The 56,005-nt window shown below is 74.7% G+C and carries 56 protein-coding genes and 1 riboswitch (1 of these 57 cut by a window edge); of the genes, 42 read left to right on the top strand and 14 right to left on the bottom strand.

Features of this window, described 5'->3' with window-relative positions; genetic code table 11:
* The 17 genes from ACFP3R_RS03765 to ACFP3R_RS03845 all read left to right on the top strand — a co-directional run.
* Positions 1-1,056: ATP-binding protein (locus tag ACFP3R_RS03765; RefSeq protein WP_380632865.1), on the top strand; the 1,056-nt coding region annotated here is incomplete at its 5' end.
* A 114-nt stretch (positions 1,057-1,170) separates the two neighbouring features.
* Complete coding sequence (locus ACFP3R_RS03770) at positions 1,171-1,887, top strand: eCIS core domain-containing protein (protein ID WP_380632867.1); 717 nt, start codon at positions 1,171-1,173, stop codon at positions 1,885-1,887.
* 293 nt (positions 1,888-2,180) lie between these two features.
* The gene (locus ACFP3R_RS03775) at positions 2,181-3,746 is read left to right on the top strand and encodes a phage tail sheath family protein (RefSeq protein WP_380632869.1); all 1,566 of its coding nucleotides are present in this window, start codon (positions 2,181-2,183) and stop codon (positions 3,744-3,746) included.
* 12 nt (positions 3,747-3,758) lie between these two features.
* A complete protein-coding gene (locus ACFP3R_RS03780; RefSeq protein ID WP_380632871.1) occupies positions 3,759-4,202 on the top strand; it encodes a phage tail protein in 444 nt (147 codons plus the stop codon).
* A gap of 4 nt (positions 4,203-4,206) precedes the next feature.
* Positions 4,207-4,671, top strand: a complete 465-nt coding sequence (locus ACFP3R_RS03785; protein ID WP_380632874.1) for a hypothetical protein — start codon at positions 4,207-4,209, stop codon at positions 4,669-4,671.
* A complete protein-coding gene (locus tag ACFP3R_RS03790; RefSeq protein WP_380632877.1) occupies positions 4,668-4,826 on the top strand; it encodes a DUF6760 family protein in 159 nt (52 codons plus the stop codon). The genes ACFP3R_RS03785 and ACFP3R_RS03790 overlap by 4 nt, the downstream gene beginning before the upstream one ends.
* A 5-nt stretch (positions 4,827-4,831) precedes the next feature.
* The gene (locus ACFP3R_RS03795; RefSeq protein ID WP_380632880.1) at positions 4,832-5,695 is read left to right on the top strand and encodes a hypothetical protein; all 864 of its coding nucleotides are present in this window, start codon (positions 4,832-4,834) and stop codon (positions 5,693-5,695) included.
* A gap of 57 nt (positions 5,696-5,752) precedes the next feature.
* Positions 5,753-6,184 (top strand): phage tail protein, encoded by a 432-nt coding sequence (locus ACFP3R_RS03800; protein WP_380632882.1) that lies wholly within the window; start codon positions 5,753-5,755, stop codon positions 6,182-6,184.
* Between the two features lie 6 nt (positions 6,185-6,190).
* Positions 6,191-6,949 (top strand): CIS tube protein, encoded by a 759-nt coding sequence (locus ACFP3R_RS03805; RefSeq protein WP_380632884.1) that lies wholly within the window; start codon positions 6,191-6,193, stop codon positions 6,947-6,949.
* The gene (locus ACFP3R_RS03810) at positions 6,939-8,753 is read left to right on the top strand and encodes a VgrG-related protein (protein ID WP_380632887.1); all 1,815 of its coding nucleotides are present in this window, start codon (positions 6,939-6,941) and stop codon (positions 8,751-8,753) included. Before ACFP3R_RS03805 ends, ACFP3R_RS03810 begins: the two co-directional genes overlap by 11 nt.
* Positions 8,754-8,766: 13 nt before the next feature.
* Positions 8,767-9,048: a PAAR domain-containing protein gene (locus ACFP3R_RS03815; RefSeq protein WP_380632889.1), complete on the top strand. Its 282-nt coding sequence runs from the start codon at positions 8,767-8,769 to the stop codon at positions 9,046-9,048.
* A 1-nt stretch (position 9,049) separates the two neighbouring features.
* The gene (locus ACFP3R_RS03820; RefSeq protein WP_380632892.1) at positions 9,050-9,460 is read left to right on the top strand and encodes a GPW/gp25 family protein; all 411 of its coding nucleotides are present in this window, start codon (positions 9,050-9,052) and stop codon (positions 9,458-9,460) included.
* A gap of 17 nt (positions 9,461-9,477) precedes the next feature.
* Positions 9,478-11,418, top strand: a complete 1,941-nt coding sequence (locus ACFP3R_RS03825) for a putative baseplate assembly protein (protein ID WP_380633355.1) — start codon at positions 9,478-9,480, stop codon at positions 11,416-11,418.
* Positions 11,415-11,927, top strand: a complete 513-nt coding sequence (locus ACFP3R_RS03830; RefSeq protein WP_380632895.1) for a phage tail protein — start codon at positions 11,415-11,417, stop codon at positions 11,925-11,927. The genes ACFP3R_RS03825 and ACFP3R_RS03830 overlap by 4 nt, the downstream gene beginning before the upstream one ends.
* Positions 11,924-13,057 carry an NADase-type glycan-binding domain-containing protein gene (locus ACFP3R_RS03835; protein WP_380632897.1) on the top strand — a complete coding sequence of 378 codons (1,134 nt, stop codon included), beginning with the start codon at positions 11,924-11,926 and terminating at the stop codon, positions 13,055-13,057. The genes ACFP3R_RS03830 and ACFP3R_RS03835 overlap by 4 nt, the downstream gene beginning before the upstream one ends.
* 4 nt (positions 13,058-13,061) lie before the next feature.
* The gene (locus tag ACFP3R_RS03840) at positions 13,062-16,232 is read left to right on the top strand and encodes a translocation protein TolB (RefSeq protein ID WP_380632899.1); all 3,171 of its coding nucleotides are present in this window, start codon (positions 13,062-13,064) and stop codon (positions 16,230-16,232) included.
* Between the two features lie 96 nt (positions 16,233-16,328).
* Positions 16,329-17,642 carry a COG1470 family protein gene (locus ACFP3R_RS03845; protein ID WP_380632901.1) on the top strand — a complete coding sequence of 438 codons (1,314 nt, stop codon included), beginning with the start codon at positions 16,329-16,331 and terminating at the stop codon, positions 17,640-17,642.
* Between the two features lie 41 nt (positions 17,643-17,683).
* On the opposite strand, the gene ACFP3R_RS03850 is transcribed toward ACFP3R_RS03845, so the two are convergent.
* The 3 genes from ACFP3R_RS03850 to ACFP3R_RS03860 form a co-directional block, all read right to left on the bottom strand.
* Positions 17,684-18,307, bottom strand: a complete 624-nt coding sequence (locus ACFP3R_RS03850) for a helix-turn-helix transcriptional regulator (RefSeq protein ID WP_380632903.1) — start codon at positions 18,305-18,307, stop codon at positions 17,684-17,686.
* 98 nt (positions 18,308-18,405) lie between these two features.
* Complete coding sequence (locus ACFP3R_RS03855; protein ID WP_380632905.1) at positions 18,406-19,080, bottom strand: response regulator; 675 nt, start codon at positions 19,078-19,080, stop codon at positions 18,406-18,408.
* A gap of 4 nt (positions 19,081-19,084) precedes the next feature.
* A complete protein-coding gene (locus ACFP3R_RS03860) occupies positions 19,085-19,762 on the bottom strand; it encodes a sensor histidine kinase (protein WP_380632907.1) in 678 nt (225 codons plus the stop codon).
* A gap of 208 nt (positions 19,763-19,970) precedes the next feature.
* Between ACFP3R_RS03860 and ACFP3R_RS03865 the strand changes: the two genes are divergently transcribed.
* Complete coding sequence (locus ACFP3R_RS03865) at positions 19,971-20,975, top strand: radical SAM protein (RefSeq protein ID WP_380632908.1); 1,005 nt, start codon at positions 19,971-19,973, stop codon at positions 20,973-20,975.
* Positions 20,976-21,111: 136 nt separating this feature from the next.
* On the opposite strand, the gene ACFP3R_RS03870 is transcribed toward ACFP3R_RS03865, so the two are convergent.
* Positions 21,112-22,098, bottom strand: coding sequence for a PHP domain-containing protein (locus ACFP3R_RS03870; RefSeq protein WP_380632909.1), 987 nt, complete (start codon positions 22,096-22,098; stop codon positions 21,112-21,114).
* A 290-nt stretch (positions 22,099-22,388) separates the two neighbouring features.
* On the opposite strand from ACFP3R_RS03870, the gene ACFP3R_RS03875 reads away from it, so the two are divergent.
* The 6 genes from ACFP3R_RS03875 to ACFP3R_RS03900 all read left to right on the top strand — a co-directional run bounded on the left by ACFP3R_RS03875 (position 22,389) and on the right by ACFP3R_RS03900 (position 28,359).
* The gene (locus ACFP3R_RS03875; protein WP_380632910.1) at positions 22,389-23,036 is read left to right on the top strand and encodes a TetR/AcrR family transcriptional regulator; all 648 of its coding nucleotides are present in this window, start codon (positions 22,389-22,391) and stop codon (positions 23,034-23,036) included.
* A 221-nt stretch (positions 23,037-23,257) separates the two neighbouring features.
* Complete coding sequence (locus ACFP3R_RS03880; RefSeq protein ID WP_380632912.1) at positions 23,258-25,309, top strand: PQQ-dependent sugar dehydrogenase; 2,052 nt, start codon at positions 23,258-23,260, stop codon at positions 25,307-25,309.
* A 263-nt stretch (positions 25,310-25,572) separates the two neighbouring features.
* Positions 25,573-25,935: a hypothetical protein gene (locus ACFP3R_RS03885; protein WP_380632914.1), complete on the top strand. Its 363-nt coding sequence runs from the start codon at positions 25,573-25,575 to the stop codon at positions 25,933-25,935.
* A 162-nt stretch (positions 25,936-26,097) separates the two neighbouring features.
* A complete protein-coding gene (locus ACFP3R_RS03890) occupies positions 26,098-27,006 on the top strand; it encodes a DUF1996 domain-containing protein (protein WP_380632915.1) in 909 nt (302 codons plus the stop codon).
* Between the two features lie 103 nt (positions 27,007-27,109).
* Positions 27,110-27,661 (top strand): sigma-70 family RNA polymerase sigma factor, encoded by a 552-nt coding sequence (locus ACFP3R_RS03895; RefSeq protein ID WP_380632917.1) that lies wholly within the window; start codon positions 27,110-27,112, stop codon positions 27,659-27,661.
* Entirely contained in the window at positions 27,658-28,359 is a 702-nt protein-coding gene (locus ACFP3R_RS03900) for an anti-sigma factor family protein (protein WP_380632918.1), read from the top strand. The genes ACFP3R_RS03895 and ACFP3R_RS03900 overlap by 4 nt, the downstream gene beginning before the upstream one ends.
* 41 nt (positions 28,360-28,400) lie before the next feature.
* On the opposite strand, the gene ACFP3R_RS03905 is transcribed toward ACFP3R_RS03900, so the two are convergent.
* Positions 28,401-29,357 (bottom strand): zinc-binding dehydrogenase, encoded by a 957-nt coding sequence (locus ACFP3R_RS03905; protein ID WP_380632920.1) that lies wholly within the window; start codon positions 29,355-29,357, stop codon positions 28,401-28,403.
* A 283-nt stretch (positions 29,358-29,640) separates the two neighbouring features.
* Between ACFP3R_RS03905 and ACFP3R_RS03910 the strand changes: the two genes are divergently transcribed.
* The 5 genes from ACFP3R_RS03910 (at position 29,641) to ACFP3R_RS03930 (ending at position 33,491) form a co-directional block, all read left to right on the top strand.
* Entirely contained in the window at positions 29,641-29,883 is a 243-nt protein-coding gene (locus tag ACFP3R_RS03910) for a hypothetical protein (protein ID WP_380632921.1), read from the top strand.
* A 581-nt stretch (positions 29,884-30,464) separates the two neighbouring features.
* Positions 30,465-31,181, top strand: a complete 717-nt coding sequence (locus ACFP3R_RS03915) for a DUF4383 domain-containing protein (RefSeq protein ID WP_380632922.1) — start codon at positions 30,465-30,467, stop codon at positions 31,179-31,181.
* A 195-nt stretch (positions 31,182-31,376) separates the two neighbouring features.
* A complete protein-coding gene (locus tag ACFP3R_RS03920; protein ID WP_380632924.1) occupies positions 31,377-32,039 on the top strand; it encodes a M50 family metallopeptidase in 663 nt (220 codons plus the stop codon).
* A 112-nt stretch (positions 32,040-32,151) separates the two neighbouring features.
* Entirely contained in the window at positions 32,152-33,111 is a 960-nt protein-coding gene (locus ACFP3R_RS03925; protein WP_380632925.1) for a TIGR03557 family F420-dependent LLM class oxidoreductase, read from the top strand.
* An 86-nt stretch (positions 33,112-33,197) separates the two neighbouring features.
* A complete protein-coding gene (locus tag ACFP3R_RS03930) occupies positions 33,198-33,491 on the top strand; it encodes a WhiB family transcriptional regulator (protein WP_380632927.1) in 294 nt (97 codons plus the stop codon).
* A 472-nt stretch (positions 33,492-33,963) separates the two neighbouring features.
* Here the strand turns inward: ACFP3R_RS03930 and ACFP3R_RS03935 are convergent, their stop codons facing one another.
* The gene (locus ACFP3R_RS03935; RefSeq protein WP_380632928.1) at positions 33,964-34,755 is read right to left on the bottom strand and encodes a SigB/SigF/SigG family RNA polymerase sigma factor; all 792 of its coding nucleotides are present in this window, start codon (positions 34,753-34,755) and stop codon (positions 33,964-33,966) included.
* Positions 34,752-35,120 carry an ATP-binding protein gene (locus tag ACFP3R_RS03940; protein ID WP_380632930.1) on the bottom strand — a complete coding sequence of 123 codons (369 nt, stop codon included), beginning with the start codon at positions 35,118-35,120 and terminating at the stop codon, positions 34,752-34,754. Before ACFP3R_RS03940 ends, ACFP3R_RS03935 begins: the two co-directional genes overlap by 4 nt.
* 191 nt (positions 35,121-35,311) lie before the next feature.
* Between ACFP3R_RS03940 and ACFP3R_RS03945 the strand changes: the two genes are divergently transcribed.
* The gene (locus ACFP3R_RS03945; protein ID WP_380632932.1) at positions 35,312-36,061 is read left to right on the top strand and encodes an ATP-binding protein; all 750 of its coding nucleotides are present in this window, start codon (positions 35,312-35,314) and stop codon (positions 36,059-36,061) included.
* A gap of 26 nt (positions 36,062-36,087) precedes the next feature.
* On the opposite strand, the gene ACFP3R_RS03950 is transcribed toward ACFP3R_RS03945, so the two are convergent.
* Complete coding sequence (locus ACFP3R_RS03950; RefSeq protein WP_380632934.1) at positions 36,088-36,507, bottom strand: anti-sigma factor antagonist; 420 nt, start codon at positions 36,505-36,507, stop codon at positions 36,088-36,090.
* 404 nt (positions 36,508-36,911) lie between these two features.
* On the opposite strand from ACFP3R_RS03950, the gene ACFP3R_RS03955 reads away from it, so the two are divergent.
* From ACFP3R_RS03955 to gcvP, 8 genes are all read left to right on the top strand, one after another.
* Positions 36,912-37,151: a hypothetical protein gene (locus tag ACFP3R_RS03955; RefSeq protein WP_380633356.1), complete on the top strand. Its 240-nt coding sequence runs from the start codon at positions 36,912-36,914 to the stop codon at positions 37,149-37,151.
* Between the two features lie 156 nt (positions 37,152-37,307).
* Positions 37,308-37,904, top strand: a complete 597-nt coding sequence (locus tag ACFP3R_RS03960; RefSeq protein ID WP_380632935.1) for a CDP-alcohol phosphatidyltransferase family protein — start codon at positions 37,308-37,310, stop codon at positions 37,902-37,904.
* Between the two features lie 39 nt (positions 37,905-37,943).
* The gene (gcvH, locus tag ACFP3R_RS03965; protein ID WP_380632939.1) at positions 37,944-38,345 is read left to right on the top strand and encodes a glycine cleavage system protein GcvH; all 402 of its coding nucleotides are present in this window, start codon (positions 37,944-37,946) and stop codon (positions 38,343-38,345) included.
* Positions 38,346-38,458: 113 nt separating this feature from the next.
* Positions 38,459-38,920, top strand: coding sequence for a glycogen accumulation regulator GarA (gene garA / locus ACFP3R_RS03970; RefSeq protein WP_033427969.1), 462 nt, complete (start codon positions 38,459-38,461; stop codon positions 38,918-38,920).
* 13 nt (positions 38,921-38,933) lie between these two features.
* A complete protein-coding gene (gene ftsR / locus ACFP3R_RS03975) occupies positions 38,934-39,593 on the top strand; it encodes a transcriptional regulator FtsR (RefSeq protein WP_380632941.1) in 660 nt (219 codons plus the stop codon).
* Between the two features lie 146 nt (positions 39,594-39,739).
* Entirely contained in the window at positions 39,740-40,213 is a 474-nt protein-coding gene (locus tag ACFP3R_RS03980) for a bifunctional nuclease family protein (protein WP_380632943.1), read from the top strand.
* A 687-nt stretch (positions 40,214-40,900) separates the two neighbouring features.
* Positions 40,901-41,476: a MerR family transcriptional regulator gene (locus tag ACFP3R_RS03985; protein ID WP_380632945.1), complete on the top strand. Its 576-nt coding sequence runs from the start codon at positions 40,901-40,903 to the stop codon at positions 41,474-41,476.
* 224 nt (positions 41,477-41,700) lie between these two features.
* Positions 41,701-41,790, top strand: a riboswitch (glycine riboswitch).
* A 148-nt stretch (positions 41,791-41,938) separates the two neighbouring features.
* Positions 41,939-44,827 (top strand): aminomethyl-transferring glycine dehydrogenase, encoded by a 2,889-nt coding sequence (gene gcvP, locus ACFP3R_RS03990; RefSeq protein WP_380632947.1) that lies wholly within the window; start codon positions 41,939-41,941, stop codon positions 44,825-44,827.
* A 403-nt stretch (positions 44,828-45,230) separates the two neighbouring features.
* On the opposite strand, the gene ACFP3R_RS03995 is transcribed toward gcvP, so the two are convergent.
* The gene (locus ACFP3R_RS03995) at positions 45,231-47,009 is read right to left on the bottom strand and encodes a substrate-binding domain-containing protein (RefSeq protein WP_380632949.1); all 1,779 of its coding nucleotides are present in this window, start codon (positions 47,007-47,009) and stop codon (positions 45,231-45,233) included.
* A gap of 96 nt (positions 47,010-47,105) precedes the next feature.
* A complete protein-coding gene (locus ACFP3R_RS04000; RefSeq protein ID WP_380632951.1) occupies positions 47,106-47,993 on the bottom strand; it encodes a 3-methyladenine DNA glycosylase in 888 nt (295 codons plus the stop codon).
* Positions 47,994-48,097: 104 nt separating this feature from the next.
* Here ACFP3R_RS04000 and ACFP3R_RS04005 point away from each other — a divergent pair, with 104 nt between their 5' ends.
* Positions 48,098-49,300, top strand: coding sequence for an MFS transporter (locus ACFP3R_RS04005; RefSeq protein WP_380632953.1), 1,203 nt, complete (start codon positions 48,098-48,100; stop codon positions 49,298-49,300).
* A 13-nt stretch (positions 49,301-49,313) separates the two neighbouring features.
* On the opposite strand, the gene ACFP3R_RS04010 is transcribed toward ACFP3R_RS04005, so the two are convergent.
* A complete protein-coding gene (locus tag ACFP3R_RS04010; RefSeq protein WP_380632954.1) occupies positions 49,314-49,610 on the bottom strand; it encodes a hypothetical protein in 297 nt (98 codons plus the stop codon).
* A gap of 150 nt (positions 49,611-49,760) precedes the next feature.
* Here ACFP3R_RS04010 and ACFP3R_RS04015 point away from each other — a divergent pair, with 150 nt between their 5' ends.
* Positions 49,761-50,459 carry an LmbU family transcriptional regulator gene (locus tag ACFP3R_RS04015; protein ID WP_380632955.1) on the top strand — a complete coding sequence of 233 codons (699 nt, stop codon included), beginning with the start codon at positions 49,761-49,763 and terminating at the stop codon, positions 50,457-50,459.
* Positions 50,460-50,556: 97 nt separating this feature from the next.
* Here the strand turns inward: ACFP3R_RS04015 and ACFP3R_RS04020 are convergent, their stop codons facing one another.
* From ACFP3R_RS04020 to ACFP3R_RS04030, 3 genes are all read right to left on the bottom strand, one after another.
* Complete coding sequence (locus tag ACFP3R_RS04020) at positions 50,557-51,591, bottom strand: hemolysin family protein (protein WP_380632957.1); 1,035 nt, start codon at positions 51,589-51,591, stop codon at positions 50,557-50,559.
* Positions 51,588-52,934, bottom strand: a complete 1,347-nt coding sequence (locus ACFP3R_RS04025) for a hemolysin family protein (RefSeq protein ID WP_380632959.1) — start codon at positions 52,932-52,934, stop codon at positions 51,588-51,590. Before ACFP3R_RS04025 ends, ACFP3R_RS04020 begins: the two co-directional genes overlap by 4 nt.
* 152 nt (positions 52,935-53,086) lie before the next feature.
* The gene (locus ACFP3R_RS04030) at positions 53,087-54,127 is read right to left on the bottom strand and encodes a LacI family DNA-binding transcriptional regulator (RefSeq protein WP_380632960.1); all 1,041 of its coding nucleotides are present in this window, start codon (positions 54,125-54,127) and stop codon (positions 53,087-53,089) included.
* A gap of 412 nt (positions 54,128-54,539) precedes the next feature.
* On the opposite strand from ACFP3R_RS04030, the gene ACFP3R_RS04035 reads away from it, so the two are divergent.
* Both ACFP3R_RS04035 and ACFP3R_RS04040 read left to right on the top strand, forming a co-directional pair.
* Complete coding sequence (locus tag ACFP3R_RS04035) at positions 54,540-55,631, top strand: Gfo/Idh/MocA family protein (protein ID WP_380633358.1); 1,092 nt, start codon at positions 54,540-54,542, stop codon at positions 55,629-55,631.
* On the top strand, positions 55,628-56,005 hold the 5' end (the start) of the coding sequence (locus ACFP3R_RS04040; protein WP_380632962.1) for a dihydrodipicolinate synthase family protein. Its footprint extends 741 nt past the window's final position; only the first 378 of its 1,119 coding nucleotides appear in the window; its start codon is at positions 55,628-55,630; its stop codon lies off the right edge, out of view. The genes ACFP3R_RS04035 and ACFP3R_RS04040 overlap by 4 nt, the downstream gene beginning before the upstream one ends.

Consider the following 56,005-nt stretch of genomic DNA (forward strand, 5'->3'; position numbering starts at 1 on the left):
CTCCCCCCCGCCGCCCGCGCGGGGGTGTGGCGGACCCACCTGGACGGCCGCCTCGCCCCCGGCGCCGACCCGGCCGCCGCCACCGCGCACTTCGTGCTCGGCCCCGGCCAGATCGCCCGCGCCGCGCGGGCCGCCTCGGTGTCCGCCCTGGTCGACGACGGCGCGGTGACCGAGGCGCACCTGCGCGCGGGGGCCCGCGCGCAGAACGCGGCCGGGCTCCAGCGCCTGGCCCGCCGCGTCGAACCCGCCGTCGGCTGGGACGACCTGGTGCTGCCCGCCCCGGTGACGGGCCTGCTGCGCGAGCTGGCCGGGCGCGCCCGGCACCGCGACCGGGTGATCGACGGGTGGCGGATGAGGCCCGGCGGCGGGCGCGGGCGGGGCGTCACCGGTCTGTTCGCGGGCGACTCCGGCACCGGCAAGACCATGTCCGCCGAGGTCGTCGCCGCCTCGCTGGGGCTGGACCTGTACACGGTGAACCTGGCGACCGTGGTCGACAAGTACGTGGGGGAGACCGAGAAGAACCTGGAGCGGATCTTCACCGAGGCGGCGGGGGTGAACGGCGTGCTGCTGTTCGACGAGGCCGACGCGATCTTCGGCAAGCGGTCGGAGGTGCGCGACGCGCACGACCGGTACGCCAACATCGAGAGCGCCTACCTGCTCCAGCGCATGGAGACCTTCGACGGGATCGCGGTGCTGGCCACGAACCTGCGGGCCAACCTGGACGAGGCGTTCACCCGCAGGCTGGACGTGGTGGTCGACTTCCCGCTGCCCGACGAGCCGCTGCGCCGCGGGCTGTGGGACCGGTGCCTGGGCGCGTCCGCGCCGCGCGGCGACGTGGACCTGGACTTCCTCGCCGCCGCGTTCGAGCTGGCGGGTGGGCACATCCGGTCGGCCGCGGTGACCGCCGCGTACCTGGCCGCGGCGGCGGGGCGGCCGGTGGGCATGGCCGAGGTGGTCGGCGCGGTGGCCCGCGAGTACCGCAAGCTCGGCCGGCTGGTGGGGGAGCGCGAGTTCGGCCGGTACCTGGGGTTGGCGGCGGAGGGCGTGGGCGGGTGACCCCGGTGGTGGGTGCGGGAACTGCCCGTTCGGGCGGTGAGCGCCGCCCGCGCGGTCGTGGCCCGGCGCGGTGCCCGGGTCCAGGATGGGGTCAGGGGTTCCGAAGGGGGCGTCATGCGCGGGTACGACCACGAGTTCTCCGGTGACGGCGCGTTCCGGCCGAGGGGCGACCACGCCGAACGCGACGACCACGACCTGCTGGGGCGCGCCGCGGCCGCCGGCCGCCCGGACGTCCTCGGCCCGACGGGACTGCTGGGCCTCCAGCGCGCCGTCGGCAACGCGGGTGCCGGCGCCCTGGTCGACGAGTCGTCCGTCCACGACGTGGTGAACTCGGCCGGCAGCCCGCTCGACGCGGGCGTGCGCGAGGACATGGAGGCCCGGTTCGGGCAGGACTTCGGCGACGTCCGCGTGCACACCGACGGGGCCGCGCACGAGTCCGCGAGGTCGGTCGACGCGCAGGCTTACACGGTCGGCTCGAACATCGTCTTCCAGCGCGACAAGTACGACCCGTCGTCCGACGCGGGGCAGCACGTGCTGGCGCACGAGCTGACCCACGTGGTGCAGCAGCGCAGCGGGCCGGTGGACGGCACGGACGCGGGCGGCGGTGTCAGGATCAGCGATCCCTCCGACCGGTTCGAGCGCGAGGCGAGCGCCAACGCCGACCACGTCATGGCGGCGCCGGTCCCGGGTGTCGGGTCCGGGCCTGCGGTGCAGCGCTTGGCGGAGCCGGTGGTGGAGGAGGGTGAGGAGGTGGCGCAGACGTACGTCGAGCCGTCCTCCGCGCCGGTGTCGGTGTCGGTGCAGCGGGAAGAGGACGAGGAAGCCGAGTAACCGCTCCGCCACGACCGAGATCGCACTGCCGCACTCCGCCTCGCCTGCCTTGCCCCTGCTCTGCCCTCCCTGCTCCGCTTCGTGCCGCCCAGCCTTGCCCTGCCTTGCCCCCGCCACCACCCCGACCACACGGGCGACCGCACCCGTCCGAACGGGCGGCTGCACCTTTGGGCAGCGATCGGCACACCCCGGCACAGCCGGGCGAACGTTCCGCACCCCACCGCACCACGAGCAACATCGCTGGCACGGCGCGAGCCGTCTCGGACCACGCACGACCACAGGGGAGGCAACGGATGCCCACCTATCTCTCGCCGGGGGTGTACGTCGAGGAGGTGGAGGCTGGTGCACGGCCCATCGAGGGCGTGGGCACCGCCGTCGCCGCCTTCGTCGGCTTCGCGGCGAAGGGGCCGTTCAACACGCCGACGTTGGTGACCAACTGGGCCCAGTACACGCAGGTGTTCGGCGACTACGTCCCGGACCGCTACCTGGCCCAGTCGGTGTACGGGTACTTCCTCAACGGCGGCACCAACTGCTACGTGGTCCGCGTCGGCGGCGAGCGGTCGAACGGCGACGGCCAACCCGCCGTGGACCAACCCGCCGTGGGCCAACCCGCCGTGGGCCAACCCGCCGTGGGCCAACCCGCCGCGCTCGGCGGCTACCGCTTCGCCGCCAAGCGGCTCGACGCGGGCGAGATCACCGTCGAGGTCGCGGACGCCCAGGGCGAGAACCCGCCCGAGGACCGCTTCGTCCTGCTGGTCAAGCAGGACGGCAAGGTCGTCGAGACCCACCACGTCACCACCAAGCGCACCAAGGACAACGTGGTCACCGTGGTGCGGGAGAAGTCCGGGCTGATCTCGGTCGAGGAGACCTCCGCCGCCGCGCTCGCCCGGCCGGACCGGGGCAGCGTCACGCTGGGCAACGTCCCCGCCGCGCCCCCCGCCCCCCGCGCGGTGGCCGCCGACGACTACGTGGGCGACGTCGCCGACCGCACCGGCTTCGGCGGCCTGGAGGCCGTCGAGGAGATCACCATGGTGTCGGTGCCCGACCTGATGTCGAGCTACCGGCACGGCGAGATCCCGCTGGAGGCGGTGCAGTCCGTGCAGCTGGCGATGATCGCCCACTGCGAGCTGATGGGCAACCGGGTCGCCGTGCTCGACCCGCCGCCCGACCTCGACCCGCAGCGGGTCAAGGAGTGGCGGCTCAACGGCGCGGGCTACGACTCGAAGTACGCCGCCCTGTACTACCCGTGGATCAAGGTGTTCGACCCGGCGAGCGGCGACCACCTGCACGTCCCGCCCAGCGGGCACGTGGCGGGTGTGTGGGCGCGCACCGACGGCACGCGCGGCGTCCACAAGGCGCCCGCCAACGAGGTCGTCCGGGGCGCGGTGGCGCTGGAGACCCAGCTGACCAGGGCCGAGCAGGAGCTGCTGAACCCGATCGGCGTGAACTGCGTGCGGTCGTTCCCCGGCCGGGGCATCCGGGTGTGGGGCGCGCGCACGCTGTCGTCCGACCCGGCCTGGCGCTACCTCAACGTGCGGCGGCTGTTCAACTACCTGGAGGAGTCCATCCTCAACGGCACCCAGTGGGTCGTGTTCGAGCCGAACGACGACGCGCTGTGGGCCCGGGTCCGGCGCACCATCAGCGCGTTCCTGGTCACGGAGTGGCGCAAGGGCGCGCTGTTCGGGCTCACCCCCGACGAGGCGTTCTACGTCAAGTGCGACCGGGAGACCAACCCCGCCGAGAGCATCGACCTCGGCCAGGTGGTCTGCGAGGTGGGCATCGCACCGGTGAAGCCCGCCGAGTTCGTGATCTTCCGCCTGGCGCAGATCTCCGGCGGCACCAGTCTGGTCAACGAGTAAAGGCGGTTCGTGATGGCACTTCCCGACCTCGACACATCCGTCGGCCACTCGTTCGGCCTCGAAGTCGACGGCGTCGCGATCAAGCAGATCAACGAGGTGTCCGGGCTCAAGCTGGAGCAGGACGTCATCGAGCTGAAGCAGAACACGGCCGACGGCAAGTACATCATCAAGAAGCTGCCCGGCCGCCCCAAGGCGGGCGAGGTGACCCTGACCCGCGGCCTGACCGGGGACAACAGCTTCGAGAAGTGGGTGAAGGACGCGCACTTCGGGAAGATGGGCAACGCCCGCAAGGGCGGCGCGATCATCGTCTACGACTACGAGGGCACGGCGATCAAGCGCTACAAGCTGACCAACGCGTGGCCGAAGTCGCTGGAGATCGGGTCGCTCAAGGCAGGTGACACCAGTGTGCTCACCGAAAAGCTGGTCGTCACCTACGAGATGATGGAAATCGAGTGACGCGATGCGCAGGGTGATGACGGCTGTTCCGCCCACCGCGCCGGTCGCGGAGCCGGTGGCGGGTGCCCCGGCGGGCTCCGGCCCCCCGGCGGCCGAACCGATGCGCACGGAGTTCGCCTTCGAGCTGCCGCGCGGGTACGTCGACGACACCGGCGTGGTGCACCGGTCGGGCGTGATGCGCCTGGCCACCGCGCGGGACGAGCTGGTGCCGCTGCGCGACGACCGGGTGCGGGAGAACCCCGCCTACCTGACCGTGGTGCTGCTGGCGCGGGTGGTCGTGCGCCTGGGCGCGGTGACCGACGTGCACGCCGGGGTCGTGGAGAACCTGTTCGCGGCCGACCTGGCGTTCCTCCAGGACGTCTACCGGCGGATCAACAGCGAGGGGCACACGCGCGCGGCGGTGGCCTGTCCCGGGTGCGGGCACGGGTTCAGCGTGGACGTCGCGGGCGGTCGCCCGGGGGAATCGTGACGTACGCGGCCGACCGGCTGCACGAGGAGGTCGCGTACGTGGCTTACCACTTCCACTGGTCGTGGGACTCGATCCTCGACCTGGAGCACGCGGACCGGCTGCGGTACGTGGCCGAGATCGCCCGCATCAACACCCGCATCAGCCAGGGGCGGTGAGGGACGTGTGGCCGTTCCGACGGGCGGCGGCGAAGGCCGTCGCCGAGCCGCCGGCGCTGCCGGTGCACCGGGGTGAGTGGCGGTCGCTGCCGCCGGTCCAGCGGGTGGTGCCCGACCACCCGCTGGTGAACCCGGTGGAGCGGTTCTCGGGGGTGTTGGCGTCGTGGCGGTCGCCGGGTTACCTGGCGCCGCTGGGGCACCGGGTGGACGCCGACGGGCCGTCGGGGGTGGTCGAGGGCGTGGTGCAGCGCGTCGTCGAGACGCCCGGGGGGTGGGGGCCGGAGGTCGGGTCGGGGGAGGTTGCCGGGGCGGTTGCCCGGCCGGTGGTGGAGCCGGTGGTGGGGCCTGCTGCCGGGCCGGTCGCGGGGCCGGTTGTCAGCCGGGTCGCGGAGCCGGTGGTGGGGCCTGCTGCCGGGCCGGTCGCCGGCCAGGTCGCGGGACCGGTCGTGGGACCGGCGGTCGAGCCGGTGGTGTCGCGGATGCCGGTGGTGCCCGCACCACCGGACCCCGGTCCCACCCCCGACCCCGCCCCACCGGGCACCCCGCGCCGCGGCCTGGGCCTCCCGGTCGCCGTCCAGCGCAGCGCCGGAACGACCCCGACCCCACCCCCACCGGAGGAGCGGATCGAGTTCGCCCCGCCCCCGCCCCGGGTCCACACCCCACCGCCCGCCACCCCCGCGCAGCGGACCGAACAACCGCCCACCCACGGGAACGAGCCGCCGCACCCCCACCAGGCGCCACCACGGGCACGGGCCCCGGCCCCGGAAGAACTGCTCGACAAGCTCTACGACCCGCTGGTCCGCCGGCTCAAGGCCGAGCTGTGGCTGGACCGCGAACGCCGCGGGTCGCTGACCGACCGGTGGCACTGACACGGGAACGGCACCGACACGGGAAACGGCACCGACACGAGAACGGCGGTGAGAGGGATGACGCAGGTGGAGGAAGCGGTCTCGGTGTGCTTCGTGGTCCGCATCGACGACCAGAGCCTCGGCTCGTTCAGCAGCTGCGACGGGCTGGGCGTCGAGTTCACCCTCGAACAGCGCGAGGAGGGCGGCAACAACGGCATGGTGTGGCAGCTGCCCACCCGCATCAGGTACTCCAACGTCAGGCTGTCCCGCCCGGTCACCCGGGACAGCGCCAGGATCATCGACTGGATCGCGGGCATGGCCGCGGGTGTCACGCGCAAGACCGCGATCATCGAGGCCCGCACCCTGGGCGGCACCGTGATCGCCAGCTGGGCCCTGTCCGGCGTGGTCCCGGTGCGGTGGAGCGGGCCGCAGCTGTCCGCCGACTCGCCCAAGGTCGCCACCGAGACCCTGGAGCTGGCCCACCACGGCTTCCTCGGCACGGCGAGGTGAGCCGCGGTGGCCTCCCCGATCACCTTCACCTCGGCCGGCTCCGCCAGGGCCACCGGCCACGCCGCCCCGACCAACCTCCAGAAGGCCATGCTGAGCGTGCACCACCCGCCCAAGGCCGGCGGCACGGCCAAGCCCGGCGGCCTGATGCACGACATCACCTTCCAGTTCAACCCCAAAGAGCTGTCGCTGACCAAGAACGCCCGGTGGGAGCGCACGCCCCAGCCGAACGTGCCCAAGAGCGGCACCCCGGAGTTCAAGGGCTCCGAACCGTGCCGGCTCACCCTGGAGGTCTTCCTCGACGCCACCGAGCGGATGGACGACGGCGTGGTGCGCAAGGTCGAGCAGCTGTTCGCCTGCTGCGCGCCCACCGAGGACAGCCGGCGGCAGGGCAAGGGCTCGCCGCCGTGGGTGGTCTTCAAGTGGGGCGGGATGACCGGGTTCCCCGCGTTCGTGGCGAGCGTCAGCGCCAGGTACACCCTGTTCACGCCCGCCGGCGTGCCGGTGCGGGCCACCTGCTCGGTCGAGCTGGAGGAGATCGCCGGCGAGCCGGGCGGGCAGAACCCGACCTCGGGCGCCCTCGCGGCCCGCGATTCGCACGTCGTGGTCTCGGGCGACACCCTCCAGTCCCTGGCCTACCGCGCCTACGGCGATCCCGGGCTGTGGCGGGAGATCGCCGAGGCCAACGACATCGACGACCCGATGCGGCTGCGGCCGGGCCGGCGGCTGCTGGTGCCCGCCCTGGAGGAGGTGCGCGGTGGTCGCTGAGTCCTTCGCCAACTCGCTGGTGGTCGAGGTGGGCGGCGGTCCGCTGCCCGCGGACGTGAAGGGCCTGCTCACCCACGCCTACGTGGACGGCAGCCGCAACCTGCCGGACCAGTTCGTGCTGCGCTTCCGCGACCCCGGGCACGTCGTGCTCGGCAAGGGCGGCTTCCGGATCGGCGTGCCGATCGCGCTGAAGGCGCAGACCTCCGGGCCGGGCGGGCCGCGGCCGCTGATGACCGGCGAGGTCACCGCGCTCGGCGTGGAGTTCGACGCGGGCGGCACGTTCACCGAGGTCCGCGGCTACGACCTGGCGCACCGCCTGTTCCGCGGCCACCGGGTGGCCTCCTACCCGAACATGACCATCGCCGACGTGGTCCGCAAGGTCGCCGGGCGCGCGCGCATCCCGGTGGGTCGGGTCGACGACGTGCGCGGTTTCGGCCGCCCCCACACCCAGTTCAGCCAGGACGGCACGAGCGACTGGGAGTTCCTGTCCCGGCTCGCCGCGCTGGTCGGCGCCCAGATCGCGGTGGTCGCGGGCAGGCTGGAGTTCCGCCTGCCCGAGGAGCCCACGGGCGCCCCCGCCGCCACCGCCAAGGCCGCGACGAGCCCGCTGGTGCTGGAGATGCACCGCACCCTGCTGTCCCTGCGCGCCGCGGTCACCGCCGCCGAGCAGGTGCCCGAGGCGCAGGTGCGGGGCTGGGACGTCGAGGGCAAGCAGCACGTCCTGGGCGTCCGGCCGGCCACCGCGGTGGGCACCGAGATCCCCGGCGTGGACCCGGTGGCGCTGGCCCGGGAGTTCGCCGCCCCACCCTTCCTCGCCGCCGGCGCGCACCGCACCCAGAGCGCGGTCACGGCCGCCGCCGCGGCGCTGGCCGCCCAGCTCGGCGGGGCGTGCGCGGAGCTGGCGGGCGTGGCGCGCGGCAACCCCGAGCTGCGCGCGGGCACCGCGGTGGCGCTGACCAACGTCGGCGAGCCGTTCTCCGGCAGGTACACCCTGACCAGCACCCGGCACCTGTTCTCCGCCGACGTCGGCTACACCACCGAGTTCACCGTGTCCGGCCGCCAGGAGCGCTCCCTGTACGGGCTGGCCAACGGCGGCCCGCGCGGCGCGGCGGGCTGCGGCCTGGTGCCCGCCGTGGTCAGCGACGTGCGCGACCCGGCGAAGACCGGCCGGGTGAAGCTCACCTTCCCCTGGCTGGCCGAGGACTTCACCAGCGGCTGGGCGCGCACCGTGCACGCGAGCGCGGGCAACGGCTACGGCGCGCTCGCGCTGCCCGAGGTCGGCGACGAGGTGCTGGTGGGCTTCGAGCACGGCGACTTCGACGCGCCCTACGTGCTCGGCGGCCTCTACAACGGCAAGGACGCGCCGCCGCGGCTGCTCCGGGAACCGGTGGACGCCGGCACCGGCGCGGTCGCCACGCGCGCGTTCGTCTCCCGCCGGCACCACAGGGTCGAGTTCGTCGAGGACGAGGGCGTCGTCATCGCCAGCGGCGACGGGCGGTTCATGGTCAGGCTCGACCAGAAGACCCAGGTCGTCGAGGTGACCAGCGGCAACGCCGTGACGATCAAGGCGGGCAACGGCGTGACCATCGACGCGGGCGCCGGCCCCCTGGAGCTGAAGGGGCAGCGGATCACCGCCGAGGCGCTGACCGACGTGGCCATCGAGGCGGGCACGCGGCTCACCGCCGCCGGCCGGGCCGGGGTCAGGGTCGAGGGCGCGACGGTGTCCGTGGCCGGCCAGGGGCAGGCCGAGCTCACCGCGAGCGGACCGGTCACGGTGCGCGGCGCGGTGGTCCGGATCAACTAGGGGGTGCGGGGAGATGCCACCAGCGGCGAGGGTCGGGGACCCGACCGGCCACCCCGGCGTGCTGGCGCCGCCGGGCGTGCCGACCGTGCTCGTCGGCGGCCTGCCCGCCGCGACCGTCGGCGGCGCGCACACGTGCTCGTTCCCCGGTCTGCCACCGCACCCGCCGACGCCCGTGCTGCCGCCCGGCTGCCCCACCGTGCTGATCGGCGGTCGCCCGGCGGCCCGGGTCGGCGACCTGGCGGGCTGCGGCGCGCCGGTGCTGGCCGGCTGCCCGACCGTCCTGATCGGGGGATGACGTGGACTTCATCGGCCGCGGCCTGGCCTTCCCGGTACACACGGACCCGACCGGCTCGCTGGCGCTGGTCGGCGGCGAGCGCGAGGTGGTGGAGAGCATCCGGCTGATCCTGGCCACCGCGCCCGGCGAGCGCGCCATGCGCCCGGAGTTCGGCTGCGCCATCCACGACCTGGTGTTCGCGCCCGCCGACGCCGCCACCGCGGGCCGCATCGCCTACGAGGTGCGGCTGTCCCTGGAGCGCTGGGAACCGCGGATCACCCTCCACGACGTCTCGGTCGGCTTCGACGAGGTCGACCGGGGCACCCTGCTCATCGACATCGGGTACGCGCTGCGCGGCACGAACGACCCCCGCAACCTGGTGTTCCCCTTCTACGTCATCCCGCCGCACGAGGCCGACGAGGAAGGCGCCTGATGTCCCTGCCGACACCGATGTCCCTGCCCGCGCCGAACCTGGACGACCGCCGCTTCCAGGACCTGGTCGACGAGGCCAAGCGCCGCGTCCAGCAGCACTGCCCCGAGTGGACCGACCACAACGTCTCCGACCCGGGCGTGACGCTGATCGAGGCGTTCGCGCACATGGTCGACGAGCTGCTGTACCGGCTCAACCGCGTGCCCGACCTGCACTACCTGCGGTTCCTGGACCTGATCGGGGTGCGGCTGTTCCCGCCGACCGCGGCGTGCGGCGACGTGACGTTCTGGCTGTCCGCGCCGCGCGACGTGCCCGTGGTGGTGCCCGCCGGGGCGCAGGTCGCCACCGAGCGCGGCGAGGTCGAGGACCCGGTGGTCTTCACCGTGGACCGGGAGCTGACCGTGGTGCCGTGCTCGCTGGCGCACCTGGTCACGGCGGTGGGCGACGGGGACGTGCCGCCCGCCGACCGCACCGACGAGCTGCTCGACGGCAAGGCGCCCGAGGTGTTCGCCGACCCGCCCGCCGCGGGCGACGCGGTGCTGTTCGGGCTGTCGGACGCGGTGCCGGGGTGCGCGGTGCTGCTGCGCGTGGAGGCGCACGCCGAGGGCCGCGGCGTCGACCCGCGCGACCCGCCGTGGGCGTGGGAGGCGTGGGACGGCGCCGGGTGGAGCCCGTGCGAGGTGGACCGCGACACCACCGGCGGCTTCAACCAGCCCGGTGACGTGGTGCTGCACGTGCCCGCCTCGCACGCCGTGTCGGTCGTCGCCCGGCGGCGCGCGGGCTGGTTGCGCTGCCGCGCCGTCGAACCGGCGCCCGACCGGCCGTTCTACCAGCGCCCGCCGAAGCTGCTCGCGGTCACCGCCGCCACCGTCGGCGGCACCACCACCGCCACGCACGCCGAGGTGGTGCGCGGCGAGACCGTCGGCGTGTCCGAGGGCGTGCCCGGCCAGCGGTTCCCGCTGGCCCGCACCCCCGTGGTGGTGGGCGACGGCGGGCTGGTGGTGGAGGTCGCCGCGCCCGGCGGCTGGGAGCGGTGGCACGAGGTGCGGTCCTTCGCCGACTCCGGGCCGGACGACCGGCACGTGGTGCTCGACCGGGTCGGCGGCGTGGTGCTGTTCGGCCCGGCCGTGCGGCAGCCCGGCGGCGGGGTGCGCCACCACGGCGCGGTGCCCGCGAAGTCGGCCGCCGTCCGGGTGCCCGAGTACCGCACGGGCGGCGGCCCGCGCGGCAACGTGGCGCGCGGGCAGCTGCGGGTGCAGCGGGACCCGGTGCCGTTCGTCAGCTCGGTGACCAACCGGCGACCCGCGTCCGGCGGGGTGGCGGGGGAGTCGGTGCGGGACGCGGCGCTGCGCGGGCCGCTGCTGCTGCGCACCCGCGACCGGGCGGTGACCGCCGAGGACTACGAGCTGCTCACCCGCGAGGCCGCGCCGGAGATCGGCCGCGTGCGGTGCGTGCCCGCCGGGCCGGGGTCGGCCGCGGTGCGGGTGCTGGTGGTGCCGTCGGTCGCGGCGGACGAGGGGGCGGACTTCGGCGCGCTCCAGCCGGGTGCGGAGGTGTGCGAGCGCATCGAGCGGTACCTGGAGGAACGCCGGTGCGTCGGCGCGCGGGTGTCCGTGGAGCCGCCGTTCTACCAGGGCGTCACGGTGGTGGCGCGGCTCAACGCCGCCGCGGGCACGCCCGAGGAGGTGCTGCGGACGCGGGCCGTGCGGGCGCTGTACGACTACTTCAACCCGGTCAGCGGCGGTCCGGGCGGCACCGGGTGGCCGTTCGGGCGGCCCGTGCAGTCGGGCGAGGTGTTCGCGGTGCTCCAGCGCCTGCCCGGGGTGGAGCTGGTCGAGGAGATCAAGCTGTTCGGCGCGAACCCGGTGACCGGCGAGCGCGGCGCCGCCGCGGCGCGGCTGGACCTGCCGGCCAACGGGCTGGCGTTCTCCTACGGGCACCAGGTGCGGGTGTCGAGGTGACCCCGCACCCGCTGGCCGACCGGCTGCCCGCCGTGTACCTGGAGGACCTGTTCACGCAGCGGTTCCTGGCGGCGCTCGACGAGGTGCTGGAGCCGGTGTTCACGGTGCTGGACGGGTTCGCCGCCTACCTCGACCCCCGGCTGGCGCCCGAGGACTTCCTGGAGTGGCTCGCGCACTGGGTGGCGCTCGACGTCGGCGAGGGCTGGTCGCCGGCGCGCCGCCGGCTGCTGGTGGCGCGGGCGGTGGAGCTGCACCGGTGGCGCGGCACGCGTCGCGGGCTGGCCGAGCACGTGGCCCTGATGACCGGCGGGCAGGTGGAGGTGGGCGACAGCGGCGGCGTCACCTCGACCGACCGGCCGGGGCTGCCGGTGGCGGAGGACGCGCCGCGGGTGGCGGTCCGGGTGCGCGTGGCGCGGCCGGACGAGGTGGACCGGACCCGGCTGCGCGCGGCCATCGCCTCGGCGGTGCCCGCGCACGTCGAGGTGGACCTGGAGGTGGTGGGGGCATGATGGTGTGCGCGCAGTGCGGTGAGCGGAACGGGGCGGGCGCGGAGTTCTGCGGCGCCTGCGGGACCTACCTGGAGTGGGAACCCCGGCCGAACGCCCCGCAACCGGCGCCGGCGCAACCGGTGCCCTCCCCGCCGGTGCCGCCGCGACCGGCGACCCCGTCACCGGCCGCCTCACCGGCCGCCTCACCGGCCGCTCCACCGCCGCCGACCCCGCCGCCGGTCACCGCACCACCCACCCCGGCACCACCGCTCGACCAGACCCAGACCCAGATCCCGGCCCCGCCACCCGACGACCAGCCGGCCGCCCGCCAGCCCGCGCCCATGCGGCCGACCGACCGGAAGGCCCCGACCACCCCCGCCCCCCGCCTGACCGAGCGCCGCGAACCCCGCCCCGGCGACCTGATCTGCGGCCAGTGCGGCGAGGCCAACGCGCCGACCCGCAGGTTCTGCTCCCGCTGCGGCTCCTCGCTCACCGAGGCCGAGGTGGTGGCGCGGCCGTGGTGGCGCCGGCTGCTGCCCGAGCGCGCACCGGCGAAGGCGGGCACCCGCCGCCGCCGGACCGGCGTCGGCCGCCTCGTCGGCCGGGTGCTCCGCTGGTCGTTCCTGGTCGCGCTGCTCGGCGCGGTCGGCCTCTACGGACTCGTGCCCGCCGTCCGGGGCGGCGTCGACACCTGGGCGCTCGACCGGGTCCGGGAGCTCCGGGGGATCTTCGGCGCCGAGCTGACCCCGGTCCGCCCGACCGCGATCACCGCCACCGCCGAGGACGCCGACCACCCGGCGCTGCTGGCGGCCGACAACGCGAAGAACACGTTCTGGCTCGCCCCGGTCGTCCCGGAGCCACCGGCCCTGGTGCTGGACTTCGGCCGCGAGGTCGACCTGCGGGAGGCGATCGTGCGGATCGGCGTCCCGGACGACTTCCAGTCCGCCCACCGCCCGAAGAAGCTGCACCTGGTCTACCCGACCGGCCGGGCGTTCGACGTGGAGCTGGCCGACACGCCGGACGAGCAGCGGGTCGCGATCGGGAACAGCGCGGGCGCCTCGCGGGTCGAGGTGCACGTGGTCGAGCTGCACCGGTCGCTGCGCGGCGACCGGGTGGCGCTCGCCGAGGTCGAGTTCTTCGCGGTGAGGTGACGTGGTGAAGCACCTGGCCCTGGTCGCGCTCCTGCTGAGCGGCCTGCTGAGCGGCCCGCTCCCGGCGGACCGCCCGCTACCGGCCCGCGCCCAGGCCGACCCCGTCACGCCCTACCGGATCGGCGTGGCGCGCGGTCGGCCCCCCGACATCTGGAGCACCGACGCGGCGGGCGACGACCCGCGCCCGGCCACCGGTTCCGCCGAGCGGTACGAGACCGACCCGGCCTACTCGCCGGACGGCACGGCGCTGGCCTACACCGAGCGCGACGGCCCGGAGGGGCCCGGCCGGGTGGTGGTCGCGGACGCCGACGGCGCGAACCCCCGTTACCCGAGCGGCCGGTTCGGGGAGGAGGACCCGACGTGGTCCCCGGACGGCACGATGCTCGCGGTCACCGACCGGGACCGGGGGATCACCGTGCTGCGGGTCTCGGACGGGGCCGTGCTCGACCGCGTGCCCCGCCCCGCGCACGCCTACTCCGACGACAGCGCGCCCGCGTGGTCGCCCGACGGCGACGCGGTCGCGTTCGTCCGCGACACCGGGGAGGTCACCGAGCCCCGGGTCACGCCGCTCGCCGTCGGCGCGTCGGCGGCCGAGGGGTTCACCACCACCGCGACCCTGCGGACCCCGGCGACGCCGGCGCGGCCGGAGGTCCTGTTCCTGGTCGACACCACCGGGTCCATGGGGGCCGCGGTCGAGGGGCTGCGCGCCGGCCTGGGCGAGGTCATGGAGCGCGTCGAGCGGGAGCAGCCGGGCGCGACCTTCGGCCTGGCCACCTACCAGGACTTCGACGACGGCGACCGCCGCTACCGGCTGCTGCTCGAACCGGGGGAGCGGGAGGCGGTGCGGGAGGCGCTGGACGGCGTCGTGGTGGACCCCGCCCACGGCGGCCCGGACGCGCCCGAGGACTGGTTCAACGCCCTGCACGAGGTGGCGCGCGGCATCGGCGCCGACGGCGGGTACGAGCTGTTCGACCGACCCGGCACGAGCCGGATCGTCGTGCTGGTGGGCGACGCGAGCAGCAAGGAGTGCCGGCTGACCGAGCCCGGACCGGCCGGCCCCGCCGCGGCGGCCGAACCCCCGGGCTGCGGTCCGTTCCGGCAGCGCGGCACGGTCGTCGCCGACCTCACCACCCGCGGCGGCGAGGACGAGCCGCGCGACATCCGCGTGGTCGGCGTGCCCGTCGTCACCTCCCCCCACGAGGGCCTGGACAGCCGGGGGCAGGCCACCGCGATCACCCGGGCCACCGGCGGCGCGCTGGGCGCGGCGGGCGCGCCGCCGGAGCGGGTCGCCGCCGCCGTGGAGCGGGGCATCAGCGGCATCCCGGTGACCGTGCGACCGGTCGCGGACTGCTCGCCCGGGGTGTCGGTGTCCTTCGAGCCGCCCGCGGCGACCGTGCCCGGCGGCACCGAGGTCCGCTTCACCGAGCACGTGCGGCTCGACGGCGGGCCGTCGTCGCGGGCGGCGGGCGAGCTGGGCTGCGCGATCCGGTTCGAGTTCGACGGGGAGGTCCCCGACCGGCCCCACGAGCAGCACCTCACCATCACCCGCGCGGCCGGGCCCTCGGTCGTGGTGGGCGCGGGCGCGGGGGTGAGCCCCGACGGCGAGCCGGTGCCCGTGCCCCTCACCGCCACCGCGACCGACGCGGGTGGCGGGCCGCTCCCCCCGGACTGCGACGCCGGGCCCGGCACGCTGTTCCCGGTCGGGCTGACCACCGTGACCTGCACGGCCACCGCCGCCGGCCGCACCGCCACCGCGAGCACCACCGCCACCGTCCTGCGGCCGCGGGACGGGCGGGCGCGGACGATCTGGCTGGCCGAGCTGGTCGGGACGCGGGTCCACCGCCAGGTCGACCTCACGGACGCGTTCGCCGAGGGCTGCGGGCGGACCGACGACGCGCCCGCCTGGTCGCCCGACGGCACCCGCCTGGCCTACTCGTCCGGGGAGGCGCTGTGCGTGCTGGAACCGGGTTCCCGGACCACCCGCCCCGTGGTGGGCGGCTACCCGGACGACCCCGCGTGGTCCCCGGACGGCGCGCTCCTCGCCTTCACCCGCCGCGACGGCGAGGGTCCCGCCCGCGTGTGGGTGGTCCCGCCCGCCGGCGGCGACCCCGCCCCGGTCGTCGACTTCGGCGCGGACGACGTGGCGCGGCCCGCGTTCCGGCCCCTGCCGGACCTGCGGGTCACCGGGGTGGTCGCGCCCGGCGCGGTCGCGTTCGGCGGCACGACCACCGCGCGGTTCACCGTGACCAACCCCGGCCTGGCCCCGCCGCGCGCGGCGGACCTGGCGCTGACCGTGCCCGCCGGGCTGCGCCTGGACTCGGTCACCACCACCGCGGGCACGTGCGCGCCGGCCGGCTGCGCGCTGGGCCGCCTCGCCCCCGGCGCCCGCGCCGAGGTCACCCTCGCCCTCACCGGGGTCGCCGCCGGGCGGCACCTGGTCCGGGCGGAGCTGCCCGGGGACGTCAACCCCGGCGACAACGCGGCCGGGGCGGCGGTGGAGGTCGCCGAGGAGGTCCGGCCGCCGGACCACCCGGGCTCGCTGTCGCTGGCCCTGGCGGTGCGGCCGGCGGAGTCCTTCGTCGGCGGGGACGACCTGGTGCTGTCCTACCGGGTCCGCAACGGCGCGGCGGAGCCGATGACCGACGTCCGCGTGGTCACCGCGCTGCCGCCGCGGCTGCTGCCCGCCGCCGGCTGCACCACCTGCGAGCTCGGCACGCTCGCACCCGGCCAGGAGGCCGAGGTGCGGGTCACCCTGCCCGCCCGCGCCGCCGTCGACACCACCGCGGGCGGCTCGGTGCTCGGCACCGGACCTGACCTCGACCCGGCCGACAACACCGCCGTGGCCCGGGTGCTGGTGCGGCAGCCGGTGCTCGCGGTCGAGCCGGGCATCGGGCCCACCGGGTTCGTGCCGCGCGCCACCGGCCGGGACTTCCCGCCCGGCGCGACCGTCCGGCTCGCCTGGACGGTCGGCGTCTCGCCCGTGCCCGGCGAGGTCGTCGTGCGCCCGGACGGCACCTGGGAGACCGGGTTCCTGGTGTTCCACAACGACCTCGTCGGACCCCGGCGGCTGGCGGGCACGACCGTGCTCGGGCCGCGGTTCGGCCCGGTGCGGTCCGGCGAGTTCCTGGTGGTGCCCCGGACCCTGCAACCACCCGACTTCGCCAGCCGGGAGTGAAACCCGGACGGCTGCCCGATGGGGAAGCGGCGGGCGCACCGCTCCCCACCCCCGCGCCGGTCCCCGGACCCGGCCGACCCCCGGAGGATTCCCACCATGGGTGCAACCGCGACGCTGTCCGCAACCGGCCTGGCCGTGGCGCCGGGCGACGAGGTCACGTGCACGGTCGTCGTGCGCAACACCGGCGACCTGGTGGACGCCTTCGCCGTGGACGTCGTCGGCGACGCCGCCGACTGGGCCACCACCGAACCCGCGTCGGTGAACCTGGTGCCCGGGGCGACCGCCTCGGTGGCGGTGCGGTTCGCCCCGCCCCGCGCGCCCGGGGTGACGGCGGGCGCGGCGGCCTTCGGCGTCCGCGTCACCTCGCGCGAGGACCCGCACGGCTCGGTGGTCGAGGAGGGCTCGATCGAGGTCGGGGAGTTCACCGACCTGTCCGCCGAGCTGGTGCCCGCCAGGGTCGAGGCGGGGGCCAGGGGCCGCTTCGAGGTGGCGGTCGACAACCTCGGCAACTCGCCGGTCGCGGTGCGCCTGCACCCGGCCGACCCGGACGGCGAGCTGGAGTTCCGGCTCGACCGCCCGGACCTGGTGCTCGCGCCCGGCACGGTGGCGTTCGCGCGGCTGGTCGCCAAGCCGCGCAACACCTTCCTGCGCGGGCCTTCCCAGCCGCGGCCGTTCCGGGTGGAGGTGGTGCCCGGCACCGGGCCCTCGCTGACCACCGCGGGCACCCTGGTGCAGCGGCAATTGCTGCCCCGGTGGCTGCTGCCCGCCCTGGCCGCGCTGCTGGCGCTGGCGATCGCGCTGGTGGCGCTGTGGTTCACCGTGCTGCGGCCGGCCGTGAAGTCGGCGGCCCGCGACGCCGCCGTGGAGCAGGCCGACGAGGTCAGGGCCGTCGCGGAGCAGGCGCAGGCAGGCGCCCGGCAGGCGCAGGGGGAGGCCGAGCGGGCCAAGGTGAACTCGGAGGCCGCGATGCGCGAGGTCGGCCTGGACCCGAGCGCCCCGCCCGGCTCGCCGCCCACCGCGCGGCCCGGCGCCGCCGCCGCCGAGGGCCGGCCGACCGACTTCCGGGTGGCCGCCGACGCCCGCGTCACCGCCGATCCCGAGCAGTTCTCCGACTTCGCCTCCGCGCCGCCCGCGGACGCGGTGCTGCTGATCTCGGACATCGTGCTCCAGAACCCCCGCGGCGACACCGGCACCGTCCGGGTGCTGCGCGAGGCGGCCGACGGCGCCCGCGGCGTGCTGCTGGAGGTGGGCCTGGCCAACTTCCGCGACCTCGACCGGCACTACGTGGAGCCGCTCCAGTTCCGCAAGGGCGAGAAGGTCGTGCTCCAGGTCAGCTGCCAGAACCCGGCGGAGAAGGGCAACTGCACGCCGTCGGTGTCGTTCTCCGGCCGCGCGGTGGACGTGCCCTGAGGGTCTTCGGGAACCGGCCCGGCCGCCGTCCGCGCGCCGCGCTAGATCAGGCCCTCGCGCAGCGCGAACGCCACCGCGTGCGCCCGGTTGCGCAGCTGGAAGCGGTTGGTGATGTCGTGCAGGATGCTCTTGACCGTGCGCTGCGAGTAGCACAGCTTCTCGGCGATCTCGCGGGTCTCGAAGCCGTCCGCGATCAACCTCAGCACCTCGGTCTCCCGGTCGGACATGCCCGCCATCGTCCACCCGTTGGGGTTCAGCACGTTGCGCTGCAACCGCGACACCCGGTCCAGCAGCCTGCCCAGCAGGTCCGCCGGCAGCGCGCCCTGGCCGCCCGCGGTGGCCTTCACCAGCCGGACCAGCGCGTCCGGGGTGGCCTCCGCCCGGCGGACCACCGCGGACACGCCGCCGCCGACCACGTTGAGCAGCTCCGGGTCCGCGATGTCGCCCGCCACCAGCACGATGCCCGCGCCGCCCGGCACCTGGAGCCGGCGCAGCAGCTGCCGCGCCTCGGCGTCCCACCGCTCCAGCACCACCAGCGCCACCGGGGCCGGCTCCGGCGGCTCCACCAGCCTGACCTCCGGCCGCGACCGCAGGGCCGAGGTGACCCCCGCCCTGGTGATCGAGTCCGTCGCGTGCAGGACGACCGCGATCTGCTCACCGTTCATCTCGTGCTCCCGCCATCCGCCCCGACGGGCCGCGCCCGCGCCCCTCGGCGCCGCCCGAACTGCCCACGGCCATCGTCGCGGGCCGGCGTGCCCCGGCACTACGGGCCCGGTGTCCCGATGTGTCCCGGTCCGCCGCCCAGACCGGCCCGCCTGGCCCGGGACACCGCCTGGGCGCGGTCGGCCACGTGGAGCTTGCGCAGGATGTGCGAGACGTGGTTGCGCACGGTCTTGGGGCTGAGCACCAGGTGCCGGGCGATGGTGGCGTTGCCCCGGCCACCGGCCATCAGCCGCAGCACCTCCCGCTCCCGCGCGGTCAGCTCCGGGAACGCCCCCGGCGGGTCGGGCGGCGCGCTGCCGAAGTAGGCCAGCAGCCGCACCGCGACGGCCGGGCTGAAGATCGCCTCGCCCTCGCCGACGGCCAGCACCGCCCGCACGATCTGCTGCGGCCGGGCGGCCTTGAGCAGGTAGCCCAGCGCGCCCGCGCGCATCGCGGCGAACACCGACCCGTCGTCGTCGAACATGGTCAGCACCAGCACCCGCACGCCGGGGTCGCGCGCCACGATCCGCCGCGTCGCCTCGACCCCGCCCAGGTCGGGCATGTTCAGGTCCATCACCACCACGTCCGGGCGCAGCGCGGCGGCCATCGCCACCGCCGGCACCCCGCCGCACGCCTCGCCGACCACCTCCAGGCCGGGCGCGTCGGCCAGCGCCGCGGACAGCCCGTAGCGGAACAGCGGGTGGTCGTCCACCACGAGGGCCCGCAGCGCAGGCACCGCGTCACACCCCTTCGGGCAGGGGCAGGGGCAGGTCGGCGGCGACCCGCGTGCCGCCGCCGGCGCGCTCCACCCGCCACGTGCCGCCCACCTCGCGCGCCCGCTCGCGCATCGAGCGCAGCCCGACCCCGTTCCCGCCGACCCCGCAGTCCCCGGTCCCGCAGTCCCCGCCGACCCCGGCGGGCCACGGCGCGACGCCGTCGTCCACCACCTCCACCCGCAACCGGTCGTCGAACGTCAGCCGCACCGCGCAGTGCCGCGCGCCCGCGTGCCGCACCACGTTGGTCAGCGCCTCGCACACGATCCGGTAGGCCGCCACCTGCACCGCCACCGGCAGCTCCGGCAGGCCGGCGCACTCCACGTCCACCCGCACCGGGTGCCGGTCCGACAGCGAGGCCACGTGCTCGCGCACCGCGCCCACCAGCCCCAGCCGCGCCAGCACCGCCGGGTACGCGCCCGCGGCCAGCCGCCGCACCTCGCCCACCGCGGCGTGCACCTCGTCCTCCAGCCGGGCCAGCAGCCGCCCGGCGGACGCCGGGTCCCGCTGCGCCAGGTGCCGGGCCGCCCGCAGCCCCAGCGCGACGGCCGCCAGCGAGGGACCCAACCCGTCGTGCAGGTCGCGCAACAGCCCGCGCCGCACCTCGTCGGCCACGTCGGTGGGAACCGGCAACTCGCGGCGCATGGTCCCTCCCCCCTGGGTGTGTGCACTACCGGGTGTGCGCTCGGGCGGGTCCGCCTGCCAAAGAAATCGTCACCGTGTGATAGGCCGTTTCAACCAGGACAGAGGTTCCCACGTTCGTGGGAACCGGCCCCGAATGTCGTGACTCACCGACGTATCACGGCCCAACCCGCGTGCTCCATATGGATAGGCGAGCGCTCGGGAGGGTGGCATGGGGCGGACGGGGGGTCGGGCGGTGCTCCAGGTGCACCCGACCAGGCTGTGCAACCTGCGCTGCCGGCACTGCTACTCCAGCTCGGGGCCCGACGTGGCCGAGTCGGTGCCGATGCCGGTGCTGTCGGGGGTGGTGCGGGACGCCGCCGCGCTCGGCTACGACGTGCTCAACGTGTCGGGCGGCGAGCCTTTCCTCTACCCGGAGCTGCCCGCGCTGCTGCGGGCCGCGCGGGACGCGGGGATGCGGACGACCGTCACCACCAACGGCGTCGCGCTGAACCAGCGCCGGATCGGCGTCGTGCGCGGCCTGGTCGACCTGGTGGCCGTCTCGCTGGACGGCGACCGGGCCACCCACGACCGCATCCGGGACCAGGAGGGCTGCTTCGACCGGGCGCTGGCCGGCATCCGGCGGCTCACCGAGGCGGGCGTCCCGGTCGGCGTCGTCACCACCCTCACCCAGGGCAACGCCACCCAGCTCGGCGAGGTCGCCGCGGCCGCCTCCCGGTCCGGCGCCCTGCTGCTCCAGGTCCACCCGCTCGAACCCGAGGGCGCGGCCAACCGCCTCATGGCGGGCGAGCGGCCCGACGCGGTGGAGCTGGCCTACGCCGCGGTGGAGCTGGGCCGGATCGCGGAGGAGCACGGCCTGGCCGTGCAGCTGGACGCGGTGCCCAGGACGGTGCTGGCCCGCCGGCCGCGGGCGTTCATGGCCGCGCCGATCGAGGACACCAGCCCGCTGGGCCACTGGCTCACCCCGCTGGTCGTCGAGGCGAACGGCGCGGCCGTCCCGGTCTCCTACGGGTTCGACCGCCGCTACGGCCTGGGCAACGTCCAGGACCGGCCGCTGGCCGAGCTGGCGCGGACCTGGGACCCGGCCCCGTTCCTGGCGCTGTGCCGGACCACCTGGCAGCGCCTGCTGGACGGCCGGACCGGGCCGCTGATCACCTGGTACGGCCACCTGGTCCGCGCCTCGCGGATCCAGCGGCCGGCGACCGCGGGCCGCTGAAGCTGCGGGCCGCTGAAGCCGGGGTGCGCCCCCCGCACCACTCCCGCGCGCCACCCCCCGCGAGCCAACCCCCTCGCGGACCAACCCTCCCGCGAGCCACCCACCCGCGTGCCACCCCCGGCACGCCGACCCGGCCTCAGCGGGCCAGCAGCTCGGCCGCGTCCAGGGCGTTGACCACGCGGTCCGGCGTGACCCCGCAGTCCTCGGCCCGCTCGCACCCGTAGGAGATCCAGTCCAGCTGGCCGGGCGCGTGCGCGTCGCTGTCGACGGCGAAGGCGCACCCCATGCCGACGGCCAGCCGCAGCAGCCGCCCCGGCGGGTCCCGGCGCTCCGGCCGCGAGTTCACCTCCACCGCGGTGTCGTGCTCGACGCACGCGGCGAACACCTCCACCGCGTCGAACTCCGACTCCGGCCGCCCCCTGCCGGTGACCAGCCGCCCGGTGCAGTGGCCCAGGACGTCCACGTGCGGGTTGGACACCGCGGCGACCAGGCGGGCGGTCATCTCGGGCGCGGGCATCCGCAGTCTCGAGTGCACGCTCGCCACCACGACGTCCAGCCGCGCCAACAGGTCCTCCCGCTGGTCGAGCGCCCCGTCGGCGAGGACGTCCACCTCGATCCCGGTCAGCACCAGGAACGGCGCCAGCTCGGCGTTCAGCTCCGCCACCACCTCCAGCTGCCGGCTCAGCCGGTCGGCGGACAGGCCGTTGGCCACGGTCAACCGGGGGGAGTGGTCGGTCAGCGCCATCCAGGAGTGACCGAGGTCCCGGGCCGCCTCGGCCATCTCGCGGATCGGGCTGCCGCCGTCGGACCAGTCCGAATGCGTGTGGCAGTCACCCCTCAGCGCCGCGCGCAGGCCCTGCCCGCCGACCGCGGGCGGCTCGCGGAACCGGCTCAGGTAGGCGGGTTCCCGCCCGGCGAGCGCGTCGGCGACCACCCCCGCGGTGGACCTGCCGATGCCGGGCAGGTCGGTCAGCGTGCCCTCCTCCGCGCGGCGCTCCAGCTCGTCCCGGGGGAGCGCCCCCACCACGTCGGCGGCCCGCCGGAACGCCCGCACGCGGTACACGGGCTCGCCCGCGCGCTCCAACCGGAGCGCGACCTGCCGCAATGCCCAGAGGGGGTCCACGGGTCCTGTGTACCGCGACCGGGCGGCGCACGCCCGCCGACGCCTGCCGCTCCCGCCGACACCCGCCGCCGCCCGCGCCTGCCGCGCCTGCCGCCCTTGCCTGCGCCTGCTGCGCCCTGCCGACGCCGCCCACCGCTCGCCGGCCCTTGCCGCCGCCTGCCGCCCGTCGCCCTCTGCCGCCTCCGCCTCCCCCTGCCGCCTCCGCCTCCCCCTGCCCGATCTGCTCGAATCGATCGCGGTGTGCGCGAAAAGCTTGCGGCTGCCGGTCCGCTGAACCCAGGATGTCCGCCATGTCCCCACGTGCCGGCACGGTCGGGTCGCGGCGCAGGCCCAGCAAGGGCGACCTGACCTCCCAGGCGATCCTGGACACCGCCGCGCGGTTGTTGCGGACCCGTTCCCTGGACGACATCTCCGTCGACGAGCTGGCCGCGGGCGCGGGCATCTCGCGGTCGACGTTCTACTTCCACTTCGCGTCCCGGGAGGCGGTGCTCCACGCCCTGTCCGGAGCCGTGCTGGACGCCCTGTACGAGTCGGCGTCCACCTGGCTGCGCCGGGGCGACGAGCCGCCGGAGGTGGCGATCCGCCGGGCACTGGGCGCGGGCCTCGCGCTGTGGCGCAAGCACGGCGCGGTCCTGCGCGCCGCCGTCCGGGCCCGCGACACCGACCCGATGATGCGCGAGTTCTGGTCGGGGGTGGCGCGCCGCTTCGTCGAGGCGACGGCGTCCCAGATCGAGCTGGAGCGCGCCGCGGGCACGGCGCCGGCGGGTCCCGACGCCCGCTCGTTGGCCGCGGTCCTGGTGTCGATGAACGAGCAGGGCTTCCTGAGCCGCTCGCGCTCCCGCCGCTCCACCGTCCGCGACCGCGAGCTGGTGGACACGCTGACCTGCGTGTGGCTGCGCTCGGTGTACGGCTCCACCCACTCCGACAGTCCACAGTAGACAACGGGCTGCCGCCCGGTTCGCCCGATCGCGCCAATTGAGGCGGGACTGGACCGATCCGGCGGCAGCGCTTACGTTCGGGGTGCGAGCGGGGGACCGCGTGGTCGAGGGCGGGGAGTCGCGCGACTCCCCGACCGGGACCACCGACACCCCGCCCGCGACTGGCCGCCGCCACCAGTCCTCCGCCGCCGCCTTTCCCCCAACGACCGCGGGAGGCACCTGTGGCACCCCCTACCCGGCGGCGGCTGTCCGCCCTGAGCACCGCACTGGCGGTGGTGGCGACCGCGCTGGTGTCCGCCGCGCCCGCGAGCGCGGCCCCCGTGCTGCTGTCCCAGGGCAAACCGGTCACCGCCTCCACCACGAGCGGACCGGGCCTGGAGGCGCGGCTCGCCGTGGACGGCGACTTCGGCACCCGCTGGAGCAGCCGGTCCGGCGTCGACCCGGCCTGGCTCCAGGTCGACCTGGGCGTGACCGCGCGCCTCAGCCGGGTCCGGTTGCAGTGGGGCAACTCGTGCGCCCGCGCCTACCGCGTCGAGACCTCGCCCGACGCCGCCGCCTGGACCACCGTCCACAGCACCGCGAACGGTCCCGGCGGGGTCGAGAACCTCGCGGTCGGCGGCGCCGGCCGGTACGTGCGGCTGTACGCCACCCAGCGCTGCAACCAGTCGGGCGGCTACACGGTGGTGGAGTTCCAGGTCCACGGCGAGACCTCCGGCGACACCGCCCCGCCGTCGCCGCCCGCGAACCTGCGGGCCGCCAACACCACGGCCACCTCGGTCGACCTCTCCTGGGACCCGGCGACCGACGACGTCGGCGTCACCTCCTACGAGGTGTACCAGTCGGGCCAGTTCGTCAAGGCCGTCGCCGGCACCTCCACCCGGGTCACCGGCCTGAACCCCAACGGCACCCACCAGTTCTACGTCAACGCCAAGGACGCCGCCGGCAACGTCTCGCAGGCGAGCAACAACGTCGAGGTGCGCACCCCGCCCGCCCAGGCCGACAACGAGAAGCCGACCGCCCCCACCGGCCTGCGCGCCACGGGCGTCACGGCCAACTCGGTCTCGCTGACCTGGGGCGCGGCCACCGACAACATCGGCGTGACCCGCTACGAGGTCCACGCGGCCGGGGCGAAGGTCGGCGACGCCACCGGCACCTCGGCCACCATCAGCGGTCGCGCGCCGAACACCGCCTACACGTTCACGGTGCGGGCGTTCGACGCGGTGGGCAACGCCTCCGACCCGAGCGCGCCGGTCACCGCGACCACGTCCGGCGGCGGTGACCAGGTCGGCGCGGTCACCCAGCTGGCGGCCGACACCGACGTGCCGTGGGGCCTGGCCTTCCTGCCCGACGGCTCCGGCGTCTACAGCCGGCGCGACGCGTTCGACCTGGTGAAGCTGTCGCCGTCCGGGGCGCGGACGACCCTGGGCGTGGTGCCCAACGTGGTCGGCACGGACGCCGAGGGCGGCCTGCTCGGCATCGAGGTCTCACCGACCTTCGCCACCGACAACTACGTCTACGCCTACCACACCAGCACCGGCGACAACCGGGTCGTGCGGCTGAAGGTGCAGAACAACGCGATCGTGGCCGGCTCGGTGCAGGTCCTGCTCACCGGCATCCCGCGCAACCGCTACCACAACGGCGGCCGGCTGCGCTTCGGCCCGGACGGCAAGCTCTACGTCGGCACCGGCGACGGCCAGAACGCCCAGGGCGCGCAGGACCGGAACTTCCTGGGCGGCAAGGTGCTGCGGCTCAACCCCGACGGCAGCGCGCCGACCGACAACCCCTTCTACGGCAGCGGCGGCAACGCCCGCTACGTGTGGTCCTACGGCCACCGCAACGTGCAGGGCCTGGCGTTCGACGGCCAGGGCAGGCTGTGGCAGGCCGAGCTGGGCAACACGATCATGGACGAGCTGAACCTGGTCGAGCGGGGCGGCAACTTCGGCTGGCCGTCGTGCGAGGGCACCTCGGGCAGCTGCTCGGGCTACGTCGCCCCGAAGCGCACCTGGAGCACGGCCAACGCGTCGCCCAGCGGCATCGCGATCGTCAACAACTCCCTCTACATGGCCTCGCTGCGCGGCGCCCGCCTCTACCGCCTCCAGCTCAACGGCACCTCGGTCGGCGGCGAGACCACCCACTTCCAGGGCACCTACGGCCGCCTGCGCACCGTGGAACGGGCCCCGGACGGCAACCTCTGGCTGACCACCAGCACCGGCGACCGCGACAGCGTCCCCAACAACTCCGACAGCCGAATCCTGCGCGTCCAACTCAACTAACCCCTCCCCACCCTCCCAACGCGGGGCCACGCCACCACGGCGCGGCCCCGCGTCCTTATCCCCCTCCGCCCTTTCACCCTCCGCCTTCCGTTGAACCACCCACCCGCCAAACCCGTGTAGCCGGTGTCCCCCGCCCGGAGCACAGGCCCCGGGCCCCGGCCGAACGAGACGAGATGCGCGATCCGATCCTCGACCGCACCGTGAACCTGGTCCGATCCGAGCGAACCCGGAACCGCCGACGCTGCGGCGGCATCGTCGCGGCGTTGGGTACCACCCTGGCCGCCGCGGTGCTGGCCGGCGGCGTCCACCTGGGCCGGCAGCACGCGCCCGGGACGCGGCTCCTGGCCGCCTCCTCACCGGACGGGGTCCACCTGACCACCGAGGTCACCGCGGCCGGGGGCTGGGTCCGCCTGCGCGCGGAGGTCGACGGCGTCCCCTCCGGCTCCCGCTGCCGCCTGGTGGTCACCGACACCGCCGGCAACCACTACGTGGCGGGCGGCTGGGTGGCGCCGTCCGCCACCCGCACCACCCTCACCGGCGCCGTCGTGGTCCCCCTCCCCGACCTGGCCACCATCAGCGTCGTCACCACCGACAACCACACCCTGATCACCGCCCCCACCCCCTGACCCAGCGCGAGTCGTACGCCCAGACCGCGCGAGTCGTACGTCCAGACCCACCGTGTCGTACGTCCAGGACCCCCGAGTTCACCGTTCAGGACCCCAGGACCGCCGCGTCTCAGCCGGTGACGAGGCCGCCACCCCGGGCCCCGGCCGAATAAGCTGGACGGCGTGAGGTGGTTATCCGCGCTCCTGGTCCTCTCGCTGGCGGCAGGCTGCTCGGAGAGCCGGACGGTGGCGATAGACGAGGTGCCCGTCGCGGTGGACGAGGTCACCACCACCGGGGACGCCTCCACCGGCTCCTTCACCCTCGACTGCGGCCGCAACGAGCGGCGCCACCTCAACGCCGACAACGTGGTGATCACCCCGGGCCGCCCCTTCGGCGCCCACCACACCCACGAGTACGTCGGCAACACCGGCACCGACGCCCACTCCACCGACGAGTCCCTCGCCGCCGCGGCCACCACCTGCTCCGCGGGCGACCTGTCCACCTACTACTGGCCCGTCCTGCGCCTGACCGACCGCACGGGCCACGACGAGCACGCGCAGGGCGGGGGAGCGCACGGCAACACCGGTGAGGTGCTGCCCCCGGACCGCGTCTCCGTCACCTTCACCGGCAGCCCGGTCAGCGAGGTCGTCGCGATGCCCCGGTTCCTGCGCGCCATCACCGGCGACCCCGCCGCGGCCACCACCGGTCGCGGCCGGGCGCGGTGGAGCTGCACCGGGTTCGAGGACCGGTGGACCGACCGCTACCCCGGGTGCGCCCCGGGCAGCCGGGTGCTGCGCGACTTCGAGTTCCCCAGCTGCTGGGACGGCCGCAACACCGACAGCCCCGGCCACCGCGCGCACCTGGAGTTCCCGGCCCCGAACGGGGTGTGCCGGCAGGGCACCTTCCCGGTGCCGAGGCTGCGCCTGGTCGTGGCCCAGGACGTGCCGCCGGGCCGGCCGTTCGCCGTCGACAGCTTCCCCGAGCAGCACCGGGACCCGCGCACCGACCACGCCATGTTCATCAACGTCATGCCCGACGCCCTGATGGCCGAGGTCGTGACCTGCCTGAACGCCGGCCGCGCCTGTTCGTGACCCGGCCCGGCGAACTTTTTCCCGGCCGCGCTGAACCGAACCCGCCCGGGAGCCGTGTCCGTGGGGGACGGGTTGGGGACGGGTCGACGAGAGGAGCGGGTGGATGGCGGCTTTGTGGTCCCGGAAACGGGAGGCCGCGGCCGACGAGGCGCTGATCCGCTCCCTCTACGAGGAGCACGGCCGGGCGCTGCTCGCCTACGCGACGCGGCTGACCGGTGATCGGGCGGCGGCCGAGGACGTGGTCCAGGAGACCCTCGTGCGCGCCTGGCGGCACCCGGACGCCCTGGTCAACGGCCGGGGCTCGGTCCGCGGCTGGCTGCTCACGGTGGCGCGCAACCTCGTCACCGACCGGGTCAGGGCGAGGGCGGCCCGGCCCCAGGAGGTGGCCGAGACGCCGGCGACCCCGCCGGTGGCGCGCGACCACGCCGACGCCGTGGTGGACTCGGTGGTGGTGCTGGAGGCGCTGGACCGGTTGTCGCCCGACCACCGGGACGTGCTGCTGGAGATCTACTTCCGCGGCCGGAGCGTGACCGAGGCGGCGGAGGCGCTGGGGGTGCCGCCCGGCACGGTGAAATCGAGGTCGCACTACGCCTTACGTGCCCTGAGGGAGACGTTCGCCGGACAACAGGTCGCGCTGAAGGGGGTGGCCGGATGACCGCGAACCACGATCCACAGCTGCTCGGCGCCTACGTGCTGGGTGCGCTGGACGAGCAGGAGGTGCGTGCGGTGGAGGACCACTTGGCGGCCTGCCCGTCGTGCCGCGCCGAGCTGGCCGGGCTGAGGGCGGTGGAGGAGGCCATGGGCGAGGTGCCGCCCGAGGCGCTGCTCGACGGCCCGCCGGACGGCGGCGACCTGCTGCTCCAGCGCACGCTGCGCCAGGTGCGGTCGGAGCGCGGCGGTGAGCTGCGCCGCCGCCGGGTGGGCCTCGGCCTGGTCGCGGCGGCGGTGGCCGCGGTCGTGCTGGGCGGCGGGTTCGCCGTCGGTCGGGGCACCGCGCCGGACGAGCTCGTGCTGCCCACCCCGTCCACGGCCCCCGCGCCGCCGGCGGGCACCAGGCTGGGCACGGCGACCGACCCGGACACCGGCGCGCGGATGACCGTGCAGGTCAGGCCCGCCGCCGGGTGGGTGCGGGTGAACGCCTCGGTGGCGGGCATCGCGGCCAACGCGAGGTGCAGGCTGTTCGTGGTCGCCAGGGACGGCAGCAGGCAGGAGGCCGGCAGCTGGCTGGTCTCCGCGGCGGGGGAGCAGGACGGCACGAACCTCGACGGTTCCGCGCTGATCGCGCCGGGGGACGTGGTGGCCGTCGAGGTCCGCGACTTCGACGACCGGCGGATCGTCACCGTGCCCGTCTAGCGGGTCGGGTGGCCCCCGGCGCGGGGGCCACCCGACCTGTCTCACGGCCTGAGCACGACCTTGCCGGTGGTGGCGCGCGTCTCCAGCGCGGTGTGCGCGCGGGCCGCGTCGCGCAGCGGGAACGTCGTGGTGAGCGGGGTGAGCCGCTGTTCGGCGAGCAGCTCCAGCGAGCGCTGCTCCAGCTCGCGCAGGCTCGTGCCCTTGAGCAGCCGCGGTCCGACCGCGACCGACGCGGTGAGCCCCTGGCGGTACAGGTCGGCGGTCTCCACGCGGGTGGGCGTGCCGGAGGACCAGCCGAACAGCACGACGTGCCCGCCCACGCCCAGCAGCTCCAGGGCCGCGCGCCCGGCCTCGCCGCCCACGCCGTCGAGCACGACGGTCACCGCGCCGACGCCGTCGGTCCAGCCCGGCCGGGTGTAGTCGACGGCCAGGTCCGCGCCCAGCTCGCGGACCAGGTCGAGCTTCGCGGTGCTCGCGGCGCCGACGACCCGAGCCCCGACCGCCTGGGCGGCCCGCACGAACAGCGCGCCCAGGCCGCCGGCCGCGGACGTCACCAGCACCACGTCGTCCTCGGTCAACCGCGCGATGCGCAGCACCCCGACGGCGGTTCGGCCCGTGCCGACCATGGCTACCGCCGCGTCGTCGGACACGTGGTCGGGCAGCTCGTGCAGCGAACCGGCGTTCGCCACGGCCTGCTCGGCGTAGCCGCCGCCGGCCTGCCCGAGGTGGGCGACGACCCGCTTGCCGAGCCAGTGCGCGTCCGCGCCCTCGCCCAGCGCGGTGACCACGCCCGCCACCTCGCGACCGGGGACCACGGGCAGCTCGGGCAGCGGGAACGGCCCGCCCGGCTCGCCGCGCCGGATCGCCGTGTCCAGCAGGTGCACCCCCGCGGCCGACACCGCGAGGCGCACCTGGCCGGGGCCGGGTTCGGGGTCGGGCACCTCCTCGTGGCGCAGGTTCTCGGCCGGGCCGAACTCGTGCTGCCGGATGGCGCGCATGTGGAACCCCCTCTTCTCGGAACGCCGGTCACGCTAGGAGTTCGAGCTTGCTGGAGGTCAAGTGATCGGGACCGCCGCTCAACCGGGGCGGCGCTCCGCGCGTCAAGGGGGGTGTGAGGCACTTCGACCACAACGCGCACCACCACCCGGTCCTGCCGGCCGCGGTGCCCGTCGGGGCGCGCACGGCGCTGGACGTCGGCTGCGGGCACGGCGCGTTCGCGCGCGCCCTCGCCGCCGGGGGGGCTCGCGGTGACGGCGGTGGACCGCGCGGCGGGGGGTGGCCGTGCTCGGGTCGGCGCGCGAGGAGGGCGCGCGGGACCGGGCGCTCAGCCTCGCGTCGGTGCCCCCGAATCGCGCCCGGCGCCTGGTCCGGGACGACCCGCGCGGCACCGCCCCGGTCGCGGACTGCTCGCTGTCGCCGCGCGGGATCAGGGCCACCGCGGCGGGGATCGTGCCCGGCGCCCGGTTCCGCCGGCACCTCTACCGGCGCTACTCGATGTTGTGGACCGCGCCGGGAACCGGATGACCATGGCGCGCGTCAATTGGTGCATACGGTAATTGCTTTGACGGCCGCAGGTCGTCGAAGGGACAATTCAGCTCAACACCACGATGGTGTCACGACCAAGCAGGGGGATTTCGTGAACAGCAGGCAGACCGACTGGAACGGCTCGGCGACGCGTCGTTCCCAGCGCTGAACTGCACGTCTGACCTGGGCTCAGGTGCCCCGGGCGGTGCTCCGCGAGCCATCCGCAAACCTGATCGCCCTCATTTGTCGCGGTGATCGGAATTCAATTTCCGGTACCGTGTGTTCCCGGTTCCGACGGGGTGGACCGGGATTGTGTGAACCTCGGCGCGACGGGGCGCCGACTCCTGTCGGAACAATGGGGGCGGGCCCGGGCGCCCGCCCCCGCCGCCCTGCCGCGTCGCCCAGTCCAGCGCCGCGCCGTCCCGCCTCGCGCCGCCACCCCGTCCCGCCGTCCTCTGCCCCACGCCCCACCCCGCCGACCACGCACCCCGGACGTGCCGTTTGCCTTCTCCGGCCCATGGGTAGCCGGTGGTCGTCCGGAGCCCGGAAGGCGGGCTCGTGGTCCTCGTTTGGAGGGCGTGATGACCCAATCGACCGTCGGCCGCGTCAAGGTCGCGGGTCTCCAGCCCGCCCAGGTGCTGGCGGGCCTGCTCGGACTGGTCTTCCTCGTCGCCGGCATCGCCGGTTTCGTGAAGACCGGGTTCGGCGACTTCTCCGGCGACCAGCACGCCATGCTGCTCGGGTTCGCGGTGAACCCGCTGCACAACGTGATCCACCTGGCGTTCGGCGTGCTCGGCCTGCTGATGGCGACCAACTCGGGCCTGTCCAGGGTCTACGGCTGGATCGTGTTCCTGTCCTACGGCGCCGTGCTGCTGTGGGGCCTGGCCCTCTCGGGCATCTTCGCGAGCAACCCGGTCTCGGGCCTGGGCAACCCGCTGGCGCTCAACACCAACGACAACTGGCTGCACCTCGGCCTGGCCGCCGCCGGCCTGCTGATCGCGGTGCTGCCGGCCCGGCGCAAGATCGTGGTGCCGGAGGAGGAGATCGCGGAGCACGACGCGCGGCACTTCGACCGGGACGAGACCATCCGCGCCCCGCGCCCGGTGGCCGACGAGCCGGAGACCCGGCCGATGCCGACGCAGCGCGTCGACACCACCCACACCGGCTCCCACCACGACGACCGGATCGAGTCGGTGGACCCGACCACGGCCAACCGCCCGATCGACCCGGCCATGCGGCCGACGCAACCGATCGACCCGGCCATCGCCGAGCAGCACAAGGCCCGGCACCTGCGCTGACCCCGCACCACCACCACGACGGGGCCCGGTCCACTGTGGACCGGGCCCCGCGTCGTCGTGCCCCGACCCCTCGGGCCCGCGCGTCGTCCGGGAACCCGCCGCCTCGACCAGGCGAAGCGGAGCGGTCCACGACCGCCGTGGATCAGCCCGGGTGCCGGAGCGCCTTCCGGGCCGGGCCTGGCATGCTGGACGTCGATGTCGACTCTCGCGAAGTGGGCGCCCGTCGTCGCGGCGCTGGCACTGGTGGCCGGCCCTGGGCTGTGGCGGTACAGCAGGCACGTGATCACCATCGCGCACGAGGCGGGGCACGCCGTCGTCGCGCTGCTCACCGGCCGCAGGCTGGAGGGCATCAAGCTCAACCCGGACACCTCCGGCGTGACGGTGTCGCGGGGCAGGCCCACCGGGGTCGCCGTGGTCCTCATGTACTTCGCGGGCTACGTGACCCCGTCCCTGCTGGGGCTGGGCGCGGCCGCGCTGGTGACCGCCGGGCAGGTCCGGCCGCTGCTGTGGGCGACCGTGGTGCTGCTGGCCGGGATGCTGGTCATGATCCGCAACGCCTTCGGCGTGCTGTCGGTCGTGCTGACCGGCGGGGTGGTGTTCCTCGTCTCCTGGTACGCGTCCGAGGAGTGGCAGGCCGCGTTCGCGCTGTTCGTCACCTGGTTCCTGCTGCTGGGCGGGGTGCGGCCGGTGGGTGAGCTCCAGCGCCGGCGGCTGCGCGGGCGGGCGCCCGGGTCCGACGCCGACCAGCTGGCCCGGATCACCCGCGTGCCGGGGCTGGTGTGGGTGCTGCTGTTCGCGGTCGTCGTGGTCGGCGCCCTGCTGCTGGGCGGGCGGGTGCTGCTGCCGGTCGAGGTCTGAACCGGCCCTCTCCCCGCCGGTGCGCGGCGACGTGTCGCACCGCACGTCATCCGGGTCGGTGGTGCTTCGGTCACGCGGGGTTCAGGTCGGTTCGCCGGGGTAACCGGACGCCATGGTCAGCATCGGCTACTTCCTCTCGTGCGAGGAGTTCGACCCTCGTGAGCTCGTCCGGCAGGCCCGGTGGGCGGAGGAAGCGGGCTTCGAGCGGCTCTGGATCTCCGACCACTACCACCCGTGGAACTCCGAGCAGGGGCAGAGCCCGTTCGTGTGGTCCGTGATCGGGGCGCTGTCCGAGGTCACCTCGCTGCCGATCACCACCGCGGTCACCTGCCCGACCGTGCGCGTCCACCCGGCGGTGGTGGCCCAGGCCGCCGCGACCGCCGCCGTCCAGTGCCGCGGCGGGTTCACCCTCGGGGTGGGCTCCGGCGAGGCGCTCAACGAGCACATCCTCGGCGACGCGTGGCCGCCCGCGCCGGTGCGCCTGGAGATGCTGGAGGAGGCGGTCGAGGTGATGCGCGCCCTGTGGACGGGCGAGGAGGTCACCCACCGCGGCAAGCACTACACGGTCGAGAACGCGCGGCTCTACACGCTGCCGCCGGAGCCCGTCCCGGTGTACGTCTCGGCGTTCGGGCCGAAGGCGGCCGAGCTGGCGGCCCGCATCGGCGACGGGTTCTGCTCGACCATCCCGGACGGGTCGCTGGTCGAGCGGTTCCGCTCCGGGGGCGGCGGGTCGAAGCCCGCGCAGGCCGGGTTCAAGGTCTGCCACGCCGACTCGGCCGAGGCCGGTGCGAAGACCGCGCACCGCCTGTGGGCCAACGAGCAGCTGCCCGGCGAACTCGCCCAGGTGCTGCCCACGCCGGCGCACTTCGAGCAGGCGTCGACGCTCGTCACCGAGGAGATGGTCGGCTCGTCGCTGCCCGTCGGCCCGGACGTCGAGCCCTACGTCGACGCGGTCCGCTCCTACGCCGACGCCGGCTACGACGAGCTGTACGTCCAGCAGATCGGGCCGGACCAGGAGCAGTTCTTCCGCTTCTGGTCCGGGTCGGTGGCCCCGGCCCTGCGAACCGCTTAATCCGATCGAGCACACCACGTTTGCCCGCCCGCAGACAGCGGGTAAGCCGTGATCAAGCACCGCAACACCGCAAGGGGGTCCACCCGATGACCAGCACCGCACGCCTGCCCAAGCCCGTGACCGACGTCTGGGACTGGCAGAAGGACGGGCTCTGCCGCGGCCGCGACAGCGCCGTCTTCTTCCACCCCGACAACGAACGGGGGGCCGCCCGCGCCGCGCGCGAAGACCGGGCCAAGGAGCTGTGCGGCCGATGCCCGGTCCTGCTGAGGTGCCGTGAGCACGCCCTGGCCGTCCAGGAGCCCTACGGCGTCTGGGGCGGCATGGGCGAGGACGAGCGCCGCCGCCTGATCGCCGCCTCGCGCCGCCGCGTCGCGGCCTGACCCCGCGCCCGGCCGGCTCCCGGCCGGCGCACCCCGGTCACCCGCGACCGGACCCCGCGGACCGGCCCCCCGCACCGCGGACGGGCCCCGCGACCGGGTTGCCCCGACCTCGCGCCCCCGGCACCGGCCCGCTCAACGCCGAGCGGCCACCGCCGGAGACCACCGCACCACGAGCACCACGCACCGCACACGCACCGCACCCCGTCGAGCAGCACGCCGGTCATCGCGGCCCGGCCCGGCTCGACCACCGACATCCCACGTCCCCGATCCGCCACGACCGGCGCCCGGGAACGTGCGCGTGCCGCACCCCGACACGGGACCCGCGGCACGCGGGTGGGCCCGTTCCCGACCCCCGGGCCCCCGAAGAACGCCGAAGGGGCCGCCCACGTGGGCGGCCCCTTCGGCGTGAATCCTCGGCCGTGGATCCTCGGTCGTGAATCCGGACCTCCGTGAACCCGGACCTCCGGCGGTGCTACTCGCTCAACCCGTCCCGCAGCTGCCGCAGCGTCTTGGCCAGCAGCCGGGACACGTGCATCTGCGAGATCCCGACCTTCTGGGCGATCTGCGTCTGCGTCATGTTGCCGAAGAACCGCATGACCACGATCTTCCGCTCCCGCTCCGGCAGCTTCTCCAACAGCGGGTGCAGCGCCTCCCGCTGCTCGATCGCCTCCAGCTCCGGGTCCTCCTCGCCGAGCGTGCTGCCCAGCGAGATGGAGCTGTCGTCGGCCACCAGCAGGTCGTCCAGCGAGGCGCTGTGGTAGGCGTTGCCCGCCGCCAGGCCCTCGTGGATCTCCTCGCGGCTCAGGCCCAGGTGCTGGGCCAGCTCGCTCGGCGTCGGCGCGCGCCCGAGCTCCTGCGACAGCCGCGCCGAGCCCGCGTTGATCGCCAGGTGCAGCTCCTTGAGCCGCCGCGGCATCCGGACCGACCAGCTGGAGTCCCGGAAGTACTTCCGGACCTCACCCATGATCGTCGGCACGGCGAACGACAGGAAGTCGCTGCCCCGCTCCGGGTCGAACCGGTCGACCGCGTTGATCAGGCCGACCGTCGCCACCTGGACCAGGTCGTCGTGCGGCTCGCCGCGGTGGCCGAACCGCCGGGCGATGTGCTTGGCGACCGGCAGGTGCTCGGTGACCAGCTCGTCGCGCAACCGCTCCCGCGCCGGGTTGCCGGCGGGGAGGGAGGCGAGCTGGACGAACAGCGGCGCCAGGTGGTCGTAATCACCCTGCGTGCCGGACCGCGTCGTGCTCCCTTCCGGCGCCGTCACGCATCCACCGTCCCCAGTGACCGCTTGACCAGGTCGATGTGCACCTCGTACGCGTCGTCCTGCGGCGCGACCCACGTCGTGACCGAGTCGACCAGGGCGCTGAGCACCCGCCAGCCGAAGCTGTCCCGGTCCGGCGGGGCCGACCGCTGCGAGCTGACCCTCGTGGAGACCTGCACCGAGCCCTCCACCACGACGAACTGGGCGCTCAGCACCGCGGCCGGCGCCGCCAGCGAGATGAGGGTCGAGCACGCCTCGTCCACCGCCAGCTTCAGGTCCTCGATGGAGTCCAGGTCGAAGTCCTGGCGCATGGCGATGTCGGCGGCCACCGCCCGGACGACCGACAGCTGCGTGGGATCGGCTGACATCCGCAGTTCGACCCCGGTCAGGGCGCTTTCCGACTCACCGCTCCGCGGCTCAGTGTGCGACACGCTCACCTCGACGTCCGTTTCTGTGCTGGTTGTGCTGCTGACGCTATCGGTACCCGAACTGATCGTCGCTCACACGTGTAGCGGACACGCCGGCCGGGAAGACTGACAGGTGCAACGGGGAGGGCCACTTGACCGATCAACTCGCGGACCACCACTGGGGAGTGGAGTTCCCGGCGCAGGCCGGGGAACTCGCGGCGGTTCGTGCTCAGCTCGACAGCTGGCTGGCCCGGACCGGCCTCAACGAGGACGACCGGTACGACCTGCTCATCGCGGTGAACGAGGCCGCCAGCAACGCCGTGGAGCACGCCTACGGCCCCGACCGGGCCGGCGTGGTCACCATCGACGCGGACGCGCGGCCCGACGGCAGCGTGCAGGTCGTCGTCACCGACCGCGGGACGTGGCGCGTGCCACCCCCCGCGCTCTCCACGCGCGGCCGGGGCCTGCTGCTGATGCGGGAGAACGTCGACGAGGTGCTCGTCGACCGCCAACCGTCCGGCACCACCGTCACCCTCGTGCTGGCCCGGCGGCACGCCACGCGGGGCACGTTCAACGCCGCGCCGCCCGAGCCCGTGGTGGTCACCGAGTGCGAGGGCTGGGTGGAGGTGGTGGTGCTGGGCGACGTGCCCGCGCACGCCGCGCCCGCCGTCCGCCGCCGCATCCTCACCGCCGCCCGCGGCGGCACCGTGCCCATCGTGGTCGACCTGCGCGCCCTGGGTGAGCGCGGCGACGGGCTGATCAGGAGCCTGCGGCCGGTGGCCGAGGCCGCCGCCGCGGCGGGCAACAAGGTCATCGTGCGCGCGCCCGTGGACGGCCACGCCCGCCGCGCACTCGTCGCGGCGGGCGTGGACCAGGTCGTGGACGTGGTGCCGCACGGCTGAGCCGGGCGGGTGCCCCGGACCCGCGTTCAGCGGGGCTCGTCGGCCCCCAGCGCGCGGTCGACCGACTCGAACACGCTGAACACCTCGCCCAGTCCGGTCGCGGCGAGCGGGCGGATGACGGCCCGCGCGACGGCCACGACGCGGAACGCCGAGCCCCGGCGCTTGCCGTGCTGGGACGCCTCCACGAGCACGGCCAGCCCGGCCGAGCCCAGGAAGCTGACCCCGGACAGGTCGAGCACGACGGTGTCGCCGGCGTCGAGGCGGGGCAGCACGTCCGCCCGCAGCTGCGGCGCGGTGAGCATGTCGATCTCCCCGCTGACCGCGACCACGACGACACCCTCACCCGCCCCGCGGACGGTGATGCCGATCTGCCCGGCCCGCGGGCCGGTCGCCGCGGCGGACTCGGCTCCGCTCGTCGCCACGACGTCCGGGTCCTGAACCGTCACGAGGTTCTCCTCTTCAACTGGAAACGCCGGTGGGGAGCTCCACGGCTCGCGGTGGTGCGTGAGCGGCGTGGAACGGCAGCGTGACGGACACGTCCGCGAGCCAGGACTCCCCGGCGCGGCTGTTGGCTCAACCGCTGCGCCGCCACCGTACGGGTGCGGCTTGATCGGTACCAGTGTAGTGCGGTTCTCGGTGTGCGGTGGATGACGGACGGTGAACGGTTTGATCCCGAACCCACCGGCTACACCCCGGGGTAAGACGTCGCGCACCTCGCCGCGTCAAGCAACCGGTGACCGAAATCCGGCGACAACGGACCTGATCGCCGACAGGGTCGGAGCAGAATCCACTGTGTCGGGGATAACGCCGCGAGCCGCGTGGGCGACACCCCTGGTGGAGGGATCTCATGATGAACACCACGAAGGAAGCCGAATCCGAGCCCGCGAAGCCCGTGGCGGCGTGCGTCGGTGGCGACGGCGCGACCGCGCTGCCCACCACCCCGTGCAGCGTGGTCTGGAGCAAGGGCCACGCCTACGTGCTCGAGGGCGCCCAGGGCCGCTGGGTCGGCGTCGACGACCGGGGCCGCCCGCGGGCGCTCAGCGGCGACGAGCTGCGGCGACGCGGGTGGAGCCGCAGCCGGACGAACTGACGCCGGGTCGCGTCACCGGTTCGCGTGAACCCCGCCGCGGACCACCCCCGCCGCGCCGGCGACCGGTCCCGGTCGCGCGGCGCCGCACCGGTCGGCACCGCCGTCCCGGGCCTGGTCGCGAGCCCCGCGGCCGGTCCGGCACTAGAGTCCCCGCCTGTGCCGCACGATCACGTCGAGCCCGCGAACCGGCTGCTGACCGTCCCGAACGCGCTCAGCGTCCTCCGGCTGCTCGGCGTGCCCCTGTTCCTGTACCTGCTGCTGGGGCCGCGGGCGGACGGGTGGGCGGTGGTCGTGCTGGTCCTCGCCGGCCTGTCGGACTGGCTGGACGGCAAGATCGCCCGCTGGTTCAACCAGATGAGCAAGCTCGGCGTGCTGCTCGACCCCGCCGCCGACCGCCTGTACATCCTGGCCACCCTGGTGGCGTTCGTCGTGCGCGGGATCATCCCCTGGTGGGTGGTGGTGGTCCTGGTCGGCCGGGAACTGGTGGTCGGCGCCTGCCTGCCCGTGCTCCGCAGCCGCGGCTACGGCCCGTTCGAGGTCAACTACCTGGGCAAGGCCGCCACCTTCAACCTGCTCTACGCGTTCCCCATGCTCCTGCTCGCCCAGGGCGGGTCGACGGCCGCCCAGCTGCTCCGGCCCCTCGCCTACGCGTTCATGATCTGGGGCGGGGCCCTGTACCTGTGGTCGGGCGCCCTGTACGTCTACCAGTTCACCCTCGCGCTGCGCCGGCGGCCGGGGGTCGCGCCGGCCTGAACCGGACGTGGGAAGATCCGGCACCGAAGATCCACCGTCATGAAGGAGCGCACCGCGGTGATTCCCGAGGAGCTCAAGTACACCGAGGAACATGAGTGGGTGCTGCGCACGAGCGAGGACACCGTGCGCGTGGGCATCACCGACTACGCCCAGGAGCAGCTCGGGGACGTCGTGTTCGTCCAGCTCCCGGAGCTCGGCGAGCAGGTCGGAGCCGGTCAGACGCTGGGCGAGGTCGAGTCCACCAAGAGCGTGTCGGACATCTACGCCCCGCTCGCGGGTGAGGTCGTCGCGCGCAACGACTTCCTCGACCAGCAGCCCGACCTGGTGAACTCCGACCCCTACGGCGAGGGGTGGATGGTGGAGCTCCGGCTCGACGACCCGACCGCGGTCGACGACCTGCTCGACGCCACCGCGTACCAGGAGCTGGCGGCGCAGGGGTGACGTCGATCTTCCGGCGGCTCTTCGGTCGGTGGGGGAGCCGCTCCTCAGACAAGGGTTCGGGCACGATAGGTTCTACCGAACTCGACGGTTCCAGCAGCAGGAGGAGAGCTCAGGTGAGCACGAACGACGGGCCAGGCGTCCCGCCCGAGCAGTCCCCGGAGCGGACCTCCGTTTTCCGGGCCGACTTCCTCGCCGAGGTCGAGGGCGCCGAGGCGCCCGCCCAGGAGCCGGCGGTCGCCGGTGTCGACGCGCTGCCCGCCGGGTCGGCACTGCTGGTGGTGAAGCGCGGTCCCAACGCGGGGTCCAGGTTCCTGCTCGACCGCGACACGACCAGCGCCGGACGGCACCCCGACAGCGACATCTTCCTCGACGACGTGACGGTCTCGCGCCGGCACGCCGAGTTCCGCCGCGAGGGCGGCGAGTTCGTGGTGATCGACGTGGGCAGCCTCAACGGCACCTACGTCAACCGCGAGCCCGTCGACCAGGCCGTGCTGGCCAACGGCGACGAGGTGCAGATCGGCAAGTTCCGCCTGGTTTTCCTGACCGGTCCGGGCGCCGGGGGCCAGGGGGCCTGACGGTGGGGCTCCGGTGACGGCGGCCGGGCGGCCACGCGGGGGGTTGAGCATCGGGGCGGTGCTGTCGCAGCTCCGACCCGACTTCCCCGACGTCACCATCTCCAAGATCCGGTTCCTGGAATCGGAGGGGTTGGTCCGCCCGGCGCGCACGGCCTCGGGGTACCGGCAGTTCACCCCGGCGGACGTGGAGCGCCTGCGGTACGTGCTGTCCGCGCAGCGCGACAGGTACCTGCCGCTCAAGGTCATCAGGGAGCAGCTGGACGCGGCCGACCAGGGCGTGCGCGCGGCGGACGCCGCGTCGGGCCAGGGGCGCCGGATCACGCGCGACGACCTGCTGGCGCGCGCGGGCATCGAGTCGGCCGACCTGGCCGACCTGGAGCAGCACGGCCTGGTCAGCGCCGGTCCGGGCGGGTTCTACGACCACGAGTCGGTGCGGATCGCCACCACCGTGCGGGCGATGGCCCGGCACGGGCTCCAGGCCCGGCACCTGCGCCCGTTCCGGGCCGCGGCGGACCGCGAGGTCGCCCTGGTCGAGCAGGCCGCCGCGGCGGCGCACCGGGCGCGGGCCGACGAGGTCGTGCGCGAGCTGGCGGCGCTCTCGGTCACGCTGCACGCGCTGCTGGTCGAGGTCGGGTTGCGCGATGTCGCAGGTAAGCGCGTTTCGTCGAGGTGAACAAGTGTCCGCATCGTGATGCCGGAGCGGGTGGGCGGTTGCGCACGGGGCCCGCTTGGCGGGTAGCGTCGAAAGGGTACTTGGGGGATCCTCGTTCATACAGCGGGGACGCCAGGATTTCAGCGCGCTGAGGGAGGCGAGACCCGATGAGCGAGATGCGCGTCGTGGGTGTGCGGGTGGAACTGCCCGCCAACCAGCCGATCCTGCTGCTGCGCGAAACCGAGGGCGAGCGGTACCTGCCGATCTGGATCGGGTCCGTCGAGGCCACCGCGATCGCGCTGGAGCAACAGGGCGTGCGCCCGGCCCGCCCGCTGACCCACGACCTGCTCAAGGACGTCATCGGCGCCCTCGGGCGGCAGCTGGAGCAGGTGCGGATCACCGACCTCCAGGAGGGCACCTACTTCGCGGAGCTGGTGTTCGACGGCGACGTGCGGGTGTCCGCGCGGCCCAGCGACTCGGTGGCGCTCGCGCTGCGGGTCGGCGTGCCCATCCACGCGGAGGAGTCCGTGCTGGCCGAGGCGGGGCTGATCATCCCGGACGAGCAGGAGGACGAGGTCGAGAAGTTCCGCGAGTTCCTCGACTCCGTGTCGCCGGAGGACTTCCGGGGTGCCGACACCTGAGCGGTGCCGGCTCTCCCGTCATCTCGTCGACAGGGTCCCCGTGCGGGGGCCCTGTCGTGCTTCTCGGGCCAGGACGGCCCGGCCCCGGTGCCCCGCCAATACCCACCGGCCCCGCCCGTGGACGAGCGTGGTGAGCGGTCCCGGTGTGGTGCGTGGGCCCCGGGCGTGCGGCCCCGCCGCGCCGACCCGGACCCGGGCGTGCCGTTCAGGCCCCGTCCGCCGTACCCACCGGTCGGGCGAACTTCCGGGAGGCCCGCCTCCCCGGCCCGCGCCGGCCGCCGGAGGCCCCCGCGCCGACCCCCGTCAAACCCCCGCCGCCGACCCTCCACCCGCGCCGGGCGAGTACCACCTGCGAGAGGTCCGACCAGCGGCCGAACCCCTCGCGGGTGTGTGCGGTGCGTTGTGGATCAACCCCGCGTGCCACCCCCCGGTGTCACACTTCTGGATTACACAACGTCAGCATTCCGCCGCTAAACGATCACTAAACGTCACCCGAATGGCTTACAACGGCCGACTCTCTCAACCTCTACCTCAGGTTGAGGTCAGACGCGTCCCGCGCGTCGCGTTGACCTGCCCCCTAGCCGGTCTTACCGTCGAGCTCAGGTGAATTGCCGCGGTGTGATTCGGGCACTGCGGCGGCTTCACGTTGGTCGCCGGTCGTCGTGGCCGGACCGAGGGGAGGCAGGCGTGGTCCAGGAAGCGCCCATCATCCGGGCGGGCTCCGGCTCCGGCGAACAGGGCGAGCTGTTCCCGGACTCCTCGCTGCCGGACGAGCTGGTCGGGTACCGCGGCCCGGCCGCGTGCCAGATCGCGGGCATCACCTACCGCCAGCTGGACTACTGGGCCCGCACGGACCTGGTCAGCCCGACCATAAGGAGTGCCCACGGCTCCGGCAGCCAGCGCCTGTACTCGTTCAAGGACATCCTCGTCCTGAAGGTCGTCAAGCGGCTGCTGGACACCGGCGTCTCGCTCCAGAACATCCGGGTCGCGGTCGACCACCTGCGCCGCCGCGGCGTGCAGGACCTGGCCCGCATCACGCTGTTCAGCGACGGCACCACGGTCTACGAGTGCACCTCGCCCGAGGAGGTCGTCGACCTGCTCCAGGGTGGCCAGGGCGTGTTCGGCATCGCGGTCAGCGGCGCCATGCGGGAGATCAGCGGCACCATCCACGAGTTCCCCGCCGAGCGCGCCGACGGCGCCGAGGTCGTGGCGGCCTCCAACGACGAGTTGTCGCGCCGCAGGCGCACCCGGGCCACCGGCTGAGAGCGCTCGCGGGGGGACCGCCGGGCGCGGAAGCGGGAAAGGCCGGCGGTGGGGTGAGCGGAACCGCGGATCGGGCACGGCGCGAACACGACCTGTCGCGGTCGGGTACCGGGAATGTGCCCGCTGGAAAACCCGCTCAAACCCCGCTGTCCAGGTGATGAGATCCACGTCGCGCCGGCAGGACCGGCGGCGTCCGGGTTGGGTACGATTCGCGCGCAGTCGCTTTATCCCGCGCGGGAGAGTCCGAGCCCGCTCGGCGCCGAAGGAGCAAATCCTCCCCGGAACCTCTCAGGCGCAAGGACCGCGTGGGTGAGACGCCTCTGGAAAGCGGGTCGGGCCACCGACCCCGCCGACGGTGCAAGCCCGGTCACCACCGGGTGAAGCTCTCAGGCGCCCGGCGACGGGCGGGAGACAGAGGGGGAGGGCCACGGCAGGAGTCTGCCCGTAGCCCGGAGGCGCTTCATGACGCAGGACCGCATCCCCCTCGCCGCTCTTGAGCACGGCACCCCCTTCGCCGACCGGCACGTGGGCCCCCGGCCCGCCGAGCTGTCGCGGATGCTCGACGTGATCGGCGTCGGCTCCCTGGAGGAGTTGGCCCAGCGCGCCGTGCCCGACTCGATCCGCGAGCGCGAACTGGTGCTGGACCTGCCCGCGCCCGCCACCGAGACCGAGGCCCTGGCCGAGCTGCGCGCCCTGGCGGCCCGCAACCGCCCGATGACCCAGATGATCGGCCTGGGCTACTACGGCACCACCACGCCGCCGGTGATCCGCCGCACCGTGCTGGAGAACCCGGCCTGGTACACCGCGTACACGCCCTACCAGCCGGAGATCTCCCAGGGCCGGCTGGAGGCCCTGCTGAACTTCCAGACCGTCGTCGGCGACCTCACCGGTCTGCCCGTGGCCAACGCGTCCATGCTCGACGAGTCCACGGCCGCCGCCGAGGCGATGACGCTGGTCCGCCGCGCGGGCCGGGCGAGGTCGAACCGGTTCGTGGTCGACGCCGACACGCTGCCGCAGACCCTCGCCGTCATCGAGACCCGCGCCGAGCCGCTGGGCATCGAGGTCGTCACGGCCGACCTGTCGCAGGGCCTGGAGGGCCTCGGCCTGGGCGGCGACTTCTTCGGCGTGCTGCTGTCCTACCCCGGCGCGTCCGGCGCGGTCCTCGACCACGCGTCCGTCGTCGAGGAGATCCACCGGGCCGGCGCGCAGGCCGTCGTCGTCGCCGACCTGCTGGCGCTGGCGCTGCTGCGCCCGCCGGGCGAGATCGGCGCGGACGTCGTGGTCGGCACCACCCAGCGCTTCGGCGTGCCGATGGGCTTCGGCGGCCCCCACGCCGGCTACATGGCGGTGCGCCAGGGCCTGGAGCGGCAGCTGCCGGGCCGCCTGGTGGGCGTGTCCGTGGACGCCGACGGCGACCCGGCCTACCGGCTGGCGCTCCAGACCCGCGAGCAGCACATCCGCCGCGAGAAGGCGACCAGCAACATCTGCACCGCGCAGGTCCTGCTGGCCGTGATCGCCTCGATGTACGCGGTCTACCACGGCCCGGAGGGCCTGAGGGCGATCGCGACCCGCGCCCACCGGATGGCGACCGTGCTGGCCGCGGGCCTGTGCGAGGCCGGCGTGGAGGTGGTGCACGGCGAGTTCTTCGACACCGTGAGGGCCCGCGTCGAGGGCCGGGCCGCCGAGGTCGTGGCCGCGGCGCGCGAGCTGGGCGTGAACCTGTGGCGGGTGGACGACGACGTGGTCTCCGTCGCCTGCGACGAGACCACCACGCGCGAGCACCTGCGGCTGGTGTGGCGGGCGTTCGGCGTCACCGTGACCGACGTGGACGCCCTGGACGCCGACACCGCCGACGGCATCCCCGTCGACCTGCGCCGCACCTCCGACTACCTGACCCACCCGGTGTTCCACACCCACCGCTCGGAGACCGCGCTGCTGCGCTACCTCCGGTCGCTGTCGGACAAGGACGTGGCGCTGGACCGCAGCATGATCCCGCTGGGCTCGTGCACGATGAAGCTCAACGCCGCGGCCGAGATGGAGCCCGTCACCTGGCCGGAGTTCGCCGAGCTGCACCCGTTCGCGCCGGTCGGGGACGCCGCCGGGTACCTGGAGCTGATCGGCGACCTGGAGCGGTGGCTCGCCGAGGTCACCGGCTACGACGCGGTGTCGATCCAGCCCAACGCGGGCAGCCAGGGCGAGTTCGCGGGCCTGCTGGCCATCCGCGCCTACCACCGCGCCAACGGCGACGTGCACCGCGACGTGTGCCTGATCCCGTCCAGCGCGCACGGCACCAACGCCGCGTCGGCCGTGATGGCGGGGATGCGGGTCGTGGTGGTCAAGTGCGACGACAAGGGCAACGTCGACCTGGGGCACCTGCGCGAGACGGTCGAGGCGCACCGCGACGACCTGGCCGCCATCATGATCACCTACCCGTCGACGCACGGCGTGTACGAGGACACCGTGCGCGAGGTGTGCGGGCTGGTGCACGACGCCGGCGGCCAGGTGTACGTGGACGGCGCGAACCTCAACGCCCTGATCGGCCTGGCGCGGTACGGCAGGTTCGGCTCGGACGTGTCCCACCTGAACCTGCACAAGACGTTCTGCATCCCGCACGGCGGCGGCGGCCCCGGTGTCGGCCCGATCGGCGTGCGGGCGCACCTGGCGCCGTTCCTGCCCAACCACCCGCTCCAGCCCGCCGCGGGCCCGGAGACCGGCGTGGGCCCGATCAGCGGCGCGCCGTGGGGCTCGGCGTCGATCCTGCCGATCTCGTGGGCGTACGTGCGGATGATGGGCGCCGACGGCCTGCGCCGGGCGACCCTGACCGCGGTGGCCGCGGCGAACTACGTGGCGCGGCGGCTGGACGAGCACTTCCCGGTGCTCTACACCGGCGAGGGCGGCTTCGTGGCCCACGAGTGCATCCTCGACCTGCGGCCGATCACCAAGGCGACCGGCGTGACCGTGGACGACGTGGCCAAGCGGCTGGCCGACTACGGGCTGCACGCGCCGACCATGTCGTTCCCGGTGGCGGGCACGCTGATGGTGGAGCCCACCGAGAGCGAGGACCTGGCCGAGATCGACCGGTTCATCGACGCCATGGTGGCGATCAGGCGCGAGATCGACCGCGTCGGCGCGGGGGAGTGGCCGGCGGACGACAACCCGCTGCGCAACGCCCCGCACACGGCGGCCTGCGTGACGGCGGAGTGGGACCACCCGTACAGCCGCGAGGTGGCGGTGTTCCCGGCGGGCGTCATCGCGGTCAAGGCGTGGCCGCCGGTGCGGCGCGTCGACGGCGCGAAGGGCGACCGGAACCTGGTCTGCTCCTGCCCGCCGGTGTCGGCCTACGGCGGCTGACGGGCCCCGACCGGTGATCGGGGGTGGGGGAACGACCAGACCTCGTTCCCCCACCCCCGTTCCCCCGTGCCGGAGGTCGGCCCCCCTGCTCCGGCGCGTCCAGTTCTACCCGTCCGGGGTTGTTCAGCGTCGGGCCCCGACCGCTGTACGACAAAGGCTGAACAACCCGCGCCGGCTGCTCCTGCCCCCAGTCGCGCGGCCGCCTGACGGCGGCCGAGCCGGGCACGGTGGCAGCGGCACTGAACGCACAACTCACGGGTCCTGAACGTACGACTCACCCAACCTGAACGTACGACTCGCGCGTCCTGAACGTACGACTCGCGCGGCTTGAGTGTTCGACACGTGCGCGAGTCGTACGTTCGGGACCACCGTGTCGTACGTTCAGGACCCCCGAGTTCAGCGTTCAGGTCGACAGCAGTTGGGCCAGGGCGGCGTCGATGCCCCGGCCGTCCTCGACCACCGACAGGGTGCCGCCGGTGGAGCGGGCCAGTTCGGTCAGCGGGGCGCGTTCCGGGTCCGGGCCGATCGCGATGACGCTGACCGCGATGTCCCTGCCCGGCTGCTTGGCCGAGGCCAGGCGCGACTTCAGCTCGTCGAAGGTCAGGCCGCCGTCGTTCGCGCCGTCGGTCAGCACCACGACCCGGTTGCGCTTGCCGGCCTGGTGGTCGGCCACGGCGTGCTCGTAGAGCGCCAGCACGCTGGTGTAGAGCTGGGTGCCGCTGCGCGGCGCCAGCGCGGCCACCCCGTCCAGCAGCGCCTGCCGCTGGGTCGCCACTGGGCCGGTCGGGACGAGCTGCCGGTACGGCTTGTCGCCGTCGAGCTCCCGGGAGAACTCCCACAGCCCCAGCGAACCCGACACGGACCGGTTGACCTGCCCGGACAGCGCCTCCCGCAGCCACTCCACCCGGCTGCGCCCGTCCCCGCCCGGTTCCTCCACGGACCTGGAGGTGTCCACCAGCACGTGCACCACCTGGCCGTCGTCCGCGGTCGCCCACGCGGCCGAGATCTGCTGGGTGGTGTTGGCGTCGGCGGGGGCGAGCTCGTCGGTGATCGCGGCCCACCGCACGCCCGGCGACTCCCTGGGCCGGTCGGTGGTCGAGTCCACCCGCAGGCCCGCCAGCGCCAGGGTCCGCTGCTGCTCGTCTTCCTTGAGGAACTGCCGGAACGCCTGCGCCGCCCGCACCTGCGCCTCGCCGACCCAGTCGCCGGCCAGCGCCACGAACGGGAAGTCCGCGACCGGCGTCGGCCCGCCCCCGGCCACCCCGTACAGCGGGTGCAGCGGCGCCGTCCCGCCGTCCTTGCCGGTGTTGTGCCGGTACAGGTCCACCTCGAACACGGGCACCGCGCTGAACCCGGCCTCGTTCACGCCGGTCGTGTCCGCCAGCAGGTTCAGCGCCTCCCACGTCCCGGCGGGCGACTCCTGCGGCTTGGCCGCGGTCAGCCTGCCCAGCGTGGTCTTCACCGGGTCGAGCGCCAGCATCCCGCTGGTCACCGGGCCCCTGCCCTCCGGGCTCGCGCCGGCCAGCGCGGACTGCACGGCCATCGCGGTGGCGGCGTTGGTCGCCGGGTCGGGCATGGCGACCTCGAACCGGCCCCACTCGGGCTTGCCGAACCGGCCCCACCCGTCGGGCGCGCCGACCAGGTCGGGCAGGTCGGTCCACCGGAACCCGTCGCCGGCCTGGAGCGCCTGCGCCGGCTCCTGGTGCAGGGCCAGCAGCACCGGGCTCGCCGCGATCGACTCGGGCACCGCGCCCAGCAGCGAGGCGTCCTGCGCGCTCAGCCGGTTCGCCCACAGCGTCGAGTCGGTGACCCAGGCGTGCGGGCGCTCGCCCAGCTTCGCCTCGTCCCAGCCCTGGGTGAGGCCGGCCAGTACGGTCTCGGAGTCGATGGACAGCACCTCGACGCGGATGCAGTGGTCGTAGACGACGGGCCGCTGCCTGCTCCACGCCTCGGCGACCTGCTTGACCGCCTCGGCCACGCTGGGCGCCGCGGACACCCGCAGGGGCGCCTCGCCCTCGTTGCAGTCACCGGCCTCGACCGCCGCGCGCCGGTCCGCGACGCCGCCGACCCAGGTCCAGCCCAGCCACCCGAGCACGATCAGGGCCACCAGGCCGATGATCGCGACCGGCCACTTGGCGATGCCGCGCCGCACCTTCGTCCGCAGCGCGCGGTGTCGAGACATCGTCTCTTCCCCCTCAGCGTCGACCACGACTGGCGGCTCCCGACCGGGCGTCACGCTAACAGGTGACATTTGGGGGTCGGGTGAAGCGACCGCGGGTTACCTACCGGGAACGAGCTCGCGCGACAGCACGTCGGTCAGCCCGATCAGCCGGGCTCTCAGCGGGGCGGCCTCCTCGGCGAACGCGGCCTGCTGCCGCGCGTACTCCGCCCGGCCCTCGGCCGTCTCGACCCGGACCGGCGGGTAGCCGAGCGCGGCCAGGTCGTAGGGGCTCGCCCGCATGTCCAGCCCGCGGACGCGCACCGCCAGCTCGAAGCAGTCCACGACCAGCTCGGACGGGGTCGCCGGGTCCAGCTTGTAGGCCCACTTGAACAGGTCCATGGTGGTGTGCAGGCAGCCCGGCTGCTCCAGCTCCACCTGGGTCTCCCGGGTCGGCTGGAGCGCGTTGCGCGGCCGGGCCTCGGGCGTGAAGAACCGGAACGCGTCGAAGTGCCCGCACTGCACGCGCTGCGACTCGACCACCGCGTCCGTGCCCGCGCCGCCCAGCCGCAGCGGCCACGCGTCGTGCCGCACCTGCTCCGGCCGCTGCCGGTAGACCATCGCCCACTCGTGCAAGCCGAAGCAGCCCAGCCGCGGCGGGCGGGACGCGGTGGCGGTGAGCAGCCGGCGGGCGAAGTCGACCGTGTTCGCCCGCTCCCGCGCGAACGCCGCCACGTCCAGGGTCACCCCGTCGGGGGTCTCCCGGTAGACCGGCCACCGCAGGTAGTCGCGGGCCGCGGCGCCTTCGAGCACCACGCCGGGGCCGGGGTGCCAGCGCTCCAGCCGGGACGGGCGGTGCGAGTAGTAGGAGAACAGGAAGTCCAGCACCGGGTGCTTGCGGCCGGCGGCGCGGCGCTCGTGGTGCGGGTCGGTCCACCGCCGGGCGCGGGCCGCGTGCGCGTCGCGGCGCGCGGTCCACTCGACCTCGGACAGGACTGCTTCCCCCACGCCGTCAGCGTACTTGGCGCCGGAACGGCGACGGGTCGAGGCCGGGGGCGTCACCCCGCGCTAAAGCGTTCGGCCCCGCGCGGGCGCGTTGGTTAGGTGGACCCATGACCAGGTGGGTGCGGCTCCAGGCCGTCGCGGTGTCCGGTTCGGTGGCCGAGGGGCTGGTGGTGACCCTGCTGCCGTGGGTGGCGACCACGATCACGGACGACCCGCGCCAGGTGTCCCTGGTCAACGTGGTGGGCCAGGCGCCGTGGCTGCTGTTCTCGCTGTTCGCCGGGGTGCTGATCGACCGGGTGCGGCGCAGCGCCGTGCTGGCCACGGCCTACGCCGTGCAGTTGGGCGCGGCGCTCGCGGTCGCGGCGGCCGGGGTGCTCGACGCGTTCAGCCTGCCGTTGCTGCTGGTCGTGGCGTTCGTGGCGACCTCGGCGCAGGTGCTCGGCGACGGCGCGTCCGGCGCGCTGGTGCCCGAGGTGGTGCCGCCGGACCGGCTGCCCGCCGCGAACACGCGGCTGATGGTCATCGACCGGGGCGTGGTGCAGTTCGGCGTGCCGCCGGTGATGGGCGTGCTGGTCGGGGTCGGCCTCGGCACGCCCGCGTGGGTGGCGGTGGTGGCCGCGCTGGTCGCGCTCGTGCTGGTCAGGGGGCTGCGCTCGGCGCCGGCCGCGCCGTCGGACAAGCACCCGCTGCGCGACATCCCCGAGGGCCTGCGCCACCTGGTCGGCACGCCGCTGCTGCGCTGGATCACGCTGGCGGTGGCGCTCGGCTCGTTCGGGGCCAGCGCGGCGATGTCGATGTTCGTGCTGTACGCCCAGCAGGTCCTGCACCTGGGGGCCGTCGGGTACGGCGTGCTGCTGGCCTACGTGTCGGCGGGCTGGATCGCGTCGTCGCTGGTCGTGGGGCCGGTCGTGCGGTGGCTGGGGTACTCGTGGGCGATGCGCTGCTCACAGGCGGGCATGGTGGTGACGGTGGGGCTGGTCGCCGTGCTGCCGCCGTGGGCGTGGGCGATCGCGGTCAACGGGTTCGCGCAGTCGGCGATCGTGATGGTGTGGAACGTGTGCTCGCAGTCGAGCCGGCAGCGCTTCACCCCACCCGCCCTGCTGGGGCGGGTGCTGACCAGCCACCGGGCGCTGGCGTGGGGCTGCACGCCGCTGGGCGCGCTGGCCGGCGGGCTGGTGGCGGCCGAGTTCGGGCTGCGGGCGGTGTGGGTGATGGGCGCCCTGGTCCAGCTCGCCGCGCTGGCCGTCACGTGGGCGGGGCTGTCGCCGAGGGCGTTCCGCGAGGCCGAGCTGGTGGCGGCGGGCCGCTAGGCCCCGCTCCCGGTCAGAGCGGGGGTACCAGGCCCGGGAACTTGCGCGCCCCGTTGCAGTGCGGGCACTCCCGGCCGTTGTCGACCGTGCGCGCCGCGCCGCCGATCACCGCCGAGGTCGGGTTGGCGATGAAACCGGCCCCGCCGCACAGCTGGCAGATCGTGCGCGCGTCCGACGTTACCCCGAACAGGTCGTCCTCGTCCTCTTCCTCGTCGAACTCGTCCTCCACCTCGGGGTCGAACTCGTCGGGGTCGAACTCGTCCTCCGGGTCGAAGTCGTCCTCTTCTTCGTCGTCGTCGCGCGGGTCCACGCGGCCACCGTAGTGGGCCGGCGCCGGGCCCGCCGGTCCCACCCCGTCCCGGGCGGTGTGAGCGGAAGTTGACCGGTGTGTGAGGGCCTCCCGGTAAGCAATGACCCAGGAGCGGACACTTGGGGGGTACCAGTGAACAAGGTGAACGCGGTGGTGCGGCGCAGACAGGGCGCCAACCCCGCCGAGAAGCAGATCCTGACCACGCCGGTGGGGTTGGCGTTCCCCCGCGACGTCACGTTCGAGTCGTGGGAGCAGGCCGGGAGGCGGATCTCCCGGATCGCCAGCTCGTCCGCGTGGTACCTCGGTGACTGGCTCGTGTTCGGCCAGGACAGGTACACCGACCGGTACCGGCGGGCGGTCGAGGCCGTCGGGCTGGACTACCAGACGCTGCGCAACTACGCGTGGATCGCGCGCAAGTTCGAGCCGTCGCGCCGCCGGCCGGGCCTGCCGTTCCAGCACCACGCGGAGGTGGCGGCCCTGTCGCCGGCCGAGCAGGACCGGTGGCTGGACCGCGCGGAGCGGGAGAGCTGGTCGCGGACCACGCTGCGCCGGGCGCTGCGGGAGCACCGGGACCCGAACTCCAGGTCCTACCGGGCGGTGCTGCCGAGGGTCAGCGCGGCGAGCGAGGCCCTGGACCGGTGGCGGCGGGCCGCCGCGGCGGCCAACGCCGACTTCGAGGCGTGGGTGGTCTCCGCGCTCGACCGGGCGGCCGAGCAGGACCTGGAGCTGATGGGCGTGCCGTCGCTGGAGGGCGTCGAGCGCCAGGCCCGGGAGGCGGCCGGCCACGGGGAGCCGGCCGGTGGCGAGAACCGGGGGTTGATGGGGGTGTCCGCCGTGCGCTCGGCGTGACGGGGCCCGGCCCGGTCCCCGGTCCTGGTCGAACGGGGCCGGGGACCGGGTCGGCGGGTTCGACCGGGCGGGCGCGGGTGCGCCCGCCCGGTCCGCGTCACAGCTCCCGGCGCACGTGCGTGCCGTCGCGCACGGTGCCCACGTACTCCTCGACCAGGTCCTCCAGGGCCACCACGCCGTGTGTCGAGCCGTCCGGCGACACGACCTGCGCCAGGTGGCTCTGCGCGCGCCGCAGCACCGCCACCGCCTCGGCCAGCCGCGCGTCCACCGGCACCTCCGGCAGACCGCGCACCCGACCGGGCGGCACCTGCGCCGACGGGTCGGCGTCGGCGATGTCCAGCACGTCCTTCACGTGCAGGTAGCCGACCAGCCGGTCCCCGTCGCGCACCGGGAAGCGGGAGAAGCCGGTGGCCGACACCGCGGCCTCCACCTCACCCATCGTCGGCCGCGCCGACACCGACGTGATCCGCTCCAGCGGCACCAGCACGTCGGCCACGGTGCGCTCCGTGGACGACAGCGTCTGCGCCAGCCGCCGGTGCTCCGAGTCCTCCAGCAGGCCCTCCCGGCGGGACTGCTGGATCAGCAGCGCCAGCTCGTCCCGCGTGTACGCCGACTCCAGCTCCTCGCGCGGCGTCACGCCGACCCGCTTGAGCACCGCCGTCGCCACCACGGTGAACCCGCGCAGCAGCGGCGCGACCAGCCGGCAGAACCACAGGTGGGCGGGCACCAGCAGCAGCGCGGTGCGCTCCGGGCCCGCGATGGCCAGGTTCTTCGGCACCATCTCGCCCAGCACCGTGTGCAGCGCCACCACGATGATCAGCGCCAGCGCGAACGCCACGCCGTGCCGCACCGCGTCCGGCACGCCGACGCCGTGGAACGGGGCCTCCAGCATCGCCGCCACGGCCGGCTCGCCCAGCGCGCCCAGGCCCAGCGAGCACAGCGTGATGCCCAGCTGCGCGCCCGCGATCAGCAGCGGCAGCTCGCGGCCCGCCCGGATCACCGCCCGCGCCCGGGCGCTGCCCCGCTCGGCCAGCGCCTCCAGCCGATCCCGGCGGGCGGTGATGATCGCGAACTCCGCGCCGACGAAGAAGGCGTTGCCCGCCACCAGCAGCAACACGAACAGCAGGCTCACCGCGCCACCCCCGGGACGTCGGAGGAGGTGGGCGTCGGCTCGATCCGCGCCACCCGCAGCTCGGCCACCCGGTGCCGGTCCATCTGCACCACGGTGATCCGCCAGCCGTCCACGCGGATCTCGTCACCGACGGACGGGATGCGGCCCAACCGGGCCATGACCAGGCCCGCGACCGTCTCGTAGTCGCCCTCGGGCATCCGGAACCCGGTCGCCTCGGACACCTCGTCGTCGCGCAGCAGACCGGACACCAGCCAGCTGTCGCGGCCCAGCGGGCGCACCGGCGAGGTCTCGCGGCGGTCGTGCTCGTCGCGCACGTCGCCGACGATCTCCTCGACCAGGTCCTCCAGCGTCACCAGGCCGGCCGTGCCGCCGTACTCGTCGACGACCAGCGCGGTCTGGAGGCCGGACCCGCGCAGCCGGTCCAGCAGGGCGTCGCCCTCCAGCGTCGCGGGCACCGTCTGCACCGGCCTGGTCAACGCCGACAGCGGCGTGGTCGCCCGCTGCTGCCGCGGCACCCCGAACGCCTGCTTGACGTGCACGATCCCGCGCACCTCGTCCAGGCCGCCCTGGTGCACCGGGAACCGGGAGAACCCCGTCTCCCGCGCCTTGGCGATCAGGTCGAGCACGGTCGAGTCGGAGCGCAGCGACTCCACCCGCACGCGCGGCGTCATCAGCTCGTCCGCGGTGCGGTCGCCGAACCGCAGCGAGCGGTCCAGCAGGGTCGCGGTGCCCTTGTCGATCGTGCCGTGCTCGGCGCTCGACCGGATCAGGGCGCCGAGCTCCTGCGGTGAGCGGGCGGAGGCCAGCTCCTCGGCCGGCTCCACGCCCATGCGGCGGACCAGCCAGTTCGCCGCGCCGTTCAGGCCGGTGATCAGCCAGCGGAACACCGCCGAGAACCCGGCCTGCACGCCCGCGACGGCGCGGGCCGTCTCCAGCGGCTTGGCGATGGCCAGGTTCTTCGGCACGAGCTCGCCGAACACCATCGACAGCGACGTGGCCAGCGCGAGCGCGAAGGCCAGCGAGATCGGGTCGGCCGCGGAGTCCGGCACGCCGACCGCGCCCAGCACGGGCGAGAACAGCTCGGCGAGCGCGGGTTCGGCGATGAAGCCGGTGACCAGGGTGGTGATGGTGATCGCCAGCTGGGAGCCGGAGAGCTGGAAGGACAGCGACCGGTGCGCCTTGTCCACGGCCTTGGCCTTGGCGTCGCCGACGGTGGCGACGTGCGACTCGACGGTGCTGCGCTCCAGCGCGGTGAGGGAGAACTCGGCGGCTACCGCGACGAACGTGCCGATGGTGAGGGCCACCACGGCGACGAGGCCGAGCAGGCTGAGCAGGATGGTCATGCCGGGCCCCTGTCACGGGGCGGGCGGGGCTGGCAGCCGGGTATCGGACCCGGCTCGGTACTACAGCCCGGGGACTGCGCGTCGCGCACGGAAGGGATCACTCCTCGTGAGGGGTGGTCGAACGGGTGTCCAGTTTAGAGAGTAGCCGGCGGTCAGCGCAGCCCGGTAGCGCCAGGTGAGGACGTGCTCGCCCGCAGCACCACCTCGCCGGCCACCCGCACCGTGCGTGGTTCCCCGGGGTCGTCGTCCAGGACCAGGCGGGCGGCCCGTTCACCCATCTGCTCCAGCGGCAGGCGGACCGTGCTGAGGGCGGGGACCAGGTCCCGCAGGGTGGGGATGTCGTCGAAGCCCGCCACCGAGACGTCCTCGGGGACCCTGAGGCCGCGTTCCCGCAGGGCGGCCATGGCGCCCATCGCCATCACGTCGTTGACGGCGAACACGCAGGTCGCGCCGGTGCGGGCGGCGAGCAGGTCGGTCATCGCGGCGTAACCGCCGTCGCGGGTGAAGCCGGAGGTGATGACGTTCGCGTCGGGCAGCGCCACGCCCGCGTCGGCGAGGCCGGCCCGGAACCCGGCGACCCGGTCGCGCGCGGCGAGCAGGTCGCGCGGGCCCGCCAGCACGGCGAACCCGCGGTGGCCCAGCTCGGCGAGGCGGCGGGCCAGCGCGCGGGCGCCCGCGCGGTTGGCGGGCACCACGGTGTCCGCGCCCAGCTTCGCCTGCGAGACGCACGCCACCCGGCCGCCCTGGGCGGTGAACGCGGTGATCTCCTCGGACAGCCGCGCCGAGGCGGCCCGGTCGGTGGTGCGGCTGCCCGCGATGACGACGGCCCTGGCCCGGTGCGCGCGCAGCGTGTTGACCAGCTCGACCTCGCGGCGCGGGTCCCGCCCGGTGGTGCCGAGCACCACCACGAAACCGGACTCCTCGGCGACCCGCGTCACGCCGGCGGCGATGCTGGAGAAGTACGGGTCGGCGATGTCGTGCACCACGAGGCCGACCAGCACGCTGGAGTTGCGGGCGAGCGCCTGGGCCGAGGCGTTGGGCAGGTAGCCCAGTTGCCGGGCGGCCCCCACCACCCGTTCACGCAGCTCGACGCTCACCTGCCGCGTGCTGCCGTTCAACACGCGCGACGCGGTGGCCAGCGACACACCGGCGCTGTTCGCCACCTCTTGCAGCGTGACCTGGCGCGACGCCACCCCGCCTCCCAACACTCCCGACCGTCCGAGCCTAAACGATCGCCCACCCGGACACCGCGAGTCGTACGTCCAGGCCGGCCGTGTCGTACGTCCAGGACCCCCGAGTTCAGCGTTCGGGTCGGTTTTCGGCAACGGAGCGGCCGAGTGCCGAAAAAATCCGGCCGAATCCGTGAAGCGCCTGGTCGGAACGCGTGACAGGTGGATGCCGAGGTCATGTCGCGCGGTCCTGAACGCTGAACTCACCCGTTCTGGACGTACGACACGGGGGTCCTGGACGTACGACTCGCGGGGGGTAAGTGGTGACGGTGGGGGGTGGGGGTCGTAGGTTGTGGAAAGCGCTTTCCGGGTGAAGTGGGGTGGGCTGGTGGCGGTGCGGGCGGTTGGGGTGGCGCTGAACGGGGTGACCGGGCGCATGGGGTACCGGCAGCACCTGGTGCGGTCGATCCTGGCGATCAGGGAGCGGGGCGGGACCAGGGTCGGCGACGACCTGCTGGTGCCCGAGCCGGTGCTGGTGGGGCGCAACGCGGACAAGCTGAAGGAGATCGCGCAGCGGCACGACCTGCCCCGGTGGACCACCGACCTGGACGCGGTGCTGGGCGACCCGGAGGTGGGCGTCTACTTCGACGCGCAGGTGACCTCCGCGCACGTCTCGGCGCTGTCCAGGGCCATCGCGGCGGGCAAGCACGTCTACAGCGAGAAGCCGGTGGCCGCCACCCCCGGGGAGGTCGAGGAGCTGGCGCGGCTGGCCGACGCGGCGGGCGTCAAGCACGGCGTGGTCGCCGACAAGCTCTACCTGCCCGGCATCCGCAAGCTGCGCAGGCTCGTCGACGGCGGGTTCTTCGGGCGCGTCCTGTCGGTGCGCGGCGAGTTCGGCTACTGGGTCTTCGAGGGCGACTGGCAGACCGCCCAGCGCCCGAGCTGGAACTACCGGACCGAGGACGGCGGCGGCATCGTCGTCGACATGTTCTGCCACTGGAGCTACCTGCTGGAGGGCCTGTTCGGCCCGGTGGAGGCGGTCACGGCGCGGGCCGTCACGCACGTCCCCGAGCGGTGGGACGAGCGGGGCGAGCGGTACGCGGCCACCGCCGACGACGCGGCCTACGCCATCTTCGAGCTGGCCGGCGGCGTGGTCGCCCAGGTCAACTCCTCCTGGGCGGTGCGGGTGCGCCGGGACGAGCTGGTCGAGTTCCAGGTGGACGGCACGCACGGCAGCGCCGTGGCCGGCCTGCGCGACTGCGTGGTCCAGCCCCGCGCCGTCACGCCCAAGCCGGTGTGGGACCCGGACGTGCCCTCGGCCATCGACTTCCGCGCGCAGTGGCAGCAGGTCCCCGACAACGAGGTGTTCGACAACGGGTTCCTGGTGCAGTGGGAGGAGTTCCTCCGGCACGTCGACGCCGACGCGCCCTTCCGGCACGACTTCCGCTCCGGCGTGCGCGGCGTGCGGCTGGCCGCGCTGGGCCTGGAGTCCTCCCGCACCGGGCGACGGGTGGAGGTGCCCGCGTGACGACCGTCCGCCTGCCGCACCCCGACGGCGCCCACCGGGAGCACCAGCTTCGCGGCGGGCGCGAGTGGCGCCCCGGACCGTTCACCTCGCGGGTCGCCTTCGCCGCCGCGCACGTCGTGGCCGACCCGCTCGGCGGCAACGTGCCCGGCGCGCCCGCCGCCCTGGACTGGGACGCCACCCTCGCCCACCGCGCCCGCCTGTGGGACAGCGGTTTCGGCGTGGCCGAGGCCATGGACACCGCCCAGCGCGGCTCGGGCCTGGACTGGGGCACGGCCGCCGAGCTGATCCGGCGCAGCGCGGCGGTGGCCGGTGGCCGGCTGGCGGCGGGCGTCGGCACGGACCACGGCACCGAGGACCCGCTGACCGCCTACCGC

Source organism: Saccharothrix lopnurensis (assembly GCF_042658445.1).
GTDB classification, from domain to species: Bacteria; Actinomycetota; Actinomycetes; order Mycobacteriales; family Pseudonocardiaceae; genus Actinosynnema; species Actinosynnema lopnurensis.

What these genes read in the sequence shown, in the direction of transcription:
- ACFP3R_RS03770 (WP_380632867.1), top strand. Translation starts at nt 1,171, where the DNA reads ATGCGCGGGTACGACCACGAGTTCTCCGGTGACGGCGCGTTCCGGCCG.
- ACFP3R_RS03775 (WP_380632869.1), top strand. Translation starts at nt 2,181, where the DNA reads ATGCCCACCTATCTCTCGCCGGGGGTGTACGTCGAGGAGGTGGAGGCT.
- ACFP3R_RS03780 (WP_380632871.1), top strand. Translation starts at nt 3,759, where the DNA reads ATGGCACTTCCCGACCTCGACACATCCGTCGGCCACTCGTTCGGCCTC.
- ACFP3R_RS03785 (WP_380632874.1), top strand. Translation starts at nt 4,207, where the DNA reads ATGCGCAGGGTGATGACGGCTGTTCCGCCCACCGCGCCGGTCGCGGAG.
- ACFP3R_RS03800 (WP_380632882.1), top strand. Translation starts at nt 5,753, where the DNA reads ATGACGCAGGTGGAGGAAGCGGTCTCGGTGTGCTTCGTGGTCCGCATC.
- ACFP3R_RS03815 (WP_380632889.1), top strand. Translation starts at nt 8,767, where the DNA reads ATGCCACCAGCGGCGAGGGTCGGGGACCCGACCGGCCACCCCGGCGTG.
- ACFP3R_RS03825 (WP_380633355.1), top strand. Translation starts at nt 9,478, where the DNA reads ATGTCCCTGCCCGCGCCGAACCTGGACGACCGCCGCTTCCAGGACCTG.
- ACFP3R_RS03835 (WP_380632897.1), top strand. Translation starts at nt 11,924, where the DNA reads ATGATGGTGTGCGCGCAGTGCGGTGAGCGGAACGGGGCGGGCGCGGAG.
- ACFP3R_RS03845 (WP_380632901.1), top strand. Translation starts at nt 16,329, where the DNA reads ATGGGTGCAACCGCGACGCTGTCCGCAACCGGCCTGGCCGTGGCGCCG.
- ACFP3R_RS03850 (WP_380632903.1), bottom strand. Translation starts at nt 18,307, where the DNA reads ATGAACGGTGAGCAGATCGCGGTCGTCCTGCACGCGACGGACTCGATC.
- ACFP3R_RS03860 (WP_380632907.1), bottom strand. Translation starts at nt 19,762, where the DNA reads ATGCGCCGCGAGTTGCCGGTTCCCACCGACGTGGCCGACGAGGTGCGG.
- ACFP3R_RS03865 (WP_380632908.1), top strand. Translation starts at nt 19,971, where the DNA reads ATGGGGCGGACGGGGGGTCGGGCGGTGCTCCAGGTGCACCCGACCAGG.
- ACFP3R_RS03875 (WP_380632910.1), top strand. Translation starts at nt 22,389, where the DNA reads ATGTCCCCACGTGCCGGCACGGTCGGGTCGCGGCGCAGGCCCAGCAAG.
- ACFP3R_RS03895 (WP_380632917.1), top strand. Translation starts at nt 27,110, where the DNA reads ATGGCGGCTTTGTGGTCCCGGAAACGGGAGGCCGCGGCCGACGAGGCG.
- ACFP3R_RS03900 (WP_380632918.1), top strand. Translation starts at nt 27,658, where the DNA reads ATGACCGCGAACCACGATCCACAGCTGCTCGGCGCCTACGTGCTGGGT.
- ACFP3R_RS03905 (WP_380632920.1), bottom strand. Translation starts at nt 29,357, where the DNA reads ATGCGCGCCATCCGGCAGCACGAGTTCGGCCCGGCCGAGAACCTGCGC.
- ACFP3R_RS03915 (WP_380632922.1), top strand. Translation starts at nt 30,465, where the DNA reads ATGACCCAATCGACCGTCGGCCGCGTCAAGGTCGCGGGTCTCCAGCCC.
- ACFP3R_RS03920 (WP_380632924.1), top strand. Translation starts at nt 31,377, where the DNA reads ATGTCGACTCTCGCGAAGTGGGCGCCCGTCGTCGCGGCGCTGGCACTG.
- ACFP3R_RS03925 (WP_380632925.1), top strand. Translation starts at nt 32,152, where the DNA reads ATGGTCAGCATCGGCTACTTCCTCTCGTGCGAGGAGTTCGACCCTCGT.
- ACFP3R_RS03930 (WP_380632927.1), top strand. Translation starts at nt 33,198, where the DNA reads ATGACCAGCACCGCACGCCTGCCCAAGCCCGTGACCGACGTCTGGGAC.
- ACFP3R_RS03940 (WP_380632930.1), bottom strand. Translation starts at nt 35,120, where the DNA reads ATGTCAGCCGATCCCACGCAGCTGTCGGTCGTCCGGGCGGTGGCCGCC.
- ACFP3R_RS03955 (WP_380633356.1), top strand. Translation starts at nt 36,912, where the DNA reads ATGAACACCACGAAGGAAGCCGAATCCGAGCCCGCGAAGCCCGTGGCG.
- gcvH (WP_380632939.1), top strand. Translation starts at nt 37,944, where the DNA reads ATGAAGGAGCGCACCGCGGTGATTCCCGAGGAGCTCAAGTACACCGAG.
- ACFP3R_RS03980 (WP_380632943.1), top strand. Translation starts at nt 39,740, where the DNA reads ATGAGCGAGATGCGCGTCGTGGGTGTGCGGGTGGAACTGCCCGCCAAC.
- gcvP (WP_380632947.1), top strand. Translation starts at nt 41,939, where the DNA reads ATGACGCAGGACCGCATCCCCCTCGCCGCTCTTGAGCACGGCACCCCC.
- ACFP3R_RS03995 (WP_380632949.1), bottom strand. Translation starts at nt 47,009, where the DNA reads ATGTCTCGACACCGCGCGCTGCGGACGAAGGTGCGGCGCGGCATCGCC.
- ACFP3R_RS04005 (WP_380632953.1), top strand. Translation starts at nt 48,098, where the DNA reads ATGACCAGGTGGGTGCGGCTCCAGGCCGTCGCGGTGTCCGGTTCGGTG.
- ACFP3R_RS04025 (WP_380632959.1), bottom strand. Translation starts at nt 52,934, where the DNA reads ATGACCATCCTGCTCAGCCTGCTCGGCCTCGTCGCCGTGGTGGCCCTC.
- ACFP3R_RS04035 (WP_380633358.1), top strand. Translation starts at nt 54,540, where the DNA reads ATGGGGTACCGGCAGCACCTGGTGCGGTCGATCCTGGCGATCAGGGAG.